This is a genomic window from Flavobacterium collinsii, from assembly GCF_902804485.1.
GTDB classification, from domain to species: Bacteria; Bacteroidota; Bacteroidia; order Flavobacteriales; family Flavobacteriaceae; genus Flavobacterium; species Flavobacterium collinsii.
Map to the genome: position 1 here is coordinate 115344 of NZ_CADCST010000085.1, position 57671 is coordinate 173014.

Consider the following 57671-nt stretch of genomic DNA (forward strand, 5'->3'; position numbering starts at 1 on the left):
CTAACGTTTGCGAGCAATAAGAGCTTTGTCTAGTTTTGACATAAGAAAGTGAGACATTTTTTACAGTTCGACGTCACTGCAAAATTTAGATTATTTTCTTAAATGTAATTGGCCGTTACAAAACTATGATTCAAAAAGTAATGAATCGAAAAAAAAGGATGCGGAAAAATAAGCCGTATAAGTAATTAACACTTTAAAAACATAAAAAGATGAATTTACAAAGTTTAAATTTAGTAGAACTTAATGCTCAAGAAGTACAAGAAATTGATGGCGGTATTTGGGGGGAAATTGTTGCAACTGGAATTGCACTTGGTGGAGGTCTTGCTTGGGCTTTCGATAAGGGAGAGGCTTTTGGAAGACATTTAGCTCAAGCATATTAACTTTTAAAACTTAAAATTATGGAAAATTTAAAATTGATTGAATTAAACGAAAAAGAATTAGTAGAAACGGAGGGAGGTTTTGGTCCTCTTTATTATTTGTTTGCCGGAGCCTGGGCAGCTGGAGTTGCATACGGTTATATAACGGAAAAAGCATAATATGAAATTTTTCAAAAGTAATTCGTTTTATATTATGGTTACAATTTTTGCAACCTTATTATTTTTAGTTTATGTCTTTAATAAAGGAGAGATTTTTGGTAGAGCATTAGCCAGATAAATTAGGGGTCAAAGTAAAATATGATATAATGTCAGTTTTAAAAATTGATTATTATATTTTGTACCATGTAGAAATTCTATTGTAAAATCTAAAGAGGCTGCTTTAAACAGCCTCTTTATTGAATTCAATAACATATGATATCAAAAATAAAAAAAATATTTCAAGATCTTCAGCAATGGCAATTGGTATTAGTTGTAATTCTCATAAACCTTTTAAACAGTTATACTTTCAAAGTTCTTGCAGAGTTCTTAGGTAGTGATTTAGGCAAAGGGTTTAATGAAAATTACACCATTAATGAAAAACTGGTTTTATTTGTTATTGTAGCTCCACTTCTTGAGACTTTTCTATTCCAGTATGCGGTTATTGAAATTTGTAAAAGTAGAAAAATTGCCCTCAGATACTGTTGTCTATTATCAGCTTTGATTTTTGCCTCAAATCATCTCTATAATGTTTTTTATTTTTTATTTGCCTTTGCTGCCGGTATGATGTTAGCGGGTTTGTATGTAACAGGCAGAAGTGTAAGAAACTCTTTCTTAATCACATTAATTACGCACACAATTTATAATGGTATTGTATTTATCTTGAATATTTATTTTCCTTAGGATTTGTTGGGGGGGTAATTCTATTCCTGAAAAGAAAACATAAATAAACGATGAGAGTAAAATGTAAGATGTAAAATGGGATATCATAACTTTTTTGAAAAGGAGATTTATATTTGGTCGTTTCAGTATAGAATTATTTTAGAAAAATTAATATTACGAAGGAGGAGTACTTCAGAATACAATAAGCAGAATACGTTCTAGAGCTATTTAATAACAGAACTTTTAAGTAAAAAAACTAACATTTATGAAACCTAATGTAACAAATGAGACTTTTTTGAATAAAAAAGACAACGAAATAACGGACTTAATTTATGCACTAATATTCTTTCCAGTGGTGTTTTACTTTGTAGGGGCCGTGTGCGGGGAGGCATTGTATTATTTATTAAACTAATCACATTCTGGAAATTATGAATCACGATTTAAAACTATTAAAACGTATTAACATTGTCATTGCAATTGGAACAGCGATCTATTTCATTGGATATCTTACGGGGTATATTTTAAAATAAATTTATAAACCTCCATTCATAACTTTGACCATTATCACTTTGCATTATTGGTAGGTAAGTCAATGTTTAAAATCTAATTTGCATCGCAGTAACAAGATAAAACACTCTCAATTTTAGAGTGAAAATTTATCGGAGAGGTTTTTCCGTACCTTAAATTTTTCACGCATTTTTTTATAGATATCAAAAGATTTCTCTTTTCTGAAAAAAGGGAAGTGGATTTCTATTGCCTTTTTGAAAATTTACAGCTTACTTTTTTAAACTAATTTTTACAGAATAATCTGTATGTAATACATTGATATCTCATGAACTTCAGTTCAGACCCAATAAACACGCTGGAAAATCTTATTGCTAAAAACAAAACAAAAAGCTTTTCAATCTATCTTATTATTCTTTTGGCGGTTATCGTTTTTTTAATGCTTTTACCTGTTATTAAAGTTGACATTAGCAGTCAGAGTCGTGGTATCGTTCGCAGTAAGACAGACAATGTACCTGTTGCAACAATGGTGAGTGGCAGGGTTAACTGGATCAATTTAAAGAATAACGCAGTTGTACAAAAAGGAGATACTCTTTTAAAAATTGCCAAAGAAAATCTGGAAAGCGATAAAAGAACTCAGGATACTTTATCAAAATCTGTTTCAGCACAGCTAAATGATGTTTCAAACCTTTTGCAAAATAGAACCAGTCATTTGTTGACCACTGCAGCACGAGAAGATCTATTAAAATTTCAGTCTGGAAAAAATGAATTGCAAAGCAAAATTTCGCAGGCACAAATAAATCACAACCGCAATAAAATTCTATATGACAAAGAAATTATTGCTAAGGCCGATTTTGAAAAACTTGAATATGAATTACGTCTGTCCAAACAAGCCTTGCAAAGTTTCATAAGTCAGCAAAAATTAGCTTGGGAAAATCAAAAGAGAGATTTAGAAGATCGCTTAAAGAACCTCAATGGAGCTGTCGCTAAGATAAATGCAGAATCAAATAATTATGTTGTTTTGGCTCCAGTTTCCGGAACAATCGAAAACTACTCAGGCATTCAAAAAGGCTCCTTTATAAATGCTTCCCAATCTATCGCGGCCATTTCATCGGCAGATCATCTTATTGTCGAATGCAATGTTTCTCCCAATGATATTGGTCTTATTAAGAGAAATCAGGAAGTCAAATTTCAGTTAGATGCCTTCAACTATAACCAATGGGGTATGCTGGAAGGAAGAGTAATCGATATTGACCGCAATATAACCATGCAGGGGAACAAGCTTTTTTTAAAGTACGCTGTGCTTTAGATTCGAGAACTCTACAATTAAAATCAGGCTATACCACTACTATTTCAAAAGGAATGACCTTAACTACAAGATACATAATAACCCGCAGAAGCTTATTCGATTTGCTATTCGACAAAATAGACGATTGGTTAAACCCGAAACAAATATCAGATCTTAAATAAAAATGGCTTCAATAAAAATAAAACAACATGATGTTAAAGATTGTGGTGCGGCTTGTCTGTCTTCTATTGGAAGTCATTTCAAAGTTAATCTGCCTATAGCGAGAATACGCCAGTTTGCTAATACTGATAAACGAGGCACCAATGTTTTGGGGATTATTGAAGGCGCGGAAAAAATGGGTTTTACTGCCAAAGGCGTCAAAGGCGGTTTAGATGCCTTAGATAAAATTCCGCTTCCGGCAATTGCACATGTTGTCATCAAAGAACAGTTACAGCATTACGTGGTAATTTATAAGGTAGAAAAATCTAAAATCACGGTTATGGATCCGGGTTTAGGCAAAATGGAAAATTATACCTTCGAAGAATTTCAGAAAATCTGGTCGGGAGTATTGATTCTCTTTGCTCCCAATGAAGATTTTAAAACAGTAAACGAAAAAACAGCACCTTTAAAAAGGTTTTGGAATTTAATTCAACCCCATAAAACGATCTTACTTCAGGCTCTGGTTGGAGCTATTTTGTTTACTGTTTTAGGATTAGCAATGTCTATTTACATCCAAAAAATAACAGACTACGTTTTGGTAGATGGCAATAGAAAACTACTTAATTTATTGAGCCTTTCTATGATAGCAATAATTTTGCTGCAAGCCTATATTGGCTCCAAAAAGAGCATTTTTGTGATGAAAACGGGACAATTAATCGATGCAAAATTAATTCTGGGGTATTATAAGCATTTACTGCATTTGCCGCAGCGTTTTTTTGATACGATGCAAATAGGAGAAATTACTTCAAGAATAAGTGATGCGGTAAAAATTCGTTCGTTTATAAACGAAGTAGCCATTGAAATGATTGTCAACCTCTTTATTGTTGTTTTTTCATTTGTATTAATGTTTACGTATTACTGGAAACTGGCCTTGGTAATTGTTCTGGTAATTCCGTTTTATGCTGTGATCTATTTTGTTTTAAATAAATTCAACAAAAAAGTGGAACGAATTATCATGGAGAATGCTGCCGAACTGCAAACACAATTAGTAGAGAGTATCACCCATATAAGAACAGTAAAAGAATTTGGGATAGAAGATTTTTCCAATCTAAAAACAGAAAACAAGTTTGTAAAACTGCTGTTTACAACCTACAAATCCGGTTTAAACGGAATCTTTGCAGGAACTTCTACACAATTTTTAGCTTCGGTTTTTACTATAGTTTTAATGTGGATCGGATCGGGTTATGTAATCGACAGAGCCATCACTCCGGGAGAACTATTCTCTTTTTATGCCTTGATTGGTTATTTTACTTCTCCGGTTGCCTCTTTAATCAACATGAATAAGACAGCTCAGAATGCCTTAATTGCAGCAGATCGACTCTTTGAAATAATGGATCTGGAAAGAGAGGAAACAGAAAATAAAATAGAATTGAAGAAAGAGCATTTAGGAGATATCAGGTTTGAAAATGTCTCTTTCAGATATGGATCCCGTATGGAAGTATTTAAAAACTTTAATGCAGTATTCAAAAAGAATCAAACAACAGCAATAGTAGGAGAAAGCGGCAGTGGAAAAACAACTTTAATCTCATTGCTGCAAAATTTGTATCCTATCAAAGATGGTAAGATTTATATTGGAGAATATGATTCACAGTTTGTTCATTACCAGAGTTTACGAAAAGTGATAGGAGTTATTCCGCAACAGCTTAATTTGTTTTCCGGAAATATTATTGAGAATATTGCTTTAGGTGATCCGTTTCCGAATATTCAAAGAATTTTGGATTTGTCCAAACAACTGGGAATAACTCATTTTGTTGAGAAATTACCCAACGGATTCGAAACACAAATTGGAGAAAATGGAGCTATGTTGTCAGGTGGGCAAAAACAAAGAATTGCCATTGCCAGGGCATTATATAAAAATCCGGATATCTTACTGATGGATGAAGCCACAGCATCATTAGATACGGCCTCTGAAAAAATGGTGAAAGAGGTGATCGATAATTTTAAAACTCAGGGAAAGACAATAATTGTTATTGCCCACCGCTTAAGTACAATTGCGAATGCAGATACCATATTGGTTATGAAAAACGGAACGATAGTCGAATCAGGAAATCATTTCGAATTATTAGACCAGCAATCCGAATATTACAATCTTTGGGGTAAACAAAATTTGGTTTAGATGGGCTTTTAATTAGAACGATTGATTTTGTACCATAATCTTCCTTTGCTAAAAAAACAATACGTATTTATACGTGAGTTTTAAATTAATAAAAAAAACTTTCTTACAAGCTCAATATCAGCGACAAGTCCAACCATCTTGCTCATTAACACAAAACATTTTCTCCATAAACCAGAAAACCTCGATTTTTCTAAAATCGAGGTTTTTTTAATTTTAAGCGAAATTTTTATTCTACATCCAAATATGGATTCAAAACCTCAGCTAATTCATTCAGCCAATAAAAGCTATTTTCTAAATTGGTAATTTCATTTTGCAGGGTTCCTTGTTGCCTCAAAGCTCCTAGAGCAAGAACGTAATTGACTTGCCTTATAGATTTAGCCATTTCTTGCGGATCTATTGTGTTGTTGAAGAAATTCATCAGCCTGATTTCGGCTTCTTTTGAAAGGGTGTTGGTACTCATAATTTTTACGTTTAGGGAATATAAAACCCGCATAGCTAAGGTGTCCTACGCCGTAAAAAGCGTTGCAGTTGTTTCCAATACCGCCACCATACCACACGGGCAAAAGTTTAATCGAGTTCATGTTTTTACGTTTAGGACTGCAAATGTAGTAAAAAAACCGCTGATTAAATAGTAGGAAAAATAATATATTATAATATTTTGTTGGCGTCGGGTTTCACTGGTTTATCTAATGAAAACATTTCCCATAGTCCTGATAGAAGCGGTATCCTTTTTCTTGCTCCTTTAGCAAGGAAAAGATACAAGCGGATGGTTGCTAAGAGCTTCTTAATGTTTTCTCTAAGTTATTTTGATGCAGTTACTTCTTCAATTTTTTAATATCTGCTTCAATTTCTTTTAAGCTTTGTTCGATCTCTATTGATTTTCTACTTTCTTTAAATTTTTCAAATTCTTGGGTAGATTTATCCAGAGCCATTTGATGACTAATTTTACCAGCGTGCGACAATAACTCTCTTCCGTTGAGTTGTAAAATACTGTCGAGACGTTCTGCCCAATCTTTCATATACATGGGAGTTTGTTGTTGCGCCATGGTCTCAGCAAAAGCTAAATATTGCTCTACTAATAAGCCTAGAAGTTTTATTTCGTCTTCAGTAAGGTAATTTTTGGCGATGCTAACATCTGTTTTCTGAACTGTTTGAGCATTTTTTTTATCAAAAGACTGCATTCCTAATAATGGTAAAGAAGCGTCTACTCTTCGGTAGACTAATTCAGCAGCAGTATTTTGAGAGATTGCCCAAAGAAATTTGTTTTGTACAATTTTGAAAAATGAAACTGTTTTTTCGTCTTTGACATCATAATCAATACTTGTGGTGTAAATGTCTTTTATTTTTTGGTAGAAGAATTTTTCAGATATTCGAATCTCACGAATGCGCTGTTGCAATTCGTTAAAGTAATTCATAGTATTACCGGACTTAAAACGATCATCATTTAATGTAAAACCTTTTACAATGTATTCTTTTAATCGCTGCGTTGCCCAAATACGAAATTGAGTTCCCTGAAGTGATTTTACTCTATAGCCTACAGAAATTATGACATCAAGATTGTAAAAATTTGGCGCTTTTTGCTGAAATTCGGAATTTCCGAATTTGTGCATACACAAGCTTTCCTGAAGTTCTCCTTCTTCAAAAATATTTTTAATATGTTCATTAATAGTAGATTTGGCTTTTCCAAATAATTGTGCCATCTGGTCCTGAGTTAACCAAACTGTTTCTTCTTCAAGTCGTACATCGATTTTAATATTGCCTTCCTGATTTTGATATATAAGTATTTCTCCCGTGTTCATATTTATACTATTCTTTCATAAAATTCGTTCCTATATTCTTTACTTCCGGACTGTTGATGCGCTACTGCAAAAAATAATCTGATTGCTAAAGTATTGAATAAAAACTTAAGATTAATAGATAAAAACTGTAAAGTATAGGAGTAGATGTCTGTTTTATGAATAAATTTTATTTTTAACATAATTAAGAATATTCTTATGTAATTTTATCCCTAGCCCCGATGGAAGTGAAAATCCTTTTGTGCCCGCCGCGGCGGATACAAAAGATTGAAACGGACAGCGGGAAATAGCTCCAAAAAAAAGAAATTCCAAACCTGAAATTTCAAATTCCAAAAATCTTTTGACTTTGTTGGGGATGACAATAATAAACATCAGAAAACGTTATTTCTAAACTTCGCCACGCTCAAAGGCCACAAAACCTCAGCTTAAAACCTCTCAAAACCCCAACAAAAACTGTATACTGTGTACAAAAACGTGTAATAATTACACACTTGAAAAACGCGTAAAGCTTCTAATTCGCTAGAAACCAGTGAAAACTAATTATGGCACAACGCTTGCAAAATGGGATTGTATAAAATTCTCTCCAATAAATGAAAATGTAGCACCGGAGGGAAGCAATTAAATAAAAGCCATTAGAAAGCAATAAAAAGTAGTGTCATATGAAAAGTGAAACCCTAACATCAGAACAGTTTTATACTTCAAATTCAAATCTTAATACCGAACAAGGCTTAAACAGTTCCATTTTTCGTATTAGTAATTCAAATGTAGCTTCAAAGAAAGTAAGCGAGCGTACCAAAAGCAAGACAGGATTGTTTGTGTTGGTAAGTACTTTTATCTTATTGTTTATTGGAGCTTATTCGGCTTATCATTTGCAAGCCGATTTCGATCAGTTTCAGCTGGAGCGAATAAATTCAAGCTGGGGATTTCCTTTCCTGATACTGGCAGGGGCATTGTTTGTATTTCAAGCCGGAGTTTTTTTGTATAATTTATACTTGTATTTTACTTATAAACCAATCGAATCTGTTTCGGATGAAATGTTACCAACTTGCACTGTGATTGTTCCTGCGTATAACGAAGGGAAACTGGTTTGGGATACTTTGATGAGTTTGGCAGAGAGTGATTTTCCGGAGCAAAAAATGCAAATATTAGCTGTTGATGATGGAAGTAAAGATGATACCTGGTATTGGATGCAACAAGCTAAAATAAAATTGGGCGATCGTTTGACGATTTTCCAACAACCTGAAAACAAAGGAAAACGTCATGCCTTACACCGTGGATTCGAATTGGGAACAGGAGAAATTTTTGTTACGGTAGACAGTGATTCCATCGTAAAAAAATATACCTTAAGAAACTTAGTGAGTCCGTTTGTAGTAGATGAAAAATGTGGTGCAGTAGCCGGAAATGTTCATGTATTGAACAGCAAAAAAGCAATCCTGCCTAAAATGTTGAACGTGAGTTTTGTGATGAGTTTTGAATTCATGCGTTCTGCGGAAAGTAGATTAGGTTCAGTGCTTTGTACTCCGGGAGCAGCGGCGGCTTACAGAAAAACTTCGGTTTTTGCTTGTCTGGACGAATGGATCAATCAGACTTTTATGGGACAGCCATCAGACATTGGTGAAGACCGTGCCATGACCAATATGATTTTGAGACAAGGGCAGCATGTGTTGTTTCAGCGAAATGCTTATGTACTTACAAACGTACCGGAAGAATATACCGGATTGTACAAAATGTTTATCAGATGGAGCAGAAGTAATGTGCGTGAGAATATCGCAATGGCGAAATATGTTTTTACAGATTTTAGAAAAGAATCTAAATTTGGAGCGAGGCTTTTATTTGTGAGTCAATCTATGAAAATGATTATGGCGTATCCGTTTTTGTTTTTTATGTTCTACTTCATTGCGATGCATCCGTTATTGTTTTTAAGTTCTACACTTTTAGCAATTTTAGTGGTATCAAGTTTCCCGGTATTGTTCTACACGAAAAGATATAATTTTGCCGATTCGCTTTGGGCGTATTCCTACAGTGTTTTCTATACTTTTAGTTTGTTTTGGATTACACCGTATGCAATTGTTACTGCCAATAAAAAAGGCTGGCTGACCCGTGGATTGGCTTAAAAAAGGAATATTGTAATTAAAGAAATAGAAATTGATTTGTTTTTTTAGAACTCCTGCTCATTTGAGTGGGAGTTTTTTGTTTTTAGAAGAATTTGGAATTTGAATTCGAGAAAGAAGGCACACGGATCATATGGATTTCCTATGCGAAAACACAGATCAACGCAGATTTTTTTATTTGCTAAAGATCAGGTTGTGTCCTTATGATATTCTTTTAAGAGAATCTATATGTACCAACGTTTTCGTGAAACAGATCTGAATGATTCTTGTGCTGTTTTATAACCGCTAAGAACACAAAGGTTTACGCAAAGATCGCCAGAATTAATAACGTATATAATGATGGTGAAAAACTATTGATGAGTATGATGGGAGAATAGGGGGAAGCAATCTAAACTATATATCGTGTTTCAAAAAAAAACCTCTAAAGTTTTAAGTTTAGAGGTTTCAAATATTTTAAAAGCAATAACGATTATTGCTGTTCTGCAATTGTAGCTTTATTAAGTTTCAGCACTCTGATCTTTTTGTTGGTATTGTCAGACAAAAATAAACGATCATTAAGTTGTGCAACACCTACAATACTTCCAAAAGGATTTTGCCCCATAACATCAGAAGCATTTACTCTTGGAGTATAAATACGGTCCATAAATTCTGGTTTTGGATAAAGACGTAAGTAATTTGTACTTCCAACATTTTCAGAAGTTATTGCCCAGTCTTTTGTAAAGTTAATGGCGATAGGTTTAGGAGTAAAAGCAGCTATTACAGGTTTTAGAGGCTCTGTCAGCGAACTTGCCGAATTAGATTTGATGCCTGCAATATTGTAATACAAATAGCTTTTGGTATCTCTTCCTGCTACTACTAAATTTCCGGCATCTACATCCATAGAATAGATTTGGTCAAAACCGTTTAAGGTGTTTAATTTAGCAATAGGTTTTAAATTCCAATCGCTGCTTGCGGTAATCTGAGAGGTTTCGAAAACTTTAATCGAGGTTTCTTTTTCTTTTACGAATACCAATCCGTCTTTTACCACAACTCCAAACACGTGAACAAAAGTTTGCCACCACTGACCGTTTCCTACCGTGCTTATTCCGGCGTTTGTAACTTCATCCATTACAAAAAGTCTTGAATCAACACTTCCTATATATAGTCGTCCGCTATCTACACAAACAGATGAAAGTTTCGTAAACGGAATTGTAGTTGCTCCTTTTGTGTAAGCGGTGATGGTTTTGATGTAAGTCATTGATGTGGCATCAAAAACTTCAAGGACATCACCATTACAAACATATAGTTTATTGTTGGCAACGGTTATTCCTTTAGGATCAAAAGTTCCAGTTCCGGCTCCAATCTGAGCTGCCGTAATAGAAGCTTCTTCAGTTGGATAGTAATAATCATATTTTGTTGCTTCTTTACCGTTTGAAGAATCGTCACTGCAACCGGCAAAAAGGCAAAGTAATACTAATAAAAAAGGTATTTTGTTCATGATAGTTTTGTAGGTTATTTCCATTTTCCGTCTTCTTTATATTTTACTAAAAATGGGTTTTTTTGGTCAACTTTAAATACAGGTTTAGAATAAGTTCCTCTTAGATATTCTTTTTTCGTATATCCTTTTAATACATCAGGATCTGTAAAAGGAAGATCATTCAGGTGTATTAAATATCTATAGAATTGAGCAAACATTTCCTGTTGACCGCCTCCCTCGCCACTATTGGCTAAATTACTACTATGACTGTAACCACTATGGTGCGAATATTCGTGTGACCAAAGAGACATGTCTCCTTTCCAATGACCAACGATATAGCCACCTTCATATTGTGAAGCTAAAGCACCTCCGCCCCAGGCAGCACCTCCGCCAACCATGGCCATGTTTAAGGTTCGGCTATCAATGTAGGTGTTATAGGCTTGTTCGATTTGGGCTTTGGTTAGATAATCGTAAACGCCATCAACATCGTCAGCATTTCCATGCCAGTTTAGGGCACCGTTTATGGCAGTCCCCGCTGTTGCTGCCTGCTCTTTTTTGTAGAGGTCAAAATTCATGAAAGTATCATAGTAGATAGGATGACTCAGAGCGTAGGAGTAGTTAATAATCATGGTTACCGCTTCTTTAGCCAGAACAGGATTCATCGGTAAAAACTTTTCAGGATCATCAGCAGGATTATTAAGGTGATACTGTGTGCTGAATTGTACTAATCGATTTGATTTGATTTTTTTAAATTTAGCAAATAAGGGATCCGTTGATTCTACCGAAAATTCGATTGCTCCGGAAGAGAAACCATCAATTTTATCAATGGTAACGGCTTTTCCATTTTCTAATTGATAGTCATGGGTTCCGTCTACTAAAGGAATTTGGTGCGCAGAACGGTGAAAAGCGGGAACTTTTGTGAATTCGAAAAGTAAAAATCGCTTGTCGTAGTTGGCTAACTTTGCATAAACTTTTACATCTGTAAGTCCAACAGGAGAGTAAAGAGAAATTTGTATCGAATCTTTCCCTTTTTGAATAATTTGCATGGGCTGATTAACACGGAACCAGCGGTCTTTGTTGTCATACATTTTTGAAGAACTTTCATTGTCTTCAAACATCGTCATTGGTCGGTTTTCTTTTGGTAAAGTACTCGCATCAATGGCCGGCAAATAATTGGCTTTGTAATTGTCACCTTTTGAATCATCATCGCTGCATCCGAAAAGTACGCCCGCGAAAATGGCAAAAGGTAAAAAATAAGAAATGGTTTTTCTCATAGGATTAGTAGGTAAAAATGGGGTTTATATATAAAAATTTATTGTTATTTAATAGTTTTTTTAAAGTACCGTTTTGGGCAATTTTCGGGCAAAATTAAAAAAACATGTTTTATCTCATTTGTACTTTGTAACAACTGGTATCGTTTATGTAATAACTGGTTGTCTGATTCATATTTTGGAGCTATCTCAGGATAACACAATCTAAAAAATGGGCTAATATACTCAATAAAAAAATAATCCGCTCAAACGAAATGTTCGTTTTACAGTTTTAAATAGATGCTTTTCCCGAGTTTTTGTCAGAAACGAAGATAAGAATGAATTTACCTAAAGACTTTTAAATTAGTGTAAAAGCCTTTAGGTTTTGTGTAGAAAAATAGAGAGTTTGTGATGGCTATCAAGAAGTTCTTATTTCCTTCTCCGGATAAAATTGACTACTAGCCAAGATGTTTTAAAACGCTCTAGTTCGGGGACCGATAACTGGTCGAATCCCAATAGGATTGATTTTTAAAGAGGATATTCGAATAGGTTTATGAATCCGTTTCTTTTTTTTATCAAAAAATATAAATAAAAGAATGTTCATTCATTTATTGTTTTATATTTGCAACAAAATATTCAGTATGAGAGTAAGAGATGTTGACAAGGAAAAATTGGTAATCGAAATGGCAATTGACCAGATTGTCCAGGAAGGATTTCAGGGTTTTAGTATGAACAAGCTAGCGAAGGCCTGTTCTATTTCTGTTGGTACACTCTACATTTATTACAAAGACAAAGATGATTTGATTCAAAAAATAGGTGCCATTATTGCGCTAAAGTTTTTTACCAGCACCGTGAAAAACTTTTCGCCTGAAATGTCATTTGAGGAAGGTTTATGGAAACAGTGGGAAAACCGCGCCAACTTTACCATGAAATATCCCAAGGAAGTTGCATTTTTTGAAATTGTCAAACATTCACCTCATTCAGAAATCATTCTGGATTCTATTCAGGAGTTTGCAGATTTTAGAAGGATTATGAAAATGTTTATTGATAATGGCTTACGCAATAACGAGCTGATTCCGATGACATTTGAGGCTTTTTGGTGTGTTGCCTACGGGCCTTTGTATACCTTATTAAATTTACATACTGAAGGTAAAAGCATGGGAGGAAAACCCTTTAAACTTACCAAGGAAATTATGAAAGAAGCCTTTCAGGTCACTGTAAAAGGACTAAAACCATGAAAAATTATGGAAACAAATTTAAATACAATACATATTTTTAAAACAAACATTGGGGATCAGGACCCAAATTGTCCTGTTCGTCAAAAACTCAATAATCATTTAGACATTCAACAATGGAGCATTGACTGCGAAGATGTTGATTGTGTACTCAGAGTGGTTTCGAATACACTACATCCCGAAACAATTATCAGTATGGTCACAGAATTTGGCCATGAATGTCAGGAGTTAGACTAAACTTATACATTAATAAAGAATGAAAAAAAACACGATAGAAAGCACGGCTTTCTCTACAAACCAAAAAATCATTATTGCGATACTGGCACTTTTGCAGTTTACCGTTATACTTGATTTTATAGTTATTTCACCACTTGGTGATATTTTAATGAAAACGCTTGATATGACAACATCAAATTTCGGTTTTACTGTTTCGGCATATGCTTTTAGTGCCGGAATTTCGGGATTGCTGGCAGCAGGTTTTGCTGATAAATTTGATCGTAAAAAACTCCTGATTTTCTTTTATACAGGATTTATTATCGGTACCATTTTCTGTGCTCTTTCTACAAGCTACACAATGCTACTTTTAGCAAGAATCGTTACCGGACTTTTTGGTGGCGTCATAGGCTCTGTTTCTTTGGCAATTGTAACCGATTTATTTATAATTCATCAAAGAGGACGCGTTATGGGGGTTATTCAAATGGCTTATGCCGCAAGTCAGATTTTAGGAGTGCCACTTGGACTGTATTGTGCAAATCATTGGGGCTGGCATTCTTCTTTCCTGATGATTGCAGTTTTAGGCCTAATTATTTTGCTGGCGATTATCACACAAATGCCCGCAATAACGAAACATTTAGAATTACAATCAGATAAAAGTCCGTTTTTACATCTTTGGCATACCTTAAGCAATAAGAGTTATCAACTTGGTTTTACGGCTATTGCATTACTTTCGGTTGGCGGTTTTATGCTACAGCCATTTGGAAGTGCTTTTTTAGTAAACAATCTAGGTATTAGTCAGTTGGATTTACCAATGGTGTTTTTCTTAACCGGACTTTCTGTATTGTTTATAATGCCTATTGTTGGAAAATTAAGTGATAAAGTAAATAAGTTCTGGTTGTTTACAGCAGGATCAGTACTTTCAATTATTATGATCATCATTTATACGAATCTTACTCCTGTACCATTGTGGCAAATTGTAGTACTTACTATGATTATGTTTATGGGAATTATGAGCCGTATGATTCCTGCAACGACTTTAAACACGGCTATTCCGGAAATGAAAGATCGTGGAGCTTATATGTCTATAACTTCTTCAATGCAGCAAATTGCAGGAGGAATCTCAGCGGTTTGTGCCGGATTTATTGTGCATCAGAAAACAAAAACAGCTCCCCTGGAAAACTATGATATTTTAGGATATGTAATTGCGGTGATTACACTTTTGACAATATTTTTGATATGGAGAGTAAATAAGCTGGTGCAGTCAAAAGATACAGCTGATCTTACCACTACTGCAGAAAAAGTAGAAATTTAATCTTTTACCTTTTAATCATGAGAAAGCTTGTCTGTTGAAGACAAGCTTTTTTTGTATAAGCATTTTAGCTTGAATTATAATCGAAAAGTAGTTTCAGCTTGATCAATAAAAATTCTGAATCTTAATTCAACGCTTATTTAACGGATTCGCTATCGCGAAGACACTGATAAAAACGGATTTTAAAATTAAAAAATCTTTTAAATGAGGAAAGAATCCGTTTTCATTCGCGTTTTTACGAAGTAAACCCGTTTTATCCGCGTCGAATAAAAGGAAGTATTTAAAACAATAGGATCAGTTCTTTGTTGTACTACTAAACTGAGAGTCGATGATTAAGGTTTAATTTTTCTCTTCCAATAGATATATACCGAAAAAGCATTTATAGTAGCCAACGCCCATAAAATTGGACTGGTGAAAAAGCTCTCATAACTTCGTCCTTCGGGAATTTCAACAAAAGGAACGGTTATCAAAACGTCCAAAAACAATGCTGTTCCCGACATTAATACTCCAAGTGCAAAACCGTTGATGTTGTATTTTTTCTGATAATAGAATTTTGCGCCAACGATGGCATAAAAAACGATAAGTACCATAACGATTGCGGCTTGTATTAGAAAATAATCTTTCAGAAGTGGAATATTATCTAAAAGATAAAAAGAAATACTAACGCACAACCAAACTATAAAACCCGAAAATATTCCTCTGCTATATTTCATAATCTTGGTTTTAGGAGTTCCAGATTGCAGTCTTGGCTGTTTCTTTTGCGTAAACAGAAAAATCCTTTGCTTTTCTGCCTAAAATATTTTCTATATCCGATGTAATACTGGAATTTCGACCATCCAAAACCTGTTCAAAAAGATAGTTGATCAGCCAAATATGATCTTCCGGAACCTGATATTCCTGTAATAGCTGAATATATTCTTCTAAAGATAATCCCTGAAAAGTAATATTTCGGCCGCTGGCATCGGCAATTTCGTTTACGGCTTGCTTGAAAGTTAGTAATCTGGGACCAGTCAGTTCGTACGTTTTTCCGTTGTGTTTGTCTTCTAAAAGAGAGGCGGTAACAACGTCCGCAATATCGTCGGCATCGGTGAAAGGTTCCAATGCTTCGGCTCTTGGTAAGGCAACAATTCCGGCTAATATGGGATCCAGAAAAAAACTTTCACTAAAGTTTTGATTGAACCAGCTGGCACGAACAATGGTCCAGTTTTTAGCTGTAGACTTCACGATGTCCTCGCAAAGTTGCGCTTCTTTTTCACCTCTTCCGGAAAGTAAAACCATTTTTTGAATACCTGATTTTGCAGCAAGACGCGTAAAATTCTGAATAGTATTTACTGCCGAAGGAATGGCTAAGTCAGGCTGAAAAGTAATATAAACCGTATCGATATCCCGAAGAACAGTCTCCCAGGTTTCCGGTTTTTTCCAGTCGAACGGTAATTCCTCATTTCGGGAACCCAGACGGACTTCGATATTTTCTATTTGGTCTAATCTTTCGACTACTCTGCGTCCCGTTTTTCCATTAGATCCCAGGACTAAAATTTTCGTATTTTTCATATCAGTTTTTTTAAAATGATTACTGATACAAAGTTGTTTAGATTAAAACGGAATCATTTGTCTGAAAAGAATTATGATTTGTTTGAAAAGAATTGTTGCCGAACTTCATTTGGACGCATACCAAATTTTTTATGAAAGGCATTCGAGAAAGAGCTCAAACTATCGTAACCCACTTCCCAGGCCGATTCCTGAACTGTTTTTTCGTTGTCGCGAAGTAACTCGTAAGCTTTGTGCAGTCTTTCTTCCTGAACAAATTTGAAGACAGGGATTCCAAAAAGCTCTTTAAAATTCTTTTTTAATTTATTGCTGTTTAAACCTACCATTTGTGACAATTGTGTGATCGATGGCGGTTTCGAATAGCTATTGGTTACAATTTCTTTTGCCTTAAAAAGCTTGTTTTTATCAATTTCCGATAGGTCAACTTTGGTACCTGTTGCCAAAAGCGCATAGAAATGGGCCAGAAGCTCATTGACCTGACTTTTTAAAAACAACAATCTTGTATTGCCGGTATATGTTGTGTTGAAAATTTTCTGAACAGCCAATTGCATTTCCAAAGTCATATAAAAAGAAGGTCCTTGAACAAAATGTTCTTGCGGATCTAATAATTCCGGAAGATAGTTTTCGAAAATTTCTTTCTCAGCCTGAGGCAAAGAATTTAAATGTTTTGGTTTGGTGAAGATGCTAATGGACTGTAGTGGTTTGTCAGGTTCTATTTTATGAGAGAACTCGACCTTTTGATTGCCAAAAAAACAAATGGCCAAGCCGGTAGTATTGGTCAGATATTTAGTCTGATTGTTATGTTTGATTTCCAGTTCGACATTGCCGGAACCATAAAAGGCAAAACCAACTGCATCTCCGTCGATTTCGCATTGCTGTACGAAAGGTTTGGAGGTGTTGGATTGTTCGATTAAAACAATAAAATCATTTAATTCTATAATGTCTGTTGTCATTGGTTTTTAATGGTTTGACTCAAAAAGGGCTGAAAAGTTACCAATTTTTTTTTAATATGGGTCATTCCTACGGAATTCAAATGTTGTGTCGGTTTTATTTTCAACGGATTAAAATTCGTTGCTAGAATATGGGGTGTTCCTTCGTAACTATTGGAAAGAGCCATTGGCTCGACCAATATTGTAGGGATGGATTTTAATCCATCCAATAATAAATTTGTCGGAGCATTTGAATTCCGTAGGAATGGCGCATGTTAAAAATCCCAATCTATACATTCTTTTTTGCTTTGATTGTATATGTATTGCGTGAATTTCAAAACAAAAAAACCTCCCCAAAAAATAATTTGAGGAGGCTCCTTTTTAAGCAGGTGATCTTGCAATCGACCAACTTATGAACAAAACAAAGGTATTATTGAATTAGTAAGCTAAAATTTCCAGCGGACAAAAGCTTCCATTGCGGCATAACGCGACAAACCTAAATGATTGTACAATTGAGCTGTTTCGCTGTTTCGGTCCTCGGCTCTTTGCCAAAATTCTCGGGCATCGGTTCCCTGAAAAACAACACCGTCTTTTTGAGATTGATGTTTGAAGATTCCGTGACGTTTTTCGAGCACCTGATCGGGGCTCATGGGTACCGCCATTTCGACCTCATCGATTCCCCATTCCTGCCATGCCCCACGATACAGCCAGACCCAGCAATCCTTCATAAAAGGTTTTGGTTTCAGTGCTTTTACAGCTTCAAAGATCGCGTCCAGACATACTTTATGCGTTCCGTGCGGATCGGCTAAATCTCCCGCGGCATAGATTTGGTGTGGTTTGATTTTTTCAATTAAATCTATAGTCAGTTGAATATCTTCCTTGCCTAAAGGTTTTTTTTCAATCGTTCCGGTTTCGTAAAAGGGAAGTTCCATAAAATGAATCTGTTCGTCCGGCAAGCCTACAAAATGGCTGGTGGCGCGTGCTTCTCCTTTTCGGATTAGGCCTTTTAAATATCGAACTTCGGGAATATCTATTTCACTTGCCTTTTTATTTTTTAAAAAGTTTAAGGCCTTTTTGTAGATGTCTTCGGCTTCGGTATTTTTTATTCCGAACTTGTCATTGTAATCGCAAACAAATCTGGCAAATCTAAGGGCTTCATCATCAGCAACGGCAATGTTACCTGAGGTTTGATAGGCAACATGTACTTCGTGTCCTTGCTGCTGAAGGCGCATAAAAGTTCCACCCATACTGATAATGTCATCATCGGGATGCGGACTAAAAATCAAAACTTTTTTTCTGGCTGGTTCTGCTCTTTCCGGGCGATGGGTATCGTCAGCATTTGGTTTACCTCCCGGCCAGCCTGTAATTGTATTTTGAAGTTTGTTGAATATCTTAATGTTAATGTCGTATGCCGGACCTGAATCGGCCAGTAAGTCGCTCATTCCGTTCTCGATATAGTCGGCATCGGTAAGCATCAAAATTGGTTTCTTTAAATCCAGTGCCAATCCTAAAACTGCTTTTCGGATTAGTTTATCGGTCCAGACGATTTTTTCAACCAGCCAGGGTCTGTTGATGCGGGTTAGTTTTGAGGAAGCTTCCTTGTCCAGAACAAAAACGGCATTGTTGTGTTCCTGTAAAAAGGAGGCCGGAATTTGATTGGTCACTTCTTCTTCAACCGATTTTTTAATGATATTGGATTTCCCTTCGCCCCAGGCCATTAAAATGACCTGTTTGGCTTCCATTATTTTTTTGACTCCAAGTGTAATGGCCGTTCTTGGCGTGTTGCTTAGACCCGAAAAATCTCCACTGGCCGCCACTCTCGTAATGTGATCCAGTGCTACCAGACGTGTTTTGGAGTTTTGTAACGATCCGGATTCATTAAATCCAATATGACCGTTTCCGCCAATTCCGAGAATTTGCAGATCGATGCCGCCCAAAGCTTCGATTTTGGCTTCGTAATTGTAGCAGTAATCCGCGATTTCTTCTTTGGATAATGTTCCGTCAGGGATATGGTAGTTTTCAGGTAAAATATCCACCTGATCCAACAGCAACTCTTTCATAAATCGAACGTAACTGTTGATGGAATCCGGTTCCATCGGATAATATTCGTCCAGATTGAAAGTAATTACGTTTTTAAAACTTAAACCTTCTTCTTTGTGCAAACGAACCAGTTCAGCGTACAATCCTTTTGGAGAAGAACCTGTGGCTAAACCTAATACACAGGATTCGTTGCTTTTTTGTTTCGATTGAATTAGCGCTGCGATTTGCTGTGCTACTGCTTTAGAGGCTTCGGTTGAATTTTCGAAAACAACCGTATTGATATTTTCAAATCGTTTCTCGAAGCCCGTTGCTTTATCTATGGTGCTTTTTATCATTTTAATTTATTTTTGCCCTTTTAGAATATGGTATTCAAAAGGTTTAGATAACTATTCTTCGTTAGAAGGTTTTCCTATTGTCGCTAGTATTCCACCGTCAACATACACAATATGACCGTTTACAAAATCACTTGCTTTTGAACTTAAAAAGATCGCAGCTCCTTGTAAATCGTCAGGATCTCCCCAACGACCTGCGGGAGTTCTTCCCATAATAAATTCATTAAACGGATGTCCGTTTACTCTGATAGGTGCTGTCTGGCTTGTGGCAAAATAGCCTGGGCCAATTCCGTTAGTCTGAATGTTGAATTTTGCCCATTCGGTAGCCATATTTTTGGTTAGCATTTTTAGTCCGCCTTTGGCAGAAGCGTAGGCACTTACAGAGTCTCTTCCCAGTTCGCTCATCATCGAACACATGTTGATGATTTTTCCTCCTCCACGGGCAATCATTCCTTTTGCTACATTTTTAGATACAATAAAAGGTCCGGTGAGATCTACTTTTATTACTGCTTCAAAGTCTGCAACTTCCATTTCTATGATTGGAGTTCTTTTGATAATTCCGGCATTATTGATTAAAATATCGATCGGACCCACTTCGGCCTCAATTTTACTGATGGCTGCAATTACGGCCGCTTCGTTTGTTACATCAAATAGGTAGCCAAAGGCCTCAATTCCTTCTGATTTGTATTCAGCAATTGCATTATCAACAGCTTCTTGTGAGGAATGGTCGTTTACAACAATTTTTGCTCCTGCATGTCCAAGTCCTTTGGCCATTGCCATTCCTAAACCATGAACTCCTCCTGTAATGAGTGCTGTTTTTCCCGTTAAATCAAATAAGTTAATTGACATTTTTTGTTTGTTTTTGGTTATTAGTAATTTTAATTTGTTTTCGTCTTGTATGTTCATTTAAACACATAGAAACATAGATTTTTTGGAACTAAAAGAATACTAGAGAGAAACTCATTTCTTTCTCATAGTTCTTTGTGTTTTATTTCGAGTGAAACGTTTTTGATACGTGATGTAAACTATGTTTCTGTGTGTTAAAAAAATAGGCACAAAGTTGTTTTACTGTTATTTTACACTGACCGTTAAAGGATTTTTCAGCTCTTCATTAAAATGGTCGAGGTAATTGAACCATTGTTTGGCCGAAGTGATTTTCCCGGCCTTGTCCCAGGCAGCTCCTGTGTAGTAGACAAGAGGTTCATTATTTCTTACAGTGGTTTGGGTGAGTAATTGTTCTTTGTTTACCCACATTGCATTTGCCGGAGTTGTTAAGATGGAACCAACTCCGGTGGTACCTTCTTTGTCAAAAGCAGGTTCCCAATATCCCATTACGCCTTGCTGTTCGTTTAAAGAAAGAACACCTGCTTTTTCCCGTCTTATAATCCCGACAACGACAGGTAGTGGATTTTTATCATCAAACGTATAAATATTCTCAATTCGGTTGAGTTGTGAACCGGCATCTATAGAAATGATTTTTGTGGCTTTGACTTTTATGCCGCCTGCATTCCAAGCATCAAAGGTTAGCTGAAATGTGGTGCGTAAAGGCCCTTTATCCAATATTTTCCATTGGTGGTAATTGCCCGAATATCGGATGGTATCTTTTATATAAGGTGCCATATTTCCTGCTCCTAAAGTGTGTCCCACGTGATAATAGTCTAATCCGTCACCATGGTCGATGTGATAGTCGTTGCGTTTGTAACGATCGTTTAGGACTAATTTATCGGTTCGTTTCACCCATACATCATAACCGTAAGCATCTCCTTCTGTTTTTTCAAGGGCCTTTCCGTAGGCACGGAAAGCAATTTTATCATTTTCCCAGGCAAAATCATCCAAACGTTCCGGGACGTAACGGGCATATGTTTTGACAGCAAAAGGTTCCGGTTTTCCTTTTTGAATGGAAAGATTCAGAGATGCTTTTGCTTTTAGATCAACTTGTACCAATAAATTTTGAATGGCAGTTTTGCCGCGATGTTCTAACTGATACGGAATTTGTTTTTTGGTGAGAGTATTCAATACGACAAAATTGGCCGTGTCTATTTGCGGATAGGAGGAAAGTACCGATTTCCAAGGGATGGCTATAACTGTTTCTTTGCGATCTAAGGCTGAACTATTGTGAAGGATTGCCGTTGCTTTTGTTTGTGCGATTATAGTAACAGGCAAAACGAAAGTCAGTACAAGGAGGCGTTTCATTATTTTCATAAAGGGTATTTTAATTTTTAAACATTGTTCTGGGTTGGCTTTTCTCGAGAAAACAGTTCGATTAAGGCATAGTTTGGGCCTTCCTGTTCCAGAATGAATGTTTCATCTGGATAGGATTATGATTTTCAAAACTGAAATTCGGGAATGAGCTGAGCCTTTTTTAAGGCCTTATTTTAGCTGATATCTAACGCAATGCGATCAGGTTTTAGTGCGACTGTTTTTTTCGTTTGGCATGGTAAAGTCGTTTGTGTTGTTGTAATTATTCTGGTGTAGGATCGATTTTGGCTAAATACTCGCTCGGCATACAGCCATAGTGCTGTTTAAAGGCGGTAGAAAAATAAGAAGGGGAGTTGAAGCCACACATGTATGTAATTTGCGCAATGGTGTAGCGTTTGCTCTGCATCAGCTCAACAGCTTTTTTAAATCGGATTCGTTTTATAAAATCCATAGCAGATTCTCCGGTAATGGCTTTTAGTTTTAAATATAGATTCGATCGGCTCATTCCGATTTCTTTACTAAACTGATCCACCGAAAACTCAGAGTTCGCTAAATGGTCTTCGACAATACGAATGGCCTGTTTTAAGAATTCCTCGTCGAGCGTATTAAAAGCAATATTTTCAGGAACCATTTCTTTTCCAACAGAGTAATATTCTTTTAGTCTTTTGCGTGAGCGCAACAGATTGGTGATTTTCGCTGCCAGTAAAGGTGTCGAAAAGGGTTTTGTAATATAATCGTCGGCACCCATCTCGAGCCCTTTTAATTGTTGGCTGGTTTCGGTTCTTGCTGTTAAAAGCATCAATGGAATGTGCGATGTATTGATGTTTTGTTTGACGCGTTTGCAAAAATGAAGACCATCCAGCTCGGGCATCATGACATCACTGATGATCAGGTCAAAAGGCTGAAGTTCCAGAAGTTCCAGCGCCATTTGCCCGTTGTAGGCCACGGTAACGTCGTATATTTTACTAAAATAGTCGTGTAAATAATCTAAAATTTCCTTGTTGTCGTCTACAATTAGAAGTTTAATGGGTTGATTACTTTCGATTATCTCATTTTCTTCAGGCAGTAAAGAATCTTCATTTTCAAGGTCATTATCCGACAGTATAGACAAGTCATAAGCGGACGCTTCAACGTGCTGATCGTTTTTGTAGGTGGCATCTGAAATCGGAATGGTTACGGTAAAACTGCTTCCTTCCTGCATTTTACTTTCGGCTGTAATTTCACCATGATGCAATTCGACCAGGCGTTTGGTAAAGGCCAAACCAACACCGGAACCCAAATTCATTTCGCGGTTGTTTACCTGATAGAAACGGTCGAAAACCTTCGATAAATCTTCCGCACTAATTCCGACCCCCGTGTCAGTGACTTTTATTTGTACCGTATCATTTTTCTTCGATAACATTACCGCAATACTTTGTCCTGTCTTAGTATATTTAAAGGCATTGGATAAAAGATTGAACAGGATTTTCTCCATTGCATCTTTATCAAAATAAAACGACAATTGCGGTTCTTCGGAATGATACGTATAATGAATGCTGTTTTTCTCGGAAAGCGGTTTAAACGATTCAAAAATCTCTTGTGTGAAGCTCACTATATTGCCTTTGCCTACTTTTAATTGTCGGGTACCCATTTCGGTTTTTCTAAACTCAAAAAGCTGATCGACCAAATTATAGAGTCTTTTGGCATTGATAAACATTAATTCATGTTTCTTTTTGGAAATCTTATCGGCAAACGGCATTTTTAAAAGTTCTTCCAGAGGCGCTAAAATCAAGGTTAAGGGTGTTCTTAATTCATGAGAAACATTGGTAAAGAAATCCATTTTTACCTGATTGATGTAGTTTACGCGTTCTTTATCGATTCGTTCCAGTTTTAATTGCTGCACGGCTTTTATTCTTTCTTTTATAATTTTAAAACCAATATAAGCCGCAGTACCAATGATGGTTAGTAACAACAGTGAAAACCAGATGGTTTTGTACCAGGGCGGAAGAATGGCGATTTTTAAGTTTCGAACCGCACTCATTTCTCCGTTGGGTCCAATGGCTTTGATTTGGAAATTGTATTTTCCTGCGGGCAGGTTGCTATAGCTTACTTTTAATTCGTCTGTTCGCTGCCAGTCTTTATCGATTCCTTCCAACTTGTAGTAATAATAAGTTCGATTAGAAGAAATGTAATTAAACGTATTAAAAAAGATACTGAATTGTTTGTATTCAGGGCCAATTTCTAATTCGTTGCTCTGGTCAATATGTTCTTCGAGTATGTCGGTATCATCACCGGCAGCAACGGTTTTATTTAATACTTCTAAAGCGGTAAAACTTAATTTTAACGGAAGTGCCTGCTGTTTTACCATGGCCGGATAGAAATAGGTGAGCCCCTTAATTCCGCCAAAAAGCAGCATACCGTCTTTGGCTTTGCAAAAGGCATAATCGTTGAACTGCTTGTTTTGTAAACCGTCACTTTCGTCAAAAGTCTGTACGAAACCATTGTCCGGATTAAATTTGATTAATCCGTTGTTGGTTGAAATCCATAAACTTCCTTCATCGTCCGGAATAATACCGTAAATGGTTTCTTTAACGAAATCTTTTCGGGCTTTAATGGTTTTGAAAGATTCCTGAGTTTCATCATACAAACGCAATCCTTCGCGGGTACCAACCCAGATCCTGCGTTTGGGATCTTCGGTGATACAGTTGACAATGTCGTCGCTTAATTTTCCGTGGCCAATAGCGCCAAATAAATTGGTGTCCGGATAAAAGAGTGTCACGCCGTTAGTAGTTCCAATCCAGATTCGGTTTTTACTGTCTTCAAACAGAAAAGTAATGGCGTCTGATGTTAAACGCTTTCCCGCTTTGTCCAGATGAATATGAGTAAAAGTTTTTGTTTCGGGATGAAACTGATCTAAACCGGTTCTTGTGCCGACCCAAATTCGGCCTTTAGAATCTTTAAGCAGTGCGTAGACTAAATTTCCTGCAATACTGTTAGGATTTTTTTCATCATGAAGAAATCGCTGTGCTGTTCCCGATTTTGGATTAAGATAGTTCATTCCTCCGTTATGGGTGCCAATAAGTACATTGCCATTATCATCAAAAGCAATGGCTTTGATATTGTTCGAACTTAAACTGTTTGGGTTGTTTTCGCTATTCGAAAAATAGCTAATGGTGTTGGCATTTTTGTTCCATAAGTTTATTCCTTTGTCATTAGTACCTATCCAGAAATTTCCTTTAGAATCTTGTTTGATTACTCCAATAACCTCATCGTTTAAGGATGGTTTTGCAGAGTTTTGGCTTAAAATATTAAATTTTATATCATTTTTATGATAGTAATTGATACCGCCATAGTAGGTTCCGAGCCAGATTCCGTTTTGCTTGTCCTTCAAAAAACAGCGCACCGAATTTTGTGCTATTGTGTACGGTTGTGAAATTTGATGGTAATAATTTTTAAAAGAATTTGCAGCTGGATTGTAAATGGAAAGACCTCTAAAAGTACCAAACCAAATATTGCCTTCTGTATCCTTGCCCACGCAACGAATGTTATTATCCGCTATACTGTTTGATGATGAGCTGTGCAGAAGAGTAGAAGTCTGCCGGTTTTGACCCTTATACAAAATCACTCCGTAACCTTCTGTTGCAACCCATAAGTTCTTACCATCTATAAAAACACTATTGACGTAAGGTTTGTTAAATCCTAAATTCAGTTTTTTTAGCTCATGTGTTTTGGGATTTAATTGAAAAAGGCCCACATCTGTACCTAAAATGAGCTGCTCCTGCCAAAAACCGATATAAGCAATCTCTTTTATTTCGTGGGAAGAGGCTTTGAATTTAATAGTTGTAATTTTTCCATCTTTTGGCGAAAGAACAAAAATTTCTCCTGTAATTGAGGAAGCCCAAATGCGATGTTCGCTGTCTTCTGTAATAGATGAAATATACCATTCACCTAAACTTTTTGGGAACGGGTAATTTGTAAAGTTGTCTGTATCATAATTATAAACACTTAAACCCTGATTGCCGCCTATCCATAATTGCCCTTTATGATCGGTAAACAAACTTCGGATGAAATAGGACTGTAAACTATTTTTAGCATTTTTTAAAGGACGATAAACTTTAAAACCTTTACTGTCATAACGATTTAATCCGTCCTGAGTACCAATCCAGATAAAACCCAACGTATCCTGTGCTATGGCAAAAACAGAACTTTGTGAGAGGCCTTTATCAACCGAAATCGTACGGAAGTATCGATCCTGTACCTGAGCCTGACTTTTAGCGGCAAAAAGTATAAAATAGAAAAGCACAGCTATGGCAATCGTTTTCTTCATGAAAGTTTCAATTTTAATTGTTTGTGTTTATTTTCTTTTATTTAAATCTTTGGTTTGAAATAAAAGTCATTGGTTAAAGGAATCAAAAAATCTTCTAAATCTGTTGAATCTGCATGAAAAAAAATAAACACATAGAAACATAGATTTTTAAACTCGAAATCAGAGTGTTTTTAGAAAATAGCATTTTTTCGCATGGCCCTTTGTGTTTAATAGTTTATTGGTAATTTAACCCTAAATTTAAAGAAAAAGCAAACATCCTTTCTGTTTTTAATTCTTGTCGTATTTGGCTACATCCGGTAATTCATCAACAGCTTCCTGTTTGTCTACTTTAGTACCTTTCATTTCCAGCAATACAGAACTTCCTTCAATTTTAGGTGAAAATGTTTTACCTTCAAATTTAATGGGTAAACTTCCGTAGCTAAATAATGATTTCACAGTTTTTCCGACAACTTGTAAGGCAGCTGTTTTTTCGCCGTCTAATTGTACCTGAATGTCCCAGTCCCCAACCTGAAAATGGGATAAACCGTTGTTGTCTGATCCTGTTTTAATGACTTCAGTTTTGCCGTCTTTTACTTGTATAATGGTCAGGTATCTGAATTTTTGTTTGGCTTCAGAAGTGACTCCCGCATGCCATTGGTTTTTAAAGTCTTTGATTTCACCTTCGTCATTGGTTACTTTATTCCAGTTGACAGCCGCTTCGTAAAATTTATTGTGTACCGTCATTTTTAGTGGACTGTTTGCAAAAATACTGGCGTTTACATTTCCTAAATCGGTTTGTACTGTGAAATTTTGCTGTTTGGCATTCGCTGAATTTTGTCCTTCAATGGTATAGTACGGACAATGAAACTGAGTGGTCCATTTTACAGGATTTTTGGCTTCCAGTTCGTCATACAAAACAATATAGCCGCCTTCTAGCTGTAGCATATGTCTGCGGTACAGGGTTACACCGGATTCTCCGTAACCATTTGCTTTGCCGGGTACTACATTAATTTGTTTAAACCTGTTGAGCCAGAAATCACTTTTAATGTCGCCATAAGCATTGCTGGCATCTCCTAGAGCGTACTGGATGTGTTGTCCTGAGATAGCTCTCGGAATCCATCCGTAACCTTCTTCTCCAATTTTTTGATTCAGACTGTCGGCTAAAATCGTGTTATAAGCTTTGGAGGATCTGTAATGTAAAAGATTGTGTTTGTCGCTGAAATTACTGTAATATCCTGTTCCGCCAAAGAGCACTTTTCCTTTATAATTAATTGTAAAAGCATTTTGCGAAGCGTGACCGTGTCCCGAAGAACCAAACGGGCTGCTGAATAAATAACTGCTGAGAGTTTTATTGGCTTTTGCCAGATCTTCGTGCATGGCTACAACGCCCACATCGGCAAATTTGCGTGTTTTAGGCAGTTTTTCGGGAGAGGTTGCAGGTAAGTCTCTATTTGGTTTGTAATTCAGTAACCTGAAGAATAAAAAATCATCGGTGCCGTGATAGTAGGCCGGATAATCTCTTTTTATTTCGTCAACATACCAGTTTAGATACGGATTATTCATTCGATAAGTCAAAGCATCGGCAAACCAGGCTTCACCTTTTACAATGTACGGAATGTTTTCCCACATGTCGCCAATAGCAGTGCTTGCCGCACCGTTTGGATGTGTGTATAGCATGTAGTAGGGAAGATTTTGCATCCACGGTAATTTAAAATAATCAACACCGCTAAAGTCACCAAACATTTGAGACAGGTAAATAATCGATTTAAAGTTCACTCTGAAATAACCGTTTCCTTCATGCCATCCACCATCGGTAGTGCCCAATACCGGAAAACGTGCCGACCAGACTTCGTACATATAGGTGAGCCATTCTTTGGCTTCGGGTACATCGTTTATTACTGCTACTGTCGCTATGGCAAGGTTGCGCAATGTGATTTGCCAAACGTGATTGTCGCTCACATGCAGCTCAAAACGATTTGGTAAATGATCGTAAACTCTTTTGGCTCTGAGCGTAATAATGTTTTTAAAGATTTCTTTTTCCTGCGGCGTTAAAAAATCATAACCGGTATCGTAAAACCAGCCCAGGGCTTCCAGTACGGCACCACTTGTGAAATCGTCACCTGTTGCTAAGCCGTCAGGGTTCATGTTGGCAAGGTTTAAGGCTCTGCGTTTGGCATCTAAAATGAAACGTTTGTCTTTGGTGAGCTGATAGGCGATACATAAATTACGAACCGGATTTCCAACAGCATCCCCAAATCCGTGATACATTCTTTCTACAATAATTTTCTTTTCCAACGGATTTTTGCCCGTAGTATCAATTACTCTTTGCGGTTTTTCTGTTGGAAGAGGGGCCAGCATTAATTTTTCTGCGAAAGCAATAAATTTTTTAGCTTCAGGATTGTCCAGATTGTTGCGGTAAAAAGTCTCGCCAATGCGGTTCATATCCCATAAAAGAGGGTGAGCTCCTTCATTTCTTTTAAGGACTTCGTTAATGGGAGGAGATACTTTTTGTGCAGCATATTTGGGATCGATCACAAAATCGTAAGCAGGAGACCAGCTCCATTCATTGCTCCCTTTTAAGGCATAACCGTATTTCCAATACCATCTTCCGGCTTTTAGAGCCTGATGCAACGGATAAACCGCCCAACGTTGTTCGGCACTGGTAAATTGGTTTTTAGTGAAGTTTTCATCGCTTGCCAGCATCACTTTGTAGCGGACGTTACCAATATTTGGATCTTCGGGAATATCACTTCCGCTTTCCATTGGTGTTACCATTTTTTTTCCATTGGTTCCTGGCCAGAGCAGGGCCGGAGCATTGGTGGGTACCGTAATTCCGTTTACAGGATAAGGCCATTCACGTACTCTTGAATGTAATTTTTCGGCAGTGAGCTTAATTTCGGCAGGTTGTTGCGCAAATAATTTGCCACTTAGAATCAGTAAGATTGAAAAACTTATTTTTTTTATCATAGTAATCATTACTTATTTTTTAAATCATATTTTGCAACATCCGGTAACTCGTCGATTACTTCTTGTCGTGTTGGTTTAGTATTGGTTATCTCAACTAGCATTGAGCTTCCGCTGGTTTGATGCTCATACGTTTTCTTTCCTAATTTAATGGAAGAAGCACCATAATTAAAAGCCGAATTTAATTTTTCATTTTTAATGTCCAGCATCGGGGCTTCATCACTATTTAATTGTGCAGACAGTTGCCAATTGCCAAAATTCAGCTGAATGTTTCCATTCTCGAATACAGCAGATTTTATAACATCTCTAGATTTGCCATCGATTTGTATGATGGTCAGAAAGCGCATTTTTTTACTGGATACAGAAGTTATTCCGGCATGCCACTGATTTTTATATTCGAAAATTTTTCCATCTGATCCAGTGACTTTGTTCCAGTTTACGGCAGCTTCGGCAAATTTATCATGCACCTGCATTTTAAGTTCATTATGGGCAAAAACACTTGTATTGACTAAACCTACATCTGTTTTTACTGTAAAACTCTGCTGTCTACTGTTGGCTGTTTCTTTTGATTCGATTGTGTAATAAGGCACCTGGAATTGGGTAGTCCATTTTACCGGGTTCTCAGCTTCCAGCTCGTCGTAAATCACAACATAACCTTCTTCTAATTGCAAATAATGTCTGCGATAAAGTGTAATATTTCGTTGTCCGTATCCATTTGCTTCATTTGGTACGACATTAATTTTTTGAAAACGATCCAGCCAAAATTCATTAGTGATAGGACCGTAAGCTTTTGTAGCGTCACCCAACACATATTGAAGGTGTTTTCCTGTGATAAAACGAGGAGTCCAGCCATAGCCGTCTTCACCAATTTTTTGTCCCAAACTATCTGCTAAAATAGTTGAATAGGCTCTTGAAGTGCGATAGTCTAGTAGGTTGTGACGATCACTAAAATTACTGTAATAGCCGGTGCTTCCAAAAATTGTTTTGCCTTTATAGTTAATAGTAAATGCATTCTGTGAAGCATGACCGTGACCAGAAGAACCTATTGGACAGCTAAAGAAATAACTGCTTAAATTTTTAGAAGTATCAGATAAATTTTCATGCATGGCAGCGATGCCTACGTCTTTAAACCAACGTGATTTCGGAAGTTCATTAAATGACGATTCAGGGAGATTTCGTTCTGATTTATAGTTTATTAATCGATAAAGCAATAAATCATCTGTTCCTGTAAAGTAGTTAGGATAATCTTTTTTAATTGCCGCGACATAAGTATTAAGAAAAGGGTTGTTTATTCTATACGTAAGAGCATCAGCAAACGAAGCGTCTATTTTAGAAATATTAGGTTCTTTTTCCCACATGTCGCCCATAGCCATACATGATGCAGCAGATGGATGTGTGTATAGCAGAAAATAGGGAAGGTTTTGCATCCAGGGAAGTTGAAAATAATCTACACCGCTCAAATCGCCTAATAATTGAGATAAATAAATAAACGATCTAAAGTTTACTTTAAAATAGCCACTGCCTTCATGCCATCCGCCGTCATTATTACTTAAAATAGGGAATCGGGCAGACCAGACTTCATAAATATAAGTCAGCCATTTATTGGCTTCGGGCACTTCGTCAACGGTTGCTACGGCGCCTATTGCCAGATTTCGTAATGTAATCTGCCAAATGTGATTGTCGTTTATGTTGATTTCGAAGCGATTTGGAAGATGACGATAAATTCGCTCGCCGCGTAATTTGATAACAGATTTTAAAAATGTTTTTTCGTCAGAGGTTAGAAATTCAAAACCAGCATCATAAAACCATGCAACAGCTTCTAGTATTGCTCCTCCTGTAAAATCATCACGGGTTGCTAAACCGTCGGGATTCATGTTGGCAATATTGAAGGCTCTGCGTTTGGCATCCAAAATGAATCTTTTGTCTTTGGTTAACTGATACGCAATACAAAGGTTACGTACAGGATTACCCACCATATCTCCAAAGCCGTGATACATGGCCTCAATATTGATTTTTTTCTGAAGTTTAGATTTGCCAGTTGTATCGATGTAACGTCTTGGTTTTTCTTCGGGAAGCGGCTCCAGCATTAATTTTTCAGCGTAAGCGATAAATTTTTTAGCTTCAGGATTAGATAGGTTTTTTAAGTAAAAATCGTTCCCTATTTTGTTCATATTCCAAAGCCTCGGATGCTGTCCGTTTACACGCTGTAAAACCGTAGCAGCTGATGGTGAAACGGGATTGTTTACAGCTGCTGGACTAACAACAAAGTTGTATGCAGGTGACCAAACCCAGTTTTGTGCGCTTTTTTCGCGATAAGCATATTTCCAATACCATTTACCAGATTTTAAAGGCTGATGAAGCGGATACATAGCCCATTCCTGCTCTTCGCTACTGATTAAGTTTTGTTTAAAATCAGGATCAGAAGCCAGCATTACTTTATAAACCACATGGTGAATTTTTGGATCGATCGTAAAATCGTCTCCAATATCTCCTTGCAGCATAATTTTTTTCTCGCCATTTGTTCCCGGCCAAAGCAAAGCAGGTGCATTTGTATTGATAGTTACTCCATTCGCAGGATAAGGCCATTCTCTAAATCGGCCATGCAGTGTTTCGGCTGTTAATTTAATGGTCGCTGGCTGTTGACCATATATTTGAAATGTGATTACAAAAAGTAATAACATAAATGTTTTTTTATGCAACATAATCTTGTTTTTGGTTTACAACCCAGATTGAAAAGTATCTCCGTTTTCTTTACACCATTGTTTTAAATAACGACGCATTTCATTCAGCTGTTTTTTATAAGCTGAATTAACGGCTAGATTTGTAATTTCTCCTGGATCATTGGTTAGATTGAATAGTTGTTCTTTTAAATCGCCTTTATTGTAAACGATATACTTAAAATCTTTAGAAATTACAGCGCGTCCGCTAATATTTAAGAGCTCTTCGTTATCGGCAAAATCGGTTTCGATAACCAGAGTATCCCTTAGGATTTGGGTTGGATTGACTATTTTTTTACTGATGTCAATTCCTTTTAAATAGGCTGGTTTTGGTACTCCGGTGAAGCCGCAAATGGTTGGGATAATGTCGATACCGTTACAAACCAGAAGATCATCGGTACGGGGTTTCCATTCGCCTATTTTCGAAATGATAAAAGGTATTTTAGCAGATTCTTCGTAAAGTATTTGTTTCTGATTCCAACTGTGGCCGGCATATCCGTCGCCATGATCTGCCGTAAAAATGATAATCGTGTTTTTTTCGATGTTGTATTTTTTCAAAGAGGCGAGTACCATTTCAATGTAACCGTCTACTTTTTCAACTAAACGATTGTAGGCCCAACGGTACTGACGCCATTGATCTGCACTCCAGTTTACAGTAGGATAGGTTCTGAAACTGACTTTTTGCTGCTCGCGGACAATTTTAGGTTCATAATCCGGGATTTTCCAGTTGGCGGGTAAGGGCGGACACTGAGCTGGCGGAGGTGCTTTTTCTAATACATCCATTTTTAAATCTTCGTCTCTGGCCCATTCGCAAATGTCATGCGGATTTAAAAAAGAAGCAACTAAGAGAAAAGGAGTGTTTTTGTTTTCTTTAATGAAGCGGGCACAAAAGGAAGGTGTCGCCGCATCGTTGTAATCCTGAAAATTGGTGTTTTCGATATATTCAAAACCATGCTGGCTTTTTTTGGCAGTGGGAACCGGAAGGTGCCATTTGCCTACATAACCGGTTTTGTATCCTCCGTTTTGGAAAATTTTCCCCATCATTAGTAAATCGTCCGGCCATTGACCGTCTTTTTCAGGAGCGTTGCCCACAAAGCCGGTTTCAAAAGGCATTTTCCCGCTCATGATGGCCGTGCGCGAAGGGGAACATAAAGGCTGAGCGCAATAGGCTTTGGTAAAACGGACTCCGTTTTGAGCGAGTTTGTCCATTGCTGGGGTATGGAGATCTTTGTTTCCTGCAATACTCATCGCATCGGCAGTTTGCTGATCGGTCATTATAATTAAAATATTAGGACGATCGCTGGTTTGAGCCCTGCTCACAGATGAAGCAGTGACCCAGGCTGCCATAGATAACAGTACTATTGTTTTTTTAAATATCATAATGCTCTGGTTTATTTAATAGCTGTTTTTTGTATGATTTAAAATCCACGGAAGGATAAAACGAATTTAGGTATCCTTGGTTTATGATCGTTTTGATTTTGTACAAAATGATATTAATTTTAATTAAAATCAAGGGCTACAAGGTATTTTACAATGACTTTGCACTTTAGTTTTATATTCCGCTTTTGAAAATATTTTTCAGTAGGGTCGTTTTATTAGTAATGATAGGTTTTGCACGGTACGCTAGAAATAAAATATAACCCAGCGTTACAAAAAGAAAAGACATGGCATAACGCAGTCCGATACAATCACCAAGAGTACCAATAATAAGAGGCACCAGTGCACCGCCAAAAATACCGGAACACAGAATTCCGGAAAATGAACCATGATGCTTATGGGTAGAATTTAGTGCCAGCGAAAATACAATTGAAAACATAACTGAAATGGTAAAACCTAAAGTGATAAATGCCGCAACGGCCAGTTTTGTATTGCCATACAATGCGGCAATTAAGACTATCATGGAGAAAATACTGGCTGTTTTTAAAACTATTTTAGAATCCCATAGTTTTAAAACAGCAAGTCCAAGCAAACAACCAAAAGTCATGGCTCCCCAAAACCAAGCAACAGCACTTGCACCTCCGGTAGCAGGATCAACCCGATGATAGCTTCTTAAAAATTCAGACATCCAGTTAGCCAATGATTGCTCGGTGCCTACATAAGCGATAATTCCTAAAAAGAAAAGCCAGATTTCTCGTTTCTTTAGTAAATCTATATATACTTGAAAAGTTCCGGTTTTTTCATCATCATTGCGTTTTACAATTGGTATTTTCAGCGGTGCGATTACCAAAAGAATTATTATAAAAATCAAAGTAAACAACCAGTATAAGATCGTCCAGTTGAGATCATTTTGAACAAGATTGTCAGAGATAAAAGTCAGAAAAGCAGTGTTTTGATGCAAGAGAGAGGTAAAGACAAACGGACTGATAAAAGAAGCTAATCCAAATGTTAGCTGTGCCATAACGGAGTAAAAAGCAAAGTTCTCTTCGCCACCTGCTGTGCGCATTAGCGGGTTAATAATAACCTGCAACATAGCCATGCCTAATCCAATTACAAATAAAGAGCTTAATGCAGTGCTATAAAGAGGATGTATAGCAAAGGCCAGTGAACCTGCCAGGTTTAAAGAAAAAGCAAGCAGCATTGCCTTTTTTTCTCCCATTTTTTCTATTAGTATTCCGGCCGGAATCGACATAATTCCGTAAGCCAAAAAGAACGAGAATGGTAAAAAAGCAGCCATTGTCAGGCTCAGTTTGTACGTTTGGATAATTATAGGCATTAATGGACCTAAAATGTTGGTTACAAAAGAGATTACGAACCAAATTATGAGAATCATTACCACAAGAAAATTATTTCGTTTCATAATGCTGTATTTTAAGTTTCTGAAATACATTTGCACTGCAGCCCAACATACCTGCGTTATTTCCTAATTCGGCCGAAACAATCTGTGTGTGAACCGAGGCAGCCGGAATTGATAAGGATTTTACTCGTTGTCTTAATTCATCGATATAAAAGGTGCCCGCTTCACTGATTCCTCCGCCTATAATTACTTTTTGCGGACTGCAGATGTTTATAAAACTAGCGATGCCTGCAGCTAAATAATCAAAATGACGTTCCATGGCACAAACGGCATGTTCTTCTCCAATACGATATTTTTCGATAATATATCGGCCATCAATTTCTTTGGAAGAAAGTTTATTTTTAGATGTATAATCTTCAATTAAAGCACTAACAGATGCATAAGCTTCCAGACAGCCACGTCCGCCGCAATTGCAGGCCAGACCATTTTGCTGTATTATGATATGTCCAAGTTCACCTCCGCGATTGTTGAAGCCGCCGTAAAGTTTTTTATTGATCATAATCGCTCCGCCTATACCTGTACCTACGGTTAGGAAAACGGCATCGGTACAATCTTTTGCGGCACCATAGGTTAGCTCCCCAAGTCCCATTAAGTTGGCGTCGTTATCTATAACGATAGGATGACCGGTTAGTTCTTTTAAAATATTGGCCAATGGTAGTTTTTGGAAACCGGGTAAATTATCTGCACCGCCAATGATTACACCATTTTCGACAAGACCCGGAAAACCAATGCCTACACCAGTAATTGTTTTTTTTACTTGCAAGGTGCATTGCCTGATTGCGTCTGCAATTAGCTGTATAATTTCTTCCTGTGTTCCGGCATTTTGTATGGGAACTAAAAAAGAGTGTAAAATTTTTCCTTTTTTATCGACAAGACCGCATTTAAGTGAAGTACCGCCAACATCGATTCCAACTGCATAAGATGATGGCAGTTCGGCATTATATAAGTTTATCATAATTGTAATTTTAATTACCCTCTTAAAGCGTTTGTTTTAACATCTAAGGATAAATTTGCACGCAACGTTTTAAGTAACATGAAATCAAAAATGAGGTTTTCAATTCAGACGAAACAATTAATGCAGAACGAGGTCCTGCATTAATGTTTTAAAAAGTTTTTTTACGAAGGGAATATGAATTCCTTCTCGTGTAATGAATTGTAAATATTTAACGGTTTAATATTTAGGGTTTTGTCGTGTAATATTTTTATTTACATCGGTTTCATTTTGAGGATAAGGATAGAGTTCATGTTTTCCTGTTACAAAGTTTCCTACGGAAGGATAGAAATAATTGGAGCGAATAAGTTTCACCGCATTAGCGGTCTCTGTTATTTTATCTCCTAAAATTCCCCATCTAATCAGATCGGCTCTTCTCATTCCTTCAAAAGAAAGTTCCCAGGCTCTTTCTTGCTGTACAGCTTTGAGAAAACTATTTTTATCAAGACCTTTTGGTAAGTTTATCTCATCAGTTGTTGGTTTTGGTAAAATTCGGGCTGTAGCCGTTGCACCGGAACCTTTTCCGTCGACAGTTGTAATGGTTACATTCGGCACAGAAGTATAGCCGTCTCCGGTACGCAGCATTGCAATCGTACCGATTGCTCCGCTTGCCAGCGTTACAACAGCCGCAGAAGCATCAGAACCGCCACCGCCTGTAATTTGGATTAGTACATTTGGAGCAGAGCTATATCCGCTACCTTTTGTTTTTAAGTCAATAGCAATACGGCTTCCTTGAATATCGGCACCAAAACCTCTTCTTCGGACCTGATTAATAGCATCGTAGGCAATAGCATTTGGCCCATCATTTAGCTCGTTTTCCACTTCGGCACACATTAGTAGCAGATCAGAGTAGCGCATAATAACATGGTTAATGTGGCTGTATGCTTTTTCCTGAACTGAATTGGTTTGAAATTCACGGCTCCATTTTCCAACTGTCCAGCTTTCGTCTTGTCTTGTTGTTAAAAGCGGGACTTTATTTCCAAGTGCATTAAGGGTATACATGGCAATCGAGAAATCTCTTCTCTGGTCAGCGGCATTAAATCCATTATAAAAGGGTTTTGGAACAACACATCTTGAATTGGTTGGAGAGTAAAATCCATTTGCAGTTGTTACACCATTAAAATTACCAATGTTAGAGGAGTTTTCTCTATATCCCGCAGGATTGTAAAAGGCAACTTGAAAAATGTTTTCAGTAGGTTCTAAAATATGCTGACACTGGTTTTTAAATACCTTTGCATAAGACGGATTTAACTTATACTGATTTTGTGCTAATACTTCATTGATTTGTTGTTGTGCCAGTTTATAATAGTCTTTATAGTTGGCAGGTCGACTCATAGTTCCGTCAGCACCTAAGGAGTATCCGCCGGCAAACATGGCAACTCTGGCCAGCATGGCTTTGGCAGCCCATTTGTTGACACGTTCGTCTGTAGGGATTTGCTCCGGCAATAAAAGGGCAGCTTCCTGCATGTCCTTGATAATCTGAGTGTAGATTTCTTTTCGGTCTACCAGAGCACCTTTTAAATCATCACCAGCTTGTGAGCTTTTTGTTTTAAAGGGAACATCGCCCCATAAACGAACTAACTCTGAATAGTAAAAGCCGCGCAAAAATTTAGCTTCACCAATAAATTTATTTAATTCATCTTTCTGGTTTTGTGTTCCTTCAGTGTACAAAGTCATTTTAGGGATTCTTTCAATGGCAACATTGGCTCTGTCGATACCTTCATACAATTTACTCCAAACTGCATAAAAAACGTTTGTCTGCGAAATACCTTGATAATGCGGTATCATACGCCAATCATCGGCACTTAAACCGTTGATTTGCTGAATGTCTGTGTCAGTATCAAAAAGTATAGGGATATTCCAGCCATAGCTGTCAAAAGACGACATCGCTTCATAAACTCCCAGTACCGCCATATTGGCTTCGTTTGAAGTTTTAAAGAAATTAGCTGTTGTAAAATAAGAATAAGGCGTTACCTCTAATTCTTTTTCACAGGAATTAAGCGGCAGTAAAAGAAAAGATACACTCGCTGCTATAATTGCTCCAGAGGAAAATATTTTGTTTTTCATTTTTTCTAATCTTTAAATTATAATGATATATTTAAACCGGTAATAAAGGATTTGCTTCTTGGATAAGCACTAAAGTCTACTCCTCTGGTTATAGCATTATTGAGTACACTCACTTCCGGGTCATATCCTGAATATTTGGTAAATACATATAAATTATAAGCGGTAAAATAAATTCTCAGGTTTGAGATGTGCGATTTTTTCAACCATGCTTTAGGCAGTGTATAACCTAAACTTACATTGTTGATTCTTAAAAAGGAACCGTCCTCAATAATACTGCTGTACAAACGGCCTGTAGTATTACCGTTAAAAGCAGGGTTTGTTTTACCAACATTTAAAGCAGCCAATTCATTAGGATCAGTTACACGTTGTCCAGCAGCATTAATAGTCGTCCATCTGTCGGCGTAGATAGCAAGTGTATTTAGATTGTCTAAATTAAGTCTGGAATTGTTAAGTACATTGGCATTATAAATATCGTTGCCCACTGTAAAATCTAAAAAGACACTTAAGTCAATCCCTTTGTAGCTGAAAGTATTGTTTAAACCTCCTGTATATTTTGGATTCGCATCTCCTATGGCAGTTCTGTCAAGATCATTGATAACACCGTCTGGTGTGCCATTTGGACCGCTGATGTCTTTAAATTTAATGAAACCAGGCTGTACGGCAAGATTATCACTTACAACACCAGCTTTTAAAGCATAAGTGCCGGCCGTTGCGTTGTAATCAAAATCATTTACCTGATACAAACCATCATTAATATAACCATACATTACTCCAACAGGCTGCCCCACTTTTAGGATATAGTCATTTTTATCGGTATAACTATTTGTAATCAGTGAGGTTTCACCTTCACTTAAACTTAGCACTTTTGTTTTGTTAAAGGCAATATTAAAAGTTGTATTCCAGCTAAAATTGTTGCTTTTAACATTAATAGTATTCAGGGTAAACTCTATACCACGGTTTGAAGTTGCGCCAATGTTCTGGAATTGTTTTTTAAATCCGGAACTTGCAGGAACCCGGGTGTTGTAAAGTAAATCTTTAGAGCGATTTTCATACAGCTCTGTAGTAAGAGAAATACGTTGCTTAAAGAATCCTAAATCCAAACCTATATTGGTCGATTTAGTAGATTCCCATTTCAAATACGGGTTTGGAAGATTACTTTGAAAAGCGGTGATATTTACCTGATTATTTAAAGGATATGATCCTGAATTGAAAATACCTAAAGCAGCATAATTTGCAATTCTGTTATTTCCGGCTTCTCCATAACTTAAACGGAATTTTAAATCAGAAAATGCAGGAATGTTTTTCATGAAATCTTCTTCAATAACTCTCCAGGCGGCAGAAACCGAAGGGAAAACTCCCCATTGATTTTCAGTTCCGAATTTAGAAGAACCATCTGCACGAATACTGGCAGATAGTAAGTATCTGCTTTTGAAGGAGTAATCGGTTTTCCCGAAAAAGGATAATAGTTTATCGTCTTCAGCAAATGAAGTTGGGATTGCTGCAATTGTTCCCAGCTGTAATTTGTCCCACCCTAAATTTACATCAGGAAATGCTGATGCTGCCGCTGTAATTCCTTCTGAATAATTATAAATATACTCCTGACCGGCAGTAACACTAAGTTTATGTTTTTTACTGAATGTATTATTGTAAGTTAATACGTTGTTGTAATTTAAACGAGTTGAAAGATTATGTGTAATACCTCCATTTGCCCCGCCGGATCTAATGGCCTGAATTCCATCGGCACCATTAAAATACTTGCTCTTATTGCTGTTGTCTGTATAACTGATTAATCCACTGTAAACGAGTTTAGGGGTAAGGTAATAGGACAGTTGCAAGTTCATGTTTAGAGAACGGTTTACTGCTTCTCTTTTTTGGCTCTCAATCGTAATAAGCGGACTTTGTAAGGCTGGCGAAGCTTGATTGTCTAACGGATCTACCAGCAAATATTTAAGGTCATCATCCGTACCATTTTTTCCAATCGTAGGGCGATACTGTAATAGCGTTTGCAGCATACTTAATCGGGCATTTCCGCCATCACCTGTAGACAATCCTGTAATTTTTTGATTGGAATAATTGACAATAGCATTAACTGTAAATCTTTTGCTTATGGCTTGTGTTACCTGCAATTTTGCAATGTTTTTTACCGATTCACTGCCTAACATTATACCCTGATCGTTGTTCACGGAGTAAAAAGCATTGTATTTGGTATCATTTTCACCACCGCTAATCCCTATTTTATGATATTGATTGACAACAGTATTTCCAAAAACTTCATCCTGCCAGTTAATACCTGGTCTGTTTTTGTAAAGCCCTTCCATTTCCTCATAGGTACCAAAAGTGCTTAGATATTTTTGCATTCTGGTATCGTCTGTGGCGCTTTCATAAACAAGTTGTGTGTATTGGTACGGATTCAATACCGGTAATGTTTTTGCAATAGTTTTTATTCCTGCATAGGTATCATAGCTTAATTTTAGTTTCCCGCCCGGAGATTTTTTCGTAGTTACTAAAATTACTCCATTGGCACCTTGTGCACCATAAATTGAAGTAGAGGAGGCATCCTTTAATACATCGATAGATTCGATATCCATTGGGTCTAAAAAGGCAAGACCGCCAGTTTGTGCAACTCCATCCACTACATATAAGGGTTCATTGCTCTGCGTGATCGAAGTACCTCCTCTAATTCGTAAGGTAGGTTGTGCCCCGGGAGTTCCGTCTGGCATCGTGATCTGCAATCCGGCAATACGACCTTGCATTGCTTGTGCAACATCTTGTACCGGAATTTTTGCTATTTCGGTTCCTTTTACTGAGGATATTGCACCAGTAAGATTTTTTCGTGTTTTGGTTCCGTAACCTACTACGACTACCTCATCCAGATTATTGGCGTCATCGAGTAATTTAGTATTGATAAGTGTTCTGTTTTTAACAGCTTCTTCTTTAGATTTAGTTCCTATGAACGAAAATACTAAAACAGCATTTGATTTTACCTTAATTTGATAATCACCGTCCATAGCAGTAACAGTGGCATTTTTGGTTCCTTTTTCAGAAACAGTTGCTCCTGGCAGAGGCATATTCTGAGTATCGGTTACCACACCTTTTACGGTAATAATATCCTGCCCATACATCACTTTGCAGGTGGTAAGCAGCAAAAATAAAAATAGTGTCCTTTTCATAATTTTTTTTAAACCGGAATAAGGGTAACCTTACTTCCTAAATTGATGTTATATAAGTTGATATCTGGTCTTGCTGCATAATTAGAAGTTACTCTTCTGAATCATTTATCTTCTTAATTATAGCTTGACCCAAATTCCGAATTACTGTTGTAATAAGTTTGAGATCGACTGCCGTTTGGGACTATTGTTTAACCAATCGCTTTTTTGTTTTAATTAGCGAAAATTATAACAATTTATTAACTGGTGAAATTCGCAGAGGAATTTTCCGCCTGACAATTAAAAATAGATTTTGTAGCTGCTGGTTCATTTTTTTGGAATTGGTCATGTTTTTTTTTGATTTAATAAAAACAAATATATAAATCGACTATAGATGACAGTTTTGAAAATGTCCAAATTGCTATTGATTTTGATTAATTAGGCTTTTAAAATTCTTTAAAATCCGTGTATAATCAAGGTTTTGTGGTATTTTTGAGATTCTGTTTTCGGTAGGAGAGCGCTGTTTTTATTGAGCTGTTCTGAAATAATTTGTGTTGGGCAAAAGTTAAATTAAATGTCATAGGAGGTTAACGAAAACGATGTAATTTTTACAGAATATAGGAGGAAAGGAAAGCAATTTGTTTTCTCTTTTTCAGATAAAACTGATAAAAGTGTTGTGGGGTTTTATTTTTTTTAGGATAGATGGAACAATATGTTTACAATAATACCGAAAAGAAACGCGCGGATTGTTTTTTTTATATGGGTCGTTCCTACGGAATTCAAATGTCGGGGGCGAAATTTTTGTTAAATGGATTAAAATCCATCCCTGCAAAATTGACCGAGCCAAAGGCTCTTTTTTAATAGTTTGGAAGGAACGAATAACATTGTAGCAACGGATATTAATCCGTTGCATAATAAATAAACATAAAGTCCCATAGGGACTTCATATTTGTAGAAAAAACGGTATCCACCACATTAAGAACCCCATCGGGGTGGTGCATTATATTGGATGAAATAATAAGGAAGATTCCATAAATAAAGGTATTCGGAAGGAATTATCCGGTGATCGCAAAAAAAGGCGTCTAAATTTAGACGCCTTTACAAAGTATACGATTCTCAAGAAAAATTACATTTCCTTAGTCATTCAGATTTGCTTTTACTTCACTTTTTTTGCCATTAATTTGTAAACTCACATCAAGGATTCCTTTTTCGAAATCATTAGCTTTATTCATCTTAATACTAATCTCCGGCGCTTTATTTCCATCATACGGATAAACTACCGTAATAAAATTTTGTATTGCAGCATTGGTTTTCGGCTTTTCGAAAACAAAAGCGGGGCGTGTGATTTCTTTAGCATACTGATAAGAAACTTTGCCATCTTCTTCATTTAATGTCACTTTATCGGTATTCAGGGATTGTATCAAAAGATTGTTACCATCCTCGTAAGTGGTCGTAACGCTATTGTTTGTCTTATTGAAAACGGGTTTGCTGTCTTCTTTTAATTGAAAATGAACACCTAAGTTTCCGGTAGCTTTTCCAATTGCTTTGTCAAGAATTAAAAAGTATTTCTCATCTATAAAAAGAACCGTACGCTGGTGGTCTAAGTCGGTATAACTTGGATTGGTATAAGTTAACAGGTCTAAATCTTTAGAGGTACTCCATTTGTTTTCTTTGGCTTTGGTAATGACCATATTCTGATTGTCAAGAGTCAATGTGCTGTGTACTTTGGTTTGACGATACCAGTTTCTCATTTTGGTTACCTCAACATCGCCACTATAAATGTAGCAGCCTGTATCTGGAGTAAAATTGCGCCCGTTTACCCATAGTTCAAATGTACCGTTGTCCGGTTGTGCGTGGAATTCTGCTGGAGGCCCCGCCTTAACAATCATGACCGTTGATTTATCATTCCATCCGTTTCTAAAAGTATAGAAACCTCCATCTGATAAGGCATGAGATTTATAATTAGGTAACTGTCCTTCGGCACCAGCTGTTCCCAAATACTTGAAGAATGCGTTTTCCGGAAAAATCTTTGACCAGCTTAGAAATTGTTTTATTCTGCCATTTTTATCAAAAGTCCACGAATCACCAAACATAGGCGTACTGTAATCCGGAAAGGAGATATTGGCCGTTGCGACAATCATTTTCTCGATAGTTTTGCTGTAGGTTTCAGGAAATTCTTTTGCGACACCCGCCATTTTAGCCGAGTTGTAAGCTTTTAAAAAGATCTCGATACAGGCAACATGATAAATGGGTGAAAGTTCCCATTGTACACCGTCAGGAAGTACCTGTAATTTTATTTCGCGATTTAATATTTCGATACCACTTTTGCGCCATTCTTCTGCAAGTTTGAGTTCAGGAAAAAAAGCTCCTGCACTTAGTATACGCTGTGCTTCAAATAACAAGTGGTTGCCTTCTTTACTGTAATTTTTAGGAATATAGGCAGTTTGTTTGGAGAAGCTGTTTAGGAATTCCATTAAGAAGGCCGGTGTAAAATTTGGAGAAACTACAAATAAATTGAAGGTTCCCGGAAGACTCTGTATGCGCTCTGAGACTTCTAACGGACGCCAGGCAAATCGATCATTTTCTTTCGAACGCCCTAAAGGGTTTTTTTTCTCCCAATCGCGAAATTGAAAGACCCATTCTTTGGCATATTTCTCATCTCCACTGCTTCTGTATGCCATTCCCATGGGCTGCCACCAGGTTACACGATGCAGCTGCCAGCGCACTTCATTGTCTTTTACCGGCCAGTAATCCCAGTTAATATCTGTTCCGTAATCAAAATAGCCATAGCCTTTGTGAGGTTGGAATTGATGCAATAAAGCATTATCGGCTTTTAACTGATTGGCTTTTCCGATATCTTTTCCTCTAAATCGGGTTTCATCGCCCACATTAAAATCAGGGTTTTTAATGTTTCTTCGCTCGCGGTAATAATTGAGCAATGCTCTGGCAGCTTCATCATATTTACCGGAATTAAAAAGCTGATTTACATTCTCCAAACCGGGATAGTGAAGGTTGACAACATCAAAACTTTCTTTAGTCAACTGTTTTTCCTGTGCATGGGTAAAATAAGCGGTGGTAAATAGCAGCAATATAGTTATCGTTTTTTTTAGGTTTTTCATTAGTATGTAGTTATTGTTTTTTTAAATTTAGTTGAGCGCTTATCGTTTTATTAATTTAACAGTTTTCTTTTGTTTACCCTGACGTATTTCGGCAAAGTATATTCCGGGACTCCAGTCACTGCCTACGACAATAGTTTGTCCATAGTTTGATTTTAGGGTGTTGACACGTTTTCCTAAAGTGTCGAACACATTTACAAAAATAGTCTGTCCGGGCTCAGTTATAACATTGATTTTAAAATCGGATTGGGAAGGGTTGGGAGCAACAATTACGGTTAAATCTCTAGAAGCTTGCCCCGCCGGATCATGGATGCCCAATGTGGATGATTTCACGAGTTCGGTTTGAATTGTAAGTCCGTTAATGGTAGCAAAAGTAACTTCTGTATTAGCACCATTGATAGTGGTGGTTATATTTGAAGCTGGTGTGGCCAATTCCCACTGGCCGGCAAGAGTTAATTTTACAGGATCTGTTTGTGCTACTCTGTTTAAAATGGAGTTCTGGCTGCTAATCTGGCTCCAGGTGTAGGTTTCATTGGAAGCCAAAAGCCCTAAATTTGGATTGGTAAGGCTAACTTTCAATTTGTTCCCATTGTCTGTTTTTTGAGTCATCACAGCAGCCGGTTTGTTTACACTTACCACTGCATCATAAGTAAATACAATATTCGGAGTAAAAATGACATAACCAAATATGCCGTCCGGGAGGTATTGCACAATATGTGCCTGACTGTTTTGATGGTAAATTTTAAAGTAGGAAGCAAAATTAGCAGCGAGTTGTTGTGTAGCGGTCTGTCCGCCCTGTAGTACAACCGCGTATTGAAATTTAGCCGAAACCGGCGCAGCACCATGATTGATAAAGGCTGTGATAAAATTACCGGAAGTATTAGCGGTATTGCTGTTGTTGCGGGAGTTTTGCTCCAATCGGTTAATGGTGATCGCATCGGTATTACTTGAATTGCCCGGAACAACATACCCATTGCCCACGGCATCTGTCGCCCAAAAAGCTCCTGTTTGGGTAAGTGTATAAGTATTGCCTGTAGTGGGCGTACCGTTTACATAAGTTGCTGTTGTTGTATTGGCAAGTGCTGTTTGAAACAGAGTAGTATGAATAGGGTAGGTTCCGTTAGTATCTCTGATATTAGAACCCAGGCAGAGAATCATATTTTTAAAGAAAAAGTTAGACTTCAAAGCCGTCATTCCGGTAGCCGAATTATAATCTTTGTAATCCATACCAAAAACACCATTATGATCTAAAGAGCCTACTGCCAGAAATGATTTTCCGTTCATCTCTCTCATATTACCCGTTTCAAGGATGTTTAATGGAAGATAAGCAACCGTTGTTCCCGGAAGATGTGACCAATCCCAGCCATTTTCGGAATAACCGTTTGAGATTCGGGTCACTGGAACTCCGGTGGTCAGTAAATCCATAGCGCCTGCGGAGGTATATCTTCCAAAAACGTTCTCTGTGGCCGAGTCTTCGAAATGCCAGATGTGCTTACTTGTTCCTTTGATGCTTGCCTGATAACCGTTGTATTTGTGAACGCTCAAACCGGCAAAAGGAAAATTAAATTGCCCTTGAGTTATTTCAGGAAGCGGACTAATTCCCGCATTTAAAGTTTGTAGTAAATCCATTAAACTGCCAGGCGTGTGAACCAGTGTTATCGATAAGGCGTTTTGTCTCAGTAATGCGATGTTGGCAGTTGCAGAGAGTCCCCAGAGTCTGACAAATTCTCTTCCCGCTTCCAGATTTGCCACAGGATCGGCTACATATAAAAAAGCCAGGGCAGGTCTCAAATCGTTTAGTGCGTCAGTGTTGGTAGGAAATCGTCCGGCTAGACCTAAAGGAATTTCAAAACCTTTACTGAATTTACTGTAGGTTAAAATGGCATTTTTGAGATTGCTTTGTGCTTCGGTATTTAATTCATAAGAAGTATTTTTCAGCATCATATTCATAATCGAAGATTGCTGCAGCGCTTCTACTCCGTAAGAGTTCGAGTAAGCACCTCGGTGATGATAAGTAATAAAATCAGGTTTAATACAATCGTTCCAGCCGTTGCTTATTTTGAGTGCGTTATCGATAAATCGTTTCAGGAAATCCATGTCGGTCACTTTTGTGCCTGAAGCATCGTCCTGAGCGAGTACATAACAAAATCGTTGCTGAATGGAAGAACGGATAACGTCAGAATTGAAACCGGGATTAGTAAAATTGAAATTCGGATAGTCCGGGGAAATAAAAGCGGTTAAGGTTTTAAGTGCCCCCAAATGATGTGTAAATTCTCCGGCAGCGACCAATTCGTCTTTCATCAAAAAAACGGAAGTTGCATATCCTGAGGAGCGCAAACATATCCCGTGACCGCTGGTAATGACTTCTTCGGTGGCGGGAATAGAGAGATAAGCAAAATCAGTAGTGCTGCTGATGCCTTTTGCTTTCATATAATTGAAAAGTGCCAAAATTGAATCTCGTAATGCAGTGCTGTGGTAATCAGGATTAGGACTGCTGGCCGACCCTTTTAACTGATACAAAAAGACTAAGCGGATTAGCTTTTGTTCCACCAAAACCTGATAGGCTGTCTGATCGGCACTAATCGTAAAATTCCATGCCGGGCCAGGATTAGCAAAGTTATATGCCGAGAGGTTTTTGGCGGCTATGCCATTGCTTAGAAAACGGCTGTATCTTTCGTTGACCTCTGTTTTAGAGTAATCGAGATTCTCCCCTGTGAGCCAGTTTCGATATTTGACGGCGATCTCGTTTACAACATTCAGCTGGGCGTACGAGAAGTTAAAAAATAAGGCGATTAGCCCGATGGATAAAAGTACTTTTTTGTGCATAAGATTGGTTATTAATAGATTAGTGGTTAGTAATTTATTGTATTCTTAGCAACTAACCCGCAAAACTTCCGACGGTTAGAATCGGAGGTTTTGCGGGCTTGTAGTGAAGTTATTAGGTTAGGAATTACGCTAAGAAAATACTGCCACGAGTATTTTTCGGCAAACTGTTAATTGTTCGGGCGCGTATTTTTTTGTAATTTCTAAAGTAAAGAACTTCCTGTTTTATTTCTTTTCGCAGACAGCGTATTGCATAAACTGTTTACTTTTAGATTTCTATTTTTTTAAGAGATGCGTATCTTTTCAAAGCTTCTAGATAATAGTAATCGGCATAATCGAGAGGCGTGTCAATTTCTGAATTGTATAAAAAGGCACCTACGCTGTGTTTCAGTAAAAAATAATTGTTTTCACCCGGTTTTGCGAGGTAAGCATCAGACGATAAAGATTTTAAAATTTCTTCGGCATAGTTGGCGTATTTTTTTCCATCCTTAACCTGAGTACTCAAATCAAGCAATGCTGAAGCGATTACGGCTGCTGCCGAAGCGTCTCTGGGAGCAAGCTCAGCAGTGTCCAGTGCGTTGTGTACGTCAAAATCCCAAACTGGTATTTTGTCCTTTGGCATACGCGGATGATTCATAAGGAAAGCGGCAATATTTTCGGCCTGTTGTAAAAATTTCGGGTTTTTGGTATTAGCATAACACATCGTATATCCGTACAATCCCCAAGCTTGACCTCGTGCCCAAGCCGAATCATCAGTAACGCCCTGATGTGTTCCTTTACGCAATACCTTACCTGTTTTCGGATCATAATCAACCAAATGGTAAGAGCTGAAATCTTTTCTAAAATGGTTTTTTATGGTGGTAAACGCGTGAGTATTGGCTGCGGTGGCGTATTCCGGTTTGTTAAAGGCGCTGGCACTCCAATACAAATATTCAAGGTTCATCATATTATCGATAATCACAGGGTAATGCAACCACTCGAAATCCCAAGAACGAATGGCTCCTACTGTGGGACTAAAACGGGCATAAAGATTTGCTGCCCCGTCAGCCAGTGCCGGAAGGTAAGTCTTGTCACCGGTAATTCTGTAAGCATTTCCATAAGAACAGTACAGCATAAAACCTACATCATGTGTGTTTTTTATATTTCGGATGGAATCTAAAGCAAGCGTAAACTTTTGAGCCTCTTCAGCCAAAACTTTATCTCCGGTGAGTTCGTAGCCGTACCACAAACTTCCGGGAAAAAAACCGGTAGTCCAGTCTGTTAAACCGGCTAATCTCACAGTTCCGTCGGGATTTACAGAACGCGGATTTTTTCCCGGTTTGTAAGTCTGTGTCGCTTTGTTTAATTGGAAGCGAATGGTTTCGGTTGTTTTTTTAAACCAAACCAAAGAAGGATCTTCTTGTTTGAGATTTGCAAACGAGTTTATGGTAATAGCAGAGATTGCTACTAATAGGCTAAGTTTTTTTTTCATTGTTTACTCTTTTTAGATTTATAATCTGTTTGTTCTAATGCTTTGATGAAGCGAAGTTAGATTTGAGATTCAAAATCGTCTTTCAGTTTTTATCATAAAACTTTCAAATTTGTGTAAACGGCCTGTTTTTATAGAATTAATGAAGGTTTCGAGCAGCTCAGTTTAGGAGACTGAGTAAAAATGTCATTTTGAATTTTGTGAAAGCCATAAAAAATAAGTTTATAGGTGCTGAAGTAATAGCCACAGATTAGAGGATTAAAATGATTAGCAAAAATCTGCTAACCCGGGGAATAGCGAACAGGTGGAGCAATCTGCGTGAAAAAATGATTCAACACATAGAAACATAGTTTTTTATAGCTTAAAAAGAATGTCAAAAAGAAATACATTTCTTTCACATAGAGCTATGTCTTTTATTTAAAGTGAAACGTCTTATTTTAAGTTACATGATCTGTGTTTCTATGTGTTAGAACAATTATCACAGAAAAGAATGAGTAGCAAATAATTTAGCACAACAGGTTACCTAATGGATTAATTACATAATTTTGAAAAGATCTAACCAACACTGTCGATTCCTTTGAGTAAAAATGCAATTCCAACTTTGTCTGTTTTAAATATACTTGGCGAGCAAACGTTTGGTATTACCTTGTTTCGGCACAGTGTAAAAGGGCGTAACGAATTCGAGCAGCCTCATAAACACGATTTCTACCTTGTTTTTATAGTAGAGAACGGCTCCGGATTTCATAGTGTAGATTTTAAACAAACGAGGGTAGAAGATTATCAGATTCATTTTGTGGGAGCCGGACAGGTTCATAATTGGTCGCTTGATGTCAATACGAATGGTTTCCAGCTGATGATTTCGCCTGCGATTATGACCGTTTTTTCTAATTTGTCGCAGCTACCTTTTTTCGGACAGAGTTCACCCTTCTGTCTTTCCTTGGATAAGAATGGATTTCAGATAATCAAAAGTCAGCTGGAAGAAATCGAATCAGATTTGCTTAAAGACGATCTATTGACCAAAGAAATAGTGCTGTTGAGATTGCATCTGCTGTTTAAAGTATTGCAAAAAGAGTACGTTTTGCAATTTCCAGATCATGATGTTGCGGCCAAATCAGAAAAAATTATAAAAAAGTTCAAGACACTGATTGAAGATCACTTTACAACAGAATTCTCCGTGAATTTTTACGCCGGAGAGTTGAATGTGACCTCTAATTATCTGAATATTCTCTCCCAAAAATTCCTGAACAAATCGGCTGGTGATGTTATTAAAGAAAGAACCATTCTTGAAGCCAAACGATTGTTGATTAGTACTGACTTATCTGTAAAAGAGATTGCTTACCAGTTGGGGTTTAATGATAATGGCTATTTTGCCAAAGTATTCAAAAAATATATAGGTAAAACTCCAACCGATTTTAAAGAAAATTATAATCTGTACCATTCTTATCATTAATCTTCCTGTTTTAGTTTTAAAAAATTAGGTGAATTTTGCAGTTCACCATTATTTTTTGAGGATTAGTTTCCCGGGAATATTCACACTATTAACCAATGAGCGACAATACGATAAATCGAAAACAGTTTTTAAGAATGGGAGCTGCAGCAACTGGAGCTGCCTTGTTTTCCGGAATAGGCGGTACTGCAATGGCGCATTCAATTGAGGAACCGGAGTATATTACCGCTGGTGCGAAGGAATATATTTTAACCAATGTAAGACTGGAAGATGGGTTTGAGTACAATGAAAAAAAAGAAGTAATTGCTACCAAAACCAATTTGTACAATGTGCATATAGCGGATGGAAAAATTAAAAATATTACAACCGATAAACCTGATGGTAAACTAAAAAAAGTAGATGCCAAAGGTCTTTTGATGCTTCCGGGATTGCGTGACATGCACATACATATCGATAAAACCTTTTACGGTGGAAAATGGAATGCTGCTCCCAGAAAAGGATTTACGGTAAAAGACATGATTACGCTGGAGCAAAAAATAATTCCGGAACTGCTTGTTGATTCTCAATATAAAGCAGAGCAGGCTATTCAGTTGATGAAAAGTCAGGGGAGCTATTTTGCCCGTTGTCAGTGTAATATTGATCCTGTAAGCGGATTAAGAAGTCTGGAGCATTTGTTGAAGGCTTTAGATAATAATAAAGACAGTTTTGGATGGGAGATTGTGGCTTTTCCACAGCATGGAATTTTATATTCACAATCCGAACCCTTACTGAGAGAAGCCGCAAAAATGGGCGTGGATTTTATTGGCGGACTTGATCCTACAACGGTTGACGGAAATATGGAGAAATCGCTTGATACCATGTTTCAGATTGCAATAGACAATAATAAAGGAATCGATATTCATTTGCACGAATCGCCTCCTTCAGGGAAATCGGCTATAGAATACATCATTAAAAGAACCGAAGAGAACAAACAATTACAAGGAAAAACCTATATCAGTCATGGTTTTGCATTGGCCAGAATGGATCCGAAAGATTTGGAGGGAATAGCCGAAAAGATGGGAGCTCTTGGAATTGGAGTTATTTCGACAGTGCCGATCGGAAAAACCATCATGCCCATTCCGACTTTAAAGAAGTATGGCGTGAAACTGATGACGGGTACTGACAGTATTGTAGACCACTGGATGCCTTTTGGAACCTGCGATATGCTGGAGAAAGCAAAATTATGCGCACAGCTTTATGGCTGGACTGACGAGTACAATTTGAGCCGTGCTTTGCATATTGCCACTACAAACGAGGTGTTGCCGCTTAACGATGCAGGTGTACGCGTATGGCCTGCAGCGGGGAATGATGCCCACTTTATTTTGGTAAAAGCAAGCTGTTCAGCCGAAGCAGTTGCCCGCCTACCAAAAAGAGAAGGGGTGTTTTTTAAGGGGAAAATGATAGCAGGACAGATTTAAATTAATTTGTGATGACCACTGTGATAGTAAATTGAAGGTGGAAAAATACTGGAAAAAGTTCAAAAAATTCTTTCAGTGCAAACTGGAAGCTGAGAATTTAACAAAAGAGCTCGAAGAAGAAATTCTGATTTATTTGATCCGGAATGGATAGGAACATCATTTATTAGTAGTGAAGGAGAACTCCAGATCGGAATTAGATTTGGAGTAATAGTTGTAATTGTATGAAAAATTGTATTTTTGTTTAGCAGACAGGTAAAGTAGCAATACCTTATTAGAAGCTAATTTTATCTGTAAGGTACAAGACTAAATTATGTATCTCACATAAAATGTACTTTTTTATTCGTAATTATTATCTTTGAGCTATGAGCACAGTAACAAAACCAAATCACATAGGGCGAAAAATTAGCCGTATTCGTGAACTGAAAGACATGAAGCAATAAGCATTAGCGCAGGCTTTAGGAACCAATCAACAAGCTATTTCTATTATGGAAACAGCGAACGATAGAAGAAGAAAAACTAATTTAGATCGCAAAAGCTTTGGGAGTAAGTGTGGAAGCGATAAAGAATTTTTCAGAAGAAGCTGTTCTAAATATTATCGGTAATACTTATCACGTGGATAATTCATCTGCGGTACATTATGGATGGACATTTAATCCGTTAGATAAATTGATTGAAGCCCATGAGCAACAAATCAAACTTTACGAACGTTTGGTTCACGCTGAAAAGGAAAAAGTGGAATATCTGGAAAAATTTCTAAAAGATAAATAGTTTGTAGAAATATTACCATATTCTCATCAATATAGAAGTAAAACTCTTTCGCTAAAAATGTATTTTCACTAAAATAAACTATATAATTAATCTCAAATAATAAACTATGGAATATTTAAGTCTTATAACTATGATTTTTTTTGGCCTTTATCAAAATCGGAAAGACCTATCAAGAGATATAATAAAATTTTATAATTCTAAATCTGGTAAAATAGTGCATAAAGTAATGGTTAATTTACTTTCTTTTCTATTTAATATAATTGGATTAATTCTATTCTTAGGTTTATGGATTATTAAAGGTAACGGTTCTCTTAATGGGTTATATGTTGGTTTAGCAGTATTTTCAATATGTGTTGTTTATTCAATCTATTTTAGAGCTTCAACAATTAATTTATAAAAAATACACTTTGGGCACTGGGTTTTCAAGACCTCTCGGCAAATCCGACGCTCCTGCCAGCGTACTAGGTAAATTTTTTATTTGCTCAATCAGCGTAAGGGCTATAGTTGTTTTTTCTGCATAAATGTCAGGAACATTTTAGGTTTTGATTCAACTTTAAGTTTGGTATTTATACAGAAAAAAAAGCTTAATTACACAAACTTAAAAAACAGAAAACCTCGCCAGCTGGCGAGGTTTTCTGCTTTATTCTTTGTCGATGTGCTTTCCACCACACGAAAGGATTCGTGCGGGAGCGAGGGCTTGGTAAGATCAATATTGGTCTTTCAATAGGTTTCTGAAATATTTCCGTTGTACAAGGCCTGAACCTGCGAGTTGCCCGGCTGTTTGTTGTAATTGATTTTAAAAGCAAACAGATCCACTGGGTCTGTCAATTTATATCATCACTAACTCTGGAACACGAAGTGTCATTTTTACTCATTTTAGTTCTTTTAAGACAGTATTAAAACAAAAAAGATGAGCAGTACTGCTCATCTTTAAATTATTTATAGTTAATATTCACTCTATTTCAATATGTTAGAAATAAAAAATCTTATATCACTAACTCTGAAACACTACCGGATTCGTGCGGGAGCGAGGGGAGATATATCCGAGTAATCGGGGTTTTCTACCACCACAAAATTTTCTCTTTTGCTTTTTGAAATTTAAGTTTGAAATTCCTGTTAATTTGATTATTCTCCATAATTATCTCTTTTTTATAACCATAACAATCTTCAAATCTAGCTATTACAGTATAATCTTTATCAAGTATTAAGGTTTCTTTCCTTGAGTCATAACCTCTTTCATCATAATAAACCTTATAAACATTTTTATACTTCTTGAAATTTATCCTCCCTTTAGTGCATAAATAAAAATTATCTAGCTTTCTATCCACAAAATAACAAGTGTCTCTTAAGGTTGGAGAGAAATACAAGTAGTTACTTTTATCATTTTCTATATTAGAGAAAATAAAGAGATCTTCTCCTTTTTTATAAAAATCATTCATATAAGCATTATTTTTCTCCCCTTTTAAGTTTATTGCTAGATATTTTTCAATAATTGTATCTTTTTTAAACTCATATTTCCTAATAGAATATCCAATCAGACTGTCATTTTTCGAATATAATTTATAATACACATCTTTTTCGATCGTATTAACATTTTTATTACAACAGAAAAAAGAAAATGTAATCAGAAATATAATTACAAAACTAAATTTTAAAGCTATTTTATTCATTTTATTATTTCTTTTTTCTTGGTGGTGTATCTTCCACTCCTACTTTATACGTTTTTTTGACTTCTTTATTAACTAATTTCTGAACTTCAGATGGATTAAGAACTGTTTTTAGTTGAGAAATATATTCAAAATATTTTTTTGCTCTACCCTGTTTATCTTCTTTTACAGCCCGGTGATCCTTATATCCGCCTTTATTGTCCATAAACTGCTGTGTATTAACCATATCTGCCTCGCCTCGTCCTCCCTTATTAAATGCTGATACAAGATCGTCTAAATCCTGTAACAAATGTAGAAATACTTCATGACCGGTAGTTTCAGCTTCATTAATAATTGAAGGATTCTCAATATCTTTATTTAATTGTATGGTAAATATCATATTTTCTTTTGAAATGCTTGGTGATAGAGTCTTTCCTTCAAAATCTAGATCCCCCTCTACTTCTTGAAAATACATATAATGATTAGAATATTTCCCCCGCTACCGCACGAATCCTTTCGTGTGGTACGCTTCTACTTAAATATCAAACTTTCTAAAGACAATCACATCATCAACAAGTCCTTTTTCTCCTGAATAATCGATGGCACTGCTATATACATAATCTTCCGCTCTATAAACTAATCCTTCTTCTACAGGATTAGCGTGTATATAATCTATTTTTTGTTGAATAACATTGTTGCTCCAAAGTTCTATCGGTTTGTTATCGTGTCGCCAAAATTGATAGTGCTTTACATTAGAGCTTTTTTCTGCTTCTTTTTTGAAGAAGTCCAGCAAGAATTCTTTTCTGCTTTCTCTTGGATTCTCTAGTATGCTTTTTACTATAGACTGACTGGTGAATCTCTTTAAATCCCCTATCAACAATTCTGGATTTTGACCTTTTACACTTCTAAAAACCAGATGCACATGACTAGTCATAATGCACCATGCATGAATTTCTAAACCTTTGTTTTTTTGACAATATTCTAAACTTTCTAAAAATAAATCCTTATACTCGTTTCTTGTAAATACATCTAGCCAGCCTACAACGGCAAAGCTTATGAAGTATAGACCTTCTGGATTATAAAATTTGTAATTTCTACTCATTTTTAATTTATTAAATCTGCATAAAAACTAGACCTAGACCTTACATACTTCCACACGAAAGGATTCGTGCGGTAGCCGGGATTATCTTTGTCCAAGCGAAGTTGGAGACCTTCGCACAGCAGCTACATTTTGCGCAGCGAGAATATTAATTTATTTGATCCGGAATGATTAAAATGGAGCAAGTTTCATAGCCATCTTGCAACCTCCCCTGTGCATAAGCGGTGGTCATGCCGGTACACTGATTAGCTTCATCTGGACGCCTTGACAGTTCCGCTGTCAGGGGCAGACATGGCGAACCCAGGTGCTGCCATCAAAGCACAGCAGACAGTCATTGCCGGCCGTCCACAGGGCGTCGGGTGCAGCGTCCAGGGAGACGAAATACGGAGTCTCACCTGTCATAGGAATCTGGCACTCCTGCAACAACACGCCATCGAAGGTCAGCAGCTTCTGGCCAGCAGCAATGTATAGGCGCTCTTGGAAATATGCCAGCGACTCGAAAGTCCGATCGCTCAAGCTGTTTTCACCAATGTCTTGCCATCCGGTGACCGCACTTCCGCGGAACAGCGTGCCACCCGAGCCACTGATGTACACCTGGCCGTCCGGGGCACAAAGTACCGCATTGAGTGGTAGGTTTGTGGGCGATTGCAATTCGCGCCAATGCTGCCCATCCCAATGACAAATCTGGCCACGAAAGCCGACTGCGTAGATGTCGTCTGCGCCAAAACCATCGAGGGCGTTGAAGGTACGGTTCACCTGGTCGACAAGGGGCGCGAAAATACCTTGGTCCTGCTCGTGCCACTGACTCCCGTCGTAGCGAAACAGTTGATTCTGGGTACCGGTTGCGTACAGGCTGCCAGCAATTTCCTTGAGGCAGTAAAAGTAGCCCACCTTGGGTTTCAGGTAGCTGTCCATTGGCTGTTGTCCACGAGAATTCTGGCGAAACAGGCCGCGACGCCCCAAGAAACACAAATCGCCTCGGGGCTTGCCGGGGCTGGGAGCACGGCCTTCGCAAGTGTAGGCGATTTCGTCGAGGTCATAGAGGTGAAACCACTGGGCGTCGCGGTAAATCATGACGCGGGTAATGCTCGGCTCGCTGCCTTCGATGTACAGATGACCAGCAAAAAATGCCTGGTTGGCCGAGTCAGCTACCAGGCTGGTGAAGTACATATCGGTGTTTTTCCTTGACATAGTTTTTGAATTTTTTCGTAAGTTAAAACTTATTCAAGTGCAATAATAGCCTAATTTTAACTGAATAGCAATACCTGATTTCGGTGATTTTTTGGAGATGTGATGAATTTTAACATTTCACTACAGGATTGTTTTTGGCGAAGTCTTTTGAGGTTGCAGTGTGAACTATAATCAAAGAAGTTAAAATTGTATGGGTATATTACAGAGGTTAGGGGCCAGGTAGGAGGGTACAGGAGGGATTCTTTAGTGAAACGAAAAACATTTTCGAGTTATTCTAGTGACTGTCTGAGGAGTTATGAAGTCAGGTTTATGTTCGGATAAGTATAAAAAAAAACAATCAGTACATATTTTGTACTGATTGTTTTTTGTTTGAAATCGATTTTGAACTTATGACAGGTGATACCTCATCATAAGGATATAGTGTAATGTTTTTTATATAATATTTACCATTTGATGTACATACTGCCCCAGGAGAATCCTGCTCCAAAAGCTGTAATAACAATGTTATCTCCTTTTTTAAAATCTTTTTTGAAATCCCAAAGACATAGCGGAATCGTTGCTGCTGTAGTGTTACCGTATTTTTGAATATTTACTTTAAATTTCTCAATACCAATACCAATTTCTTCACTTACTGCCTGAATGATTCTTAAATTAGCCTGATGTGGGATTACCCAGTCTATCATATCCGGAGTCAATGAAGCTTTTTCCATTAGTTCTTTAGACGTACCGCTCATGTTTCTCACAGCATGTTTAAAAACAGTTCTTCCTTCCTGATGTACAAAGTGCTGTTTGTTTTGAATGGTTTCTTCAGTTGTTGACAAAAGAGAACCTCCGGCACGTACAGAAAGGAATTCAGCACCTGTTCCGTCTGTTCTGAAAATGTTTTGATGAATACCACGACCGTCTGTAGTAGGTTGTAAAAGTACAGCACCCGCGCCGTCGCCAAATAAAATACAGCTGTTTCGGTCTTCATAGTTCACGATCGAACTCATTTTATCGGCACCAACTACGACAACATTTTTGTATCTGCCGCTTTCAATAAAGCTTGCGCCTACCGAAAGTGCATATAAAAAGCCACTGCAGGCAGCGTTAAGGTCAAATCCCCAGGCGCTTTTCAGTCCTGCTTTTTCGCATACCAAACTGGCAGCGGGAGTAAGAATATGGTCGGGTGTTGATGTTGCGAGTATAAGACAATCAATATCCAGAGGATTTATATCATAATTTTTTATTAAATCTTTAATGGCGAAAGAAGCCATATCTGAGGTTGCCAGTGTAGGGTCATCCAATATTCTTCTTTCTTTTATGCCTGTTCGAGAGGTAATCCACTCATCTGTTGTATTTATTCTTTTTTCTAAATCAGTATTGCTTAAAACCGTTTCCGGTACATATCCTCCAATAGCAATAATGGAAGCCTTTGTTGTATTCATTGAATTTTTTGTTTCTCTTTTAGTGTTCTTTTAATTTTGACTTTCGGCCCAAAACCTTTCTCCAGTCCATTTTACAAGAGTTTTTCGAAGAATATGTAGTACGAGGGGCATCTTCATTTACAGGGGCGCAATTTAACAAATATAAAGACGCAAAAATCTCGGGATTTGTTAATTTACTTTTAATATTTCTGTTTCACTTCATTATTAATAAAATCAAATCCTGTTTCGAATGATTTTGTCTCAGTTCTTCAACGTTTATAAAAAAGCATTCCAACTGAACTTAGTATTGGTCGCAAAAATGTTTTTTTGTTACGGTCAGGTTTAGAAAAGTGAAGAATGTTAAAAATAGCATTCTTTTAATAAATGAATGAGATTTGACCGTATTCATTGTCAAAAGTGTAATATGGATTAATTAACTCTTGTTTTTATAAAGATAATTCTATCTTTACGCCCAGATTCAGGTCTGTTTTTTCTTTAGAGAA

39 protein-coding genes, 1 pseudogene and 1 riboswitch (1 of these 41 only partly in view) are annotated in these 57671 nt (G+C 37.1%); of the genes and pseudogenes, 13 read left to right on the top strand and 27 right to left on the bottom strand.

What is annotated here, in order from left to right:
* The first annotated feature begins 209 nt into the window (after nucleotides 1-209).
* The 5 genes from FLA105534_RS12375 to FLA105534_RS12395 all read left to right on the top strand — a co-directional run bounded on the left by FLA105534_RS12375 (nucleotide 210) and on the right by FLA105534_RS12395 (nucleotide 5362).
* Entirely contained in the window at nucleotides 210-380 is a 171-nt protein-coding gene (locus tag FLA105534_RS12375) for a class IIb bacteriocin, lactobin A/cerein 7B family (protein ID WP_173966433.1), read from the top strand.
* 18 nt (nucleotides 381-398) lie between these two features.
* Entirely contained in the window at nucleotides 399-536 is a 138-nt protein-coding gene (locus tag FLA105534_RS12380) for a class IIb bacteriocin, lactobin A/cerein 7B family (protein ID WP_173966434.1), read from the top strand.
* Nucleotides 537-788: 252 nt separating this feature from the next.
* A complete protein-coding gene (locus tag FLA105534_RS12385; RefSeq protein WP_173966435.1) occupies nucleotides 789-1256 on the top strand; it encodes a CPBP family intramembrane glutamic endopeptidase in 468 nt (155 codons plus the stop codon).
* A gap of 811 nt (nucleotides 1257-2067) precedes the next feature.
* A complete protein-coding gene (locus tag FLA105534_RS12390; protein WP_246253232.1) occupies nucleotides 2068-3048 on the top strand; it encodes an HlyD family secretion protein in 981 nt (326 codons plus the stop codon).
* 163 nt (nucleotides 3049-3211) lie between these two features.
* Entirely contained in the window at nucleotides 3212-5362 is a 2151-nt protein-coding gene (locus FLA105534_RS12395) for a peptidase domain-containing ABC transporter (protein ID WP_173966436.1), read from the top strand.
* A 226-nt stretch (nucleotides 5363-5588) separates the two neighbouring features.
* On the opposite strand, the gene FLA105534_RS12400 is transcribed toward FLA105534_RS12395, so the two are convergent.
* The 3 genes from FLA105534_RS12400 to FLA105534_RS12410 all read right to left on the bottom strand — a co-directional run bounded on the left by FLA105534_RS12400 (nucleotide 5589) and on the right by FLA105534_RS12410 (nucleotide 7340).
* A complete protein-coding gene (locus FLA105534_RS12400) occupies nucleotides 5589-5822 on the bottom strand; it encodes a hypothetical protein (protein WP_173966437.1) in 234 nt (77 codons plus the stop codon).
* 355 nt (nucleotides 5823-6177) lie between these two features.
* Entirely contained in the window at nucleotides 6178-7161 is a 984-nt protein-coding gene (gene rhuM / locus FLA105534_RS12405) for a RhuM family protein (RefSeq protein WP_173966438.1), read from the bottom strand.
* A gap of 2 nt (nucleotides 7162-7163) precedes the next feature.
* Nucleotides 7164-7340, bottom strand: coding sequence for a hypothetical protein (locus FLA105534_RS12410; protein ID WP_173966439.1), 177 nt, complete (start codon nucleotides 7338-7340; stop codon nucleotides 7164-7166).
* Nucleotides 7341-7817: 477 nt separating this feature from the next.
* On the opposite strand from FLA105534_RS12410, the gene FLA105534_RS12415 reads away from it, so the two are divergent.
* Entirely contained in the window at nucleotides 7818-9272 is a 1455-nt protein-coding gene (locus FLA105534_RS12415) for a glycosyltransferase (RefSeq protein ID WP_173966440.1), read from the top strand.
* Between the two features lie 466 nt (nucleotides 9273-9738).
* Here FLA105534_RS12415 and FLA105534_RS12420 read toward each other — a convergent pair whose 3' ends face one another.
* Together FLA105534_RS12420 and FLA105534_RS12425 are read right to left on the bottom strand one after the other, a co-directional pair.
* Entirely contained in the window at nucleotides 9739-10770 is a 1032-nt protein-coding gene (locus FLA105534_RS12420) for a hypothetical protein (protein ID WP_173966441.1), read from the bottom strand.
* A complete protein-coding gene (locus FLA105534_RS12425) occupies nucleotides 10761-11999 on the bottom strand; it encodes a hypothetical protein (protein WP_173966442.1) in 1239 nt (412 codons plus the stop codon). The genes FLA105534_RS12420 and FLA105534_RS12425 overlap by 10 nt, the downstream gene beginning before the upstream one ends.
* A gap of 617 nt (nucleotides 12000-12616) precedes the next feature.
* On the opposite strand from FLA105534_RS12425, the gene FLA105534_RS12430 reads away from it, so the two are divergent.
* The 3 genes from FLA105534_RS12430 to FLA105534_RS12440 are packed head-to-tail and all read left to right on the top strand — an operon-like array spanning nucleotide 12617 to nucleotide 14738.
* Complete coding sequence (locus FLA105534_RS12430) at nucleotides 12617-13213, top strand: TetR/AcrR family transcriptional regulator (RefSeq protein ID WP_173966443.1); 597 nt, start codon at nucleotides 12617-12619, stop codon at nucleotides 13211-13213.
* A 6-nt stretch (nucleotides 13214-13219) separates the two neighbouring features.
* Nucleotides 13220-13447 carry a hypothetical protein gene (locus FLA105534_RS12435; protein ID WP_173966444.1) on the top strand — a complete coding sequence of 76 codons (228 nt, stop codon included), beginning with the start codon at nucleotides 13220-13222 and terminating at the stop codon, nucleotides 13445-13447.
* A 19-nt stretch (nucleotides 13448-13466) separates the two neighbouring features.
* On the top strand, nucleotides 13467-14738 hold the full coding sequence (locus FLA105534_RS12440) for an MFS transporter (RefSeq protein WP_173966445.1): 1272 nt from the start codon (nucleotides 13467-13469) through the stop codon (nucleotides 14736-14738).
* Nucleotides 14739-15067: 329 nt separating this feature from the next.
* Here FLA105534_RS12440 and FLA105534_RS12445 read toward each other — a convergent pair whose 3' ends face one another.
* The 17 genes from FLA105534_RS12445 to FLA105534_RS12525 all read right to left on the bottom strand — a co-directional run bounded on the left by FLA105534_RS12445 (nucleotide 15068) and on the right by FLA105534_RS12525 (nucleotide 48157).
* On the bottom strand, nucleotides 15068-15448 hold the full coding sequence (locus FLA105534_RS12445) for a DUF5367 family protein (RefSeq protein WP_173966446.1): 381 nt from the start codon (nucleotides 15446-15448) through the stop codon (nucleotides 15068-15070).
* A 10-nt stretch (nucleotides 15449-15458) separates the two neighbouring features.
* Nucleotides 15459-16286 (bottom strand): Rossmann-fold NAD(P)-binding domain-containing protein, encoded by an 828-nt coding sequence (locus FLA105534_RS12450; RefSeq protein WP_173966447.1) that lies wholly within the window; start codon nucleotides 16284-16286, stop codon nucleotides 15459-15461.
* Nucleotides 16287-16357: 71 nt separating this feature from the next.
* On the bottom strand, nucleotides 16358-17236 hold the full coding sequence (locus FLA105534_RS12455; RefSeq protein WP_173966448.1) for a helix-turn-helix domain-containing protein: 879 nt from the start codon (nucleotides 17234-17236) through the stop codon (nucleotides 16358-16360).
* Between the two features lie 422 nt (nucleotides 17237-17658).
* The gene (gene nagB / locus FLA105534_RS12460; RefSeq protein WP_173966449.1) at nucleotides 17659-19587 is read right to left on the bottom strand and encodes a glucosamine-6-phosphate deaminase; all 1929 of its coding nucleotides are present in this window, start codon (nucleotides 19585-19587) and stop codon (nucleotides 17659-17661) included.
* Nucleotides 19588-19638: 51 nt separating this feature from the next.
* Nucleotides 19639-20433 carry a gluconate 5-dehydrogenase gene (locus FLA105534_RS12465; RefSeq protein ID WP_173966450.1) on the bottom strand — a complete coding sequence of 265 codons (795 nt, stop codon included), beginning with the start codon at nucleotides 20431-20433 and terminating at the stop codon, nucleotides 19639-19641.
* 222 nt (nucleotides 20434-20655) lie between these two features.
* Nucleotides 20656-21786 carry a DUF4861 family protein gene (locus FLA105534_RS12470; protein WP_246253233.1) on the bottom strand — a complete coding sequence of 377 codons (1131 nt, stop codon included), beginning with the start codon at nucleotides 21784-21786 and terminating at the stop codon, nucleotides 20656-20658.
* 259 nt (nucleotides 21787-22045) lie between these two features.
* Entirely contained in the window at nucleotides 22046-26089 is a 4044-nt protein-coding gene (locus tag FLA105534_RS12475; protein WP_173966451.1) for a hybrid sensor histidine kinase/response regulator transcription factor, read from the bottom strand.
* A gap of 267 nt (nucleotides 26090-26356) precedes the next feature.
* A complete protein-coding gene (locus FLA105534_RS12480; RefSeq protein ID WP_246253234.1) occupies nucleotides 26357-29044 on the bottom strand; it encodes a DUF4962 domain-containing protein in 2688 nt (895 codons plus the stop codon).
* A complete protein-coding gene (locus tag FLA105534_RS12485) occupies nucleotides 29044-31713 on the bottom strand; it encodes a DUF4962 domain-containing protein (RefSeq protein WP_173966452.1) in 2670 nt (889 codons plus the stop codon). Before FLA105534_RS12485 ends, FLA105534_RS12480 begins: the two co-directional genes overlap by 1 nt.
* Nucleotides 31714-31749: 36 nt before the next feature.
* Nucleotides 31750-33129 (bottom strand): sulfatase family protein, encoded by a 1380-nt coding sequence (locus FLA105534_RS12490; protein WP_246253235.1) that lies wholly within the window; start codon nucleotides 33127-33129, stop codon nucleotides 31750-31752.
* Between the two features lie 172 nt (nucleotides 33130-33301).
* Nucleotides 33302-34546 (bottom strand): MFS transporter, encoded by a 1245-nt coding sequence (locus FLA105534_RS12495; protein WP_173966453.1) that lies wholly within the window; start codon nucleotides 34544-34546, stop codon nucleotides 33302-33304.
* On the bottom strand, nucleotides 34533-35498 hold the full coding sequence (locus FLA105534_RS12500; protein ID WP_173966454.1) for an ROK family protein: 966 nt from the start codon (nucleotides 35496-35498) through the stop codon (nucleotides 34533-34535). The genes FLA105534_RS12495 and FLA105534_RS12500 overlap by 14 nt, the downstream gene beginning before the upstream one ends.
* Nucleotides 35499-35714: 216 nt before the next feature.
* The gene (locus FLA105534_RS12505; protein ID WP_173966455.1) at nucleotides 35715-37601 is read right to left on the bottom strand and encodes a RagB/SusD family nutrient uptake outer membrane protein; all 1887 of its coding nucleotides are present in this window, start codon (nucleotides 37599-37601) and stop codon (nucleotides 35715-35717) included.
* Between the two features lie 17 nt (nucleotides 37602-37618).
* Entirely contained in the window at nucleotides 37619-40771 is a 3153-nt protein-coding gene (locus tag FLA105534_RS12510) for a SusC/RagA family TonB-linked outer membrane protein (RefSeq protein WP_173966456.1), read from the bottom strand.
* 1112 nt (nucleotides 40772-41883) lie between these two features.
* Nucleotides 41884-43866 carry a heparin-sulfate lyase HepC gene (gene hepC / locus FLA105534_RS12515; RefSeq protein ID WP_173966457.1) on the bottom strand — a complete coding sequence of 661 codons (1983 nt, stop codon included), beginning with the start codon at nucleotides 43864-43866 and terminating at the stop codon, nucleotides 41884-41886.
* A 39-nt stretch (nucleotides 43867-43905) separates the two neighbouring features.
* Nucleotides 43906-46689 (bottom strand): chondroitinase family polysaccharide lyase, encoded by a 2784-nt coding sequence (locus FLA105534_RS12520; RefSeq protein ID WP_173966458.1) that lies wholly within the window; start codon nucleotides 46687-46689, stop codon nucleotides 43906-43908.
* Between the two features lie 265 nt (nucleotides 46690-46954).
* Entirely contained in the window at nucleotides 46955-48157 is a 1203-nt protein-coding gene (locus tag FLA105534_RS12525; RefSeq protein ID WP_173966459.1) for a glycoside hydrolase family 88 protein, read from the bottom strand.
* Between the two features lie 574 nt (nucleotides 48158-48731).
* Here FLA105534_RS12525 and FLA105534_RS12530 point away from each other — a divergent pair.
* The 4 genes and pseudogenes from FLA105534_RS12530 to FLA105534_RS12545 all read left to right on the top strand — a co-directional run bounded on the left by FLA105534_RS12530 (nucleotide 48732) and on the right by FLA105534_RS12545 (nucleotide 52223).
* Nucleotides 48732-49604, top strand: coding sequence for a helix-turn-helix domain-containing protein (locus FLA105534_RS12530; protein WP_173966460.1), 873 nt, complete (start codon nucleotides 48732-48734; stop codon nucleotides 49602-49604).
* 95 nt (nucleotides 49605-49699) lie between these two features.
* Entirely contained in the window at nucleotides 49700-51058 is a 1359-nt protein-coding gene (locus tag FLA105534_RS12535; RefSeq protein ID WP_173966461.1) for an amidohydrolase, read from the top strand.
* 362 nt (nucleotides 51059-51420) lie between these two features.
* Nucleotides 51421-51826 (top strand): annotated as a pseudogene (locus FLA105534_RS12540) (helix-turn-helix domain-containing protein).
* A gap of 106 nt (nucleotides 51827-51932) precedes the next feature.
* Nucleotides 51933-52223 (top strand): hypothetical protein, encoded by a 291-nt coding sequence (locus FLA105534_RS12545; protein WP_173966462.1) that lies wholly within the window; start codon nucleotides 51933-51935, stop codon nucleotides 52221-52223.
* A gap of 664 nt (nucleotides 52224-52887) precedes the next feature.
* Here the strand turns inward: FLA105534_RS12545 and FLA105534_RS12550 are convergent.
* From FLA105534_RS12550 to FLA105534_RS12570, 5 genes are all read right to left on the bottom strand, one after another.
* Nucleotides 52888-53496: a hypothetical protein gene (locus FLA105534_RS12550; protein WP_173966463.1), complete on the bottom strand. Its 609-nt coding sequence runs from the start codon at nucleotides 53494-53496 to the stop codon at nucleotides 52888-52890.
* 4 nt (nucleotides 53497-53500) lie between these two features.
* A complete protein-coding gene (locus FLA105534_RS12555) occupies nucleotides 53501-53947 on the bottom strand; it encodes a hypothetical protein (protein ID WP_173966464.1) in 447 nt (148 codons plus the stop codon).
* 60 nt (nucleotides 53948-54007) lie between these two features.
* The gene (locus FLA105534_RS12560; protein ID WP_173966465.1) at nucleotides 54008-54574 is read right to left on the bottom strand and encodes an REP-associated tyrosine transposase; all 567 of its coding nucleotides are present in this window, start codon (nucleotides 54572-54574) and stop codon (nucleotides 54008-54010) included.
* A 276-nt stretch (nucleotides 54575-54850) separates the two neighbouring features.
* Complete coding sequence (locus FLA105534_RS12565; RefSeq protein ID WP_173966466.1) at nucleotides 54851-55762, bottom strand: hypothetical protein; 912 nt, start codon at nucleotides 55760-55762, stop codon at nucleotides 54851-54853.
* Between the two features lie 443 nt (nucleotides 55763-56205).
* Entirely contained in the window at nucleotides 56206-57189 is a 984-nt protein-coding gene (locus FLA105534_RS12570) for a beta-ketoacyl-ACP synthase III (RefSeq protein WP_173966467.1), read from the bottom strand.
* Between the two features lie 442 nt (nucleotides 57190-57631).
* Nucleotides 57632-57671: riboswitch (cobalamin riboswitch) on the top strand; it runs 160 nt beyond the window's last position.

Coding starts and splice junctions, on each gene's coding strand:
- FLA105534_RS12375 (WP_173966433.1), top strand. CDS start 210: ATGAATTTACAAAGTTTAAATTTAGTAGAACTTAATGCTCAAGAAGTA.
- FLA105534_RS12380 (WP_173966434.1), top strand. CDS start 399: ATGGAAAATTTAAAATTGATTGAATTAAACGAAAAAGAATTAGTAGAA.
- FLA105534_RS12385 (WP_173966435.1), top strand. CDS start 789: ATGATATCAAAAATAAAAAAAATATTTCAAGATCTTCAGCAATGGCAA.
- FLA105534_RS12390 (WP_246253232.1), top strand. CDS start 2,068: ATGAACTTCAGTTCAGACCCAATAAACACGCTGGAAAATCTTATTGCT.
- FLA105534_RS12395 (WP_173966436.1), top strand. CDS start 3,212: ATGGCTTCAATAAAAATAAAACAACATGATGTTAAAGATTGTGGTGCG.
- FLA105534_RS12400 (WP_173966437.1), bottom strand. CDS start 5,822: ATGAGTACCAACACCCTTTCAAAAGAAGCCGAAATCAGGCTGATGAAT.
- rhuM (WP_173966438.1), bottom strand. CDS start 7,161: ATGAACACGGGAGAAATACTTATATATCAAAATCAGGAAGGCAATATT.
- FLA105534_RS12410 (WP_173966439.1), bottom strand. CDS start 7,340: ATGTTAAAAATAAAATTTATTCATAAAACAGACATCTACTCCTATACT.
- FLA105534_RS12415 (WP_173966440.1), top strand. CDS start 7,818: ATGAAAAGTGAAACCCTAACATCAGAACAGTTTTATACTTCAAATTCA.
- FLA105534_RS12420 (WP_173966441.1), bottom strand. CDS start 10,770: ATGGAAATAACCTACAAAACTATCATGAACAAAATACCTTTTTTATTA.
- FLA105534_RS12425 (WP_173966442.1), bottom strand. CDS start 11,999: ATGAGAAAAACCATTTCTTATTTTTTACCTTTTGCCATTTTCGCGGGC.
- FLA105534_RS12430 (WP_173966443.1), top strand. CDS start 12,617: ATGAGAGTAAGAGATGTTGACAAGGAAAAATTGGTAATCGAAATGGCA.
- FLA105534_RS12435 (WP_173966444.1), top strand. CDS start 13,220: ATGGAAACAAATTTAAATACAATACATATTTTTAAAACAAACATTGGG.
- FLA105534_RS12440 (WP_173966445.1), top strand. CDS start 13,467: ATGAAAAAAAACACGATAGAAAGCACGGCTTTCTCTACAAACCAAAAA.
- FLA105534_RS12445 (WP_173966446.1), bottom strand. CDS start 15,448: ATGAAATATAGCAGAGGAATATTTTCGGGTTTTATAGTTTGGTTGTGC.
- FLA105534_RS12450 (WP_173966447.1), bottom strand. CDS start 16,286: ATGAAAAATACGAAAATTTTAGTCCTGGGATCTAATGGAAAAACGGGA.
- FLA105534_RS12455 (WP_173966448.1), bottom strand. CDS start 17,236: ATGACAACAGACATTATAGAATTAAATGATTTTATTGTTTTAATCGAA.
- nagB (WP_173966449.1), bottom strand. CDS start 19,587: ATGATAAAAAGCACCATAGATAAAGCAACGGGCTTCGAGAAACGATTT.
- FLA105534_RS12465 (WP_173966450.1), bottom strand. CDS start 20,433: ATGTCAATTAACTTATTTGATTTAACGGGAAAAACAGCACTCATTACA.
- FLA105534_RS12470 (WP_246253233.1), bottom strand. CDS start 21,786: ATGAAAATAATGAAACGCCTCCTTGTACTGACTTTCGTTTTGCCTGTT.
- FLA105534_RS12475 (WP_173966451.1), bottom strand. CDS start 26,089: ATGAAGAAAACGATTGCCATAGCTGTGCTTTTCTATTTTATACTTTTT.
- FLA105534_RS12480 (WP_246253234.1), bottom strand. CDS start 29,044: ATGATTACTATGATAAAAAAAATAAGTTTTTCAATCTTACTGATTCTA.
- FLA105534_RS12485 (WP_173966452.1), bottom strand. CDS start 31,713: ATGTTATTACTTTTTGTAATCACATTTCAAATATATGGTCAACAGCCA.
- FLA105534_RS12490 (WP_246253235.1), bottom strand. CDS start 33,129: ATGATATTTAAAAAAACAATAGTACTGTTATCTATGGCAGCCTGGGTC.
- FLA105534_RS12495 (WP_173966453.1), bottom strand. CDS start 34,546: ATGAAACGAAATAATTTTCTTGTGGTAATGATTCTCATAATTTGGTTC.
- FLA105534_RS12500 (WP_173966454.1), bottom strand. CDS start 35,498: ATGATAAACTTATATAATGCCGAACTGCCATCATCTTATGCAGTTGGA.
- FLA105534_RS12505 (WP_173966455.1), bottom strand. CDS start 37,601: ATGAAAAACAAAATATTTTCCTCTGGAGCAATTATAGCAGCGAGTGTA.
- FLA105534_RS12510 (WP_173966456.1), bottom strand. CDS start 40,771: ATGAAAAGGACACTATTTTTATTTTTGCTGCTTACCACCTGCAAAGTG.
- hepC (WP_173966457.1), bottom strand. CDS start 43,866: ATGAAAAACCTAAAAAAAACGATAACTATATTGCTGCTATTTACCACC.
- FLA105534_RS12520 (WP_173966458.1), bottom strand. CDS start 46,689: ATGCACAAAAAAGTACTTTTATCCATCGGGCTAATCGCCTTATTTTTT.
- FLA105534_RS12525 (WP_173966459.1), bottom strand. CDS start 48,157: ATGAAAAAAAAACTTAGCCTATTAGTAGCAATCTCTGCTATTACCATA.
- FLA105534_RS12535 (WP_173966461.1), top strand. CDS start 49,700: ATGAGCGACAATACGATAAATCGAAAACAGTTTTTAAGAATGGGAGCT.
- FLA105534_RS12545 (WP_173966462.1), top strand. CDS start 51,933: ATGGAATATTTAAGTCTTATAACTATGATTTTTTTTGGCCTTTATCAA.
- FLA105534_RS12550 (WP_173966463.1), bottom strand. CDS start 53,496: ATGAATAAAATAGCTTTAAAATTTAGTTTTGTAATTATATTTCTGATT.
- FLA105534_RS12555 (WP_173966464.1), bottom strand. CDS start 53,947: ATGTATTTTCAAGAAGTAGAGGGGGATCTAGATTTTGAAGGAAAGACT.
- FLA105534_RS12560 (WP_173966465.1), bottom strand. CDS start 54,574: ATGAGTAGAAATTACAAATTTTATAATCCAGAAGGTCTATACTTCATA.
- FLA105534_RS12565 (WP_173966466.1), bottom strand. CDS start 55,762: ATGTCAAGGAAAAACACCGATATGTACTTCACCAGCCTGGTAGCTGAC.
- FLA105534_RS12570 (WP_173966467.1), bottom strand. CDS start 57,189: ATGAATACAACAAAGGCTTCCATTATTGCTATTGGAGGATATGTACCG.